Annotated in this window: 52 protein-coding genes and 3 pseudogenes; 29 read left to right on the plus strand and 26 right to left on the minus strand. The window is 72.4% G+C overall.

The annotated features are described in order from the left end of the window. The 3 genes from VE614_RS01315 to VE614_RS01325 form a co-directional block, all read right to left on the minus strand. Nucleotides 1-534 (minus strand): ABC transporter substrate-binding protein (locus VE614_RS01315; RefSeq protein WP_324930506.1); only part of this gene is annotated, 534 nt, incomplete at its 3' end. Between the two features lie 78 nt (nucleotides 535-612). Then, nucleotides 613-1,380, minus strand: a complete 768-nt coding sequence (locus VE614_RS01320) for a DeoR/GlpR family DNA-binding transcription regulator (RefSeq protein WP_324930509.1) — start codon at nucleotides 1,378-1,380, stop codon at nucleotides 613-615. 342 nt (nucleotides 1,381-1,722) lie between these two features. After that, nucleotides 1,723-2,532 carry an NAD(P)-dependent oxidoreductase gene (locus VE614_RS01325; protein ID WP_324930512.1) on the minus strand — a complete coding sequence of 270 codons (810 nt, stop codon included), beginning with the start codon at nucleotides 2,530-2,532 and terminating at the stop codon, nucleotides 1,723-1,725. Between the two features lie 241 nt (nucleotides 2,533-2,773). Here VE614_RS01325 and VE614_RS01330 point away from each other — a divergent pair, with 241 nt between their 5' ends. After that, nucleotides 2,774-3,715, plus strand: coding sequence for a 5-dehydro-4-deoxyglucarate dehydratase (locus VE614_RS01330; RefSeq protein ID WP_324930515.1), 942 nt, complete (start codon nucleotides 2,774-2,776; stop codon nucleotides 3,713-3,715). Then, a complete protein-coding gene (locus VE614_RS01335) occupies nucleotides 3,712-4,878 on the plus strand; it encodes a hypothetical protein (protein WP_324930518.1) in 1,167 nt (388 codons plus the stop codon). Before VE614_RS01330 ends, VE614_RS01335 begins: the two co-directional genes overlap by 4 nt. A gap of 71 nt (nucleotides 4,879-4,949) precedes the next feature. Here the strand turns inward: VE614_RS01335 and VE614_RS01340 are convergent. After that, nucleotides 4,950-5,231, minus strand: a pseudogene (locus VE614_RS01340) (MFS transporter); the annotation flags it as partial. 163 nt (nucleotides 5,232-5,394) lie between these two features. Between VE614_RS01340 and VE614_RS01345 the strand changes: the two are divergent. The 17 genes from VE614_RS01345 to VE614_RS01425 all read left to right on the plus strand — a co-directional run bounded on the left by VE614_RS01345 (nucleotide 5,395) and on the right by VE614_RS01425 (nucleotide 24,926). Further along, a complete protein-coding gene (locus tag VE614_RS01345) occupies nucleotides 5,395-5,991 on the plus strand; it encodes a TIGR03086 family metal-binding protein (RefSeq protein ID WP_324930520.1) in 597 nt (198 codons plus the stop codon). 95 nt (nucleotides 5,992-6,086) lie between these two features. After that, nucleotides 6,087-6,848, plus strand: coding sequence for an MBL fold metallo-hydrolase (locus VE614_RS01350; RefSeq protein WP_324930523.1), 762 nt, complete (start codon nucleotides 6,087-6,089; stop codon nucleotides 6,846-6,848). A gap of 120 nt (nucleotides 6,849-6,968) precedes the next feature. Then, nucleotides 6,969-7,637 (plus strand): GntR family transcriptional regulator, encoded by a 669-nt coding sequence (locus VE614_RS01355; protein WP_324930526.1) that lies wholly within the window; start codon nucleotides 6,969-6,971, stop codon nucleotides 7,635-7,637. Beyond that, complete coding sequence (locus VE614_RS01360) at nucleotides 7,634-8,542, plus strand: dihydrodipicolinate synthase family protein (RefSeq protein ID WP_324930529.1); 909 nt, start codon at nucleotides 7,634-7,636, stop codon at nucleotides 8,540-8,542. Before VE614_RS01355 ends, VE614_RS01360 begins: the two co-directional genes overlap by 4 nt. Beyond that, nucleotides 8,539-10,272, plus strand: coding sequence for an L-arabinonate dehydratase (araD, locus tag VE614_RS01365; protein ID WP_324930531.1), 1,734 nt, complete (start codon nucleotides 8,539-8,541; stop codon nucleotides 10,270-10,272). The genes VE614_RS01360 and araD overlap by 4 nt, the downstream gene beginning before the upstream one ends. Nucleotides 10,273-10,352: 80 nt before the next feature. Continuing rightward, nucleotides 10,353-11,288 (plus strand): carbohydrate ABC transporter permease, encoded by a 936-nt coding sequence (locus VE614_RS01370; RefSeq protein ID WP_086171639.1) that lies wholly within the window; start codon nucleotides 10,353-10,355, stop codon nucleotides 11,286-11,288. After that, nucleotides 11,285-12,181 carry a carbohydrate ABC transporter permease gene (locus VE614_RS01375; RefSeq protein ID WP_414719471.1) on the plus strand — a complete coding sequence of 299 codons (897 nt, stop codon included), beginning with the start codon at nucleotides 11,285-11,287 and terminating at the stop codon, nucleotides 12,179-12,181. Before VE614_RS01370 ends, VE614_RS01375 begins: the two co-directional genes overlap by 4 nt. After that, entirely contained in the window at nucleotides 12,178-13,473 is a 1,296-nt protein-coding gene (locus VE614_RS01380; protein WP_324930536.1) for a pectate lyase, read from the plus strand. Before VE614_RS01375 ends, VE614_RS01380 begins: the two co-directional genes overlap by 4 nt. After that, a complete protein-coding gene (locus tag VE614_RS01385; protein ID WP_324930539.1) occupies nucleotides 13,470-14,627 on the plus strand; it encodes a Gfo/Idh/MocA family oxidoreductase in 1,158 nt (385 codons plus the stop codon). Before VE614_RS01380 ends, VE614_RS01385 begins: the two co-directional genes overlap by 4 nt. Beyond that, the gene (locus VE614_RS01390) at nucleotides 14,624-15,469 is read left to right on the plus strand and encodes a PmoA family protein (RefSeq protein ID WP_324930542.1); all 846 of its coding nucleotides are present in this window, start codon (nucleotides 14,624-14,626) and stop codon (nucleotides 15,467-15,469) included. The genes VE614_RS01385 and VE614_RS01390 overlap by 4 nt, the downstream gene beginning before the upstream one ends. Then, nucleotides 15,466-17,007: a glycoside hydrolase 43 family protein gene (locus tag VE614_RS01395; RefSeq protein WP_324930545.1), complete on the plus strand. Its 1,542-nt coding sequence runs from the start codon at nucleotides 15,466-15,468 to the stop codon at nucleotides 17,005-17,007. Before VE614_RS01390 ends, VE614_RS01395 begins: the two co-directional genes overlap by 4 nt. 33 nt (nucleotides 17,008-17,040) lie before the next feature. Beyond that, nucleotides 17,041-19,032, plus strand: coding sequence for a pectinesterase family protein (locus VE614_RS01400; protein ID WP_324930548.1), 1,992 nt, complete (start codon nucleotides 17,041-17,043; stop codon nucleotides 19,030-19,032). A 48-nt stretch (nucleotides 19,033-19,080) separates the two neighbouring features. After that, nucleotides 19,081-20,424 carry a sugar ABC transporter substrate-binding protein gene (locus VE614_RS01405; RefSeq protein WP_324930551.1) on the plus strand — a complete coding sequence of 448 codons (1,344 nt, stop codon included), beginning with the start codon at nucleotides 19,081-19,083 and terminating at the stop codon, nucleotides 20,422-20,424. Nucleotides 20,425-20,541: 117 nt separating this feature from the next. Next, complete coding sequence (locus VE614_RS01410) at nucleotides 20,542-21,342, plus strand: rhamnogalacturonan acetylesterase (RefSeq protein WP_324930554.1); 801 nt, start codon at nucleotides 20,542-20,544, stop codon at nucleotides 21,340-21,342. Between the two features lie 31 nt (nucleotides 21,343-21,373). Further along, nucleotides 21,374-22,696 (plus strand): pectate lyase, encoded by a 1,323-nt coding sequence (locus VE614_RS01415; RefSeq protein WP_324930557.1) that lies wholly within the window; start codon nucleotides 21,374-21,376, stop codon nucleotides 22,694-22,696. Nucleotides 22,697-22,765: 69 nt separating this feature from the next. Continuing rightward, nucleotides 22,766-23,887: a pectinesterase family protein gene (locus VE614_RS01420; protein ID WP_324930559.1), complete on the plus strand. Its 1,122-nt coding sequence runs from the start codon at nucleotides 22,766-22,768 to the stop codon at nucleotides 23,885-23,887. Continuing rightward, on the plus strand, nucleotides 23,880-24,926 hold the full coding sequence (locus tag VE614_RS01425; RefSeq protein WP_324930561.1) for a dienelactone hydrolase family protein: 1,047 nt from the start codon (nucleotides 23,880-23,882) through the stop codon (nucleotides 24,924-24,926). The genes VE614_RS01420 and VE614_RS01425 overlap by 8 nt, the downstream gene beginning before the upstream one ends. 3 nt (nucleotides 24,927-24,929) lie before the next feature. Here VE614_RS01425 and VE614_RS01430 read toward each other — a convergent pair whose 3' ends face one another. The 4 genes from VE614_RS01430 to VE614_RS01445 all read right to left on the minus strand — a co-directional run bounded on the left by VE614_RS01430 (nucleotide 24,930) and on the right by VE614_RS01445 (nucleotide 29,715). Beyond that, nucleotides 24,930-27,128 carry a family 43 glycosylhydrolase gene (locus VE614_RS01430; RefSeq protein WP_324930564.1) on the minus strand — a complete coding sequence of 733 codons (2,199 nt, stop codon included), beginning with the start codon at nucleotides 27,126-27,128 and terminating at the stop codon, nucleotides 24,930-24,932. Nucleotides 27,129-27,378: 250 nt separating this feature from the next. Beyond that, complete coding sequence (locus VE614_RS01435) at nucleotides 27,379-28,212, minus strand: pectate lyase (RefSeq protein ID WP_324930567.1); 834 nt, start codon at nucleotides 28,210-28,212, stop codon at nucleotides 27,379-27,381. 82 nt (nucleotides 28,213-28,294) lie between these two features. Then, a complete protein-coding gene (locus VE614_RS01440) occupies nucleotides 28,295-29,152 on the minus strand; it encodes a hypothetical protein (protein WP_324930570.1) in 858 nt (285 codons plus the stop codon). Then, a complete protein-coding gene (locus VE614_RS01445) occupies nucleotides 29,149-29,715 on the minus strand; it encodes a SigE family RNA polymerase sigma factor (protein ID WP_324930573.1) in 567 nt (188 codons plus the stop codon). The genes VE614_RS01440 and VE614_RS01445 overlap by 4 nt, the downstream gene beginning before the upstream one ends. A gap of 253 nt (nucleotides 29,716-29,968) precedes the next feature. Here VE614_RS01445 and VE614_RS01450 point away from each other — a divergent pair. After that, a pseudogene (locus VE614_RS01450) lies at nucleotides 29,969-30,374 on the plus strand (hypothetical protein); the annotation flags it as partial. 67 nt (nucleotides 30,375-30,441) lie between these two features. Here the strand turns inward: VE614_RS01450 and VE614_RS01455 are convergent. The 6 genes from VE614_RS01455 to VE614_RS01480 all read right to left on the minus strand — a co-directional run bounded on the left by VE614_RS01455 (nucleotide 30,442) and on the right by VE614_RS01480 (nucleotide 36,286). Further along, entirely contained in the window at nucleotides 30,442-31,893 is a 1,452-nt protein-coding gene (locus VE614_RS01455) for a peptidoglycan D,D-transpeptidase FtsI family protein (protein ID WP_324930577.1), read from the minus strand. A 54-nt stretch (nucleotides 31,894-31,947) separates the two neighbouring features. Next, a complete protein-coding gene (locus tag VE614_RS01460; protein ID WP_324930580.1) occupies nucleotides 31,948-32,610 on the minus strand; it encodes a response regulator transcription factor in 663 nt (220 codons plus the stop codon). 10 nt (nucleotides 32,611-32,620) lie between these two features. Continuing rightward, on the minus strand, nucleotides 32,621-33,889 hold the full coding sequence (locus VE614_RS01465; RefSeq protein WP_324930583.1) for a sensor histidine kinase: 1,269 nt from the start codon (nucleotides 33,887-33,889) through the stop codon (nucleotides 32,621-32,623). Beyond that, nucleotides 33,886-34,902 carry a hypothetical protein gene (locus VE614_RS01470; RefSeq protein WP_324930586.1) on the minus strand — a complete coding sequence of 339 codons (1,017 nt, stop codon included), beginning with the start codon at nucleotides 34,900-34,902 and terminating at the stop codon, nucleotides 33,886-33,888. Before VE614_RS01470 ends, VE614_RS01465 begins: the two co-directional genes overlap by 4 nt. A 123-nt stretch (nucleotides 34,903-35,025) precedes the next feature. Continuing rightward, complete coding sequence (locus VE614_RS01475; RefSeq protein ID WP_324930588.1) at nucleotides 35,026-35,511, minus strand: GNAT family N-acetyltransferase; 486 nt, start codon at nucleotides 35,509-35,511, stop codon at nucleotides 35,026-35,028. A 1-nt stretch (nucleotide 35,512) separates the two neighbouring features. After that, nucleotides 35,513-36,286: an IclR family transcriptional regulator gene (locus VE614_RS01480; protein WP_324930590.1), complete on the minus strand. Its 774-nt coding sequence runs from the start codon at nucleotides 36,284-36,286 to the stop codon at nucleotides 35,513-35,515. Between the two features lie 116 nt (nucleotides 36,287-36,402). On the opposite strand from VE614_RS01480, the gene VE614_RS01485 reads away from it, so the two are divergent. The 4 genes from VE614_RS01485 to VE614_RS01500 all read left to right on the plus strand — a co-directional run bounded on the left by VE614_RS01485 (nucleotide 36,403) and on the right by VE614_RS01500 (nucleotide 40,628). Continuing rightward, nucleotides 36,403-37,932: an aldehyde dehydrogenase (NADP(+)) gene (locus tag VE614_RS01485; protein ID WP_324930593.1), complete on the plus strand. Its 1,530-nt coding sequence runs from the start codon at nucleotides 36,403-36,405 to the stop codon at nucleotides 37,930-37,932. Nucleotides 37,933-38,029: 97 nt separating this feature from the next. Continuing rightward, nucleotides 38,030-38,638, plus strand: coding sequence for a DUF1349 domain-containing protein (locus VE614_RS01490; protein WP_324930596.1), 609 nt, complete (start codon nucleotides 38,030-38,032; stop codon nucleotides 38,636-38,638). 104 nt (nucleotides 38,639-38,742) lie between these two features. Then, the gene (locus tag VE614_RS01495; RefSeq protein WP_324930598.1) at nucleotides 38,743-39,459 is read left to right on the plus strand and encodes a DsbA family oxidoreductase; all 717 of its coding nucleotides are present in this window, start codon (nucleotides 38,743-38,745) and stop codon (nucleotides 39,457-39,459) included. Between the two features lie 104 nt (nucleotides 39,460-39,563). Further along, nucleotides 39,564-40,628 (plus strand): aminotransferase class V-fold PLP-dependent enzyme, encoded by a 1,065-nt coding sequence (locus VE614_RS01500; protein WP_324930601.1) that lies wholly within the window; start codon nucleotides 39,564-39,566, stop codon nucleotides 40,626-40,628. 71 nt (nucleotides 40,629-40,699) lie between these two features. On the opposite strand, the gene thpD is transcribed toward VE614_RS01500, so the two are convergent. The 6 genes and pseudogenes from thpD to VE614_RS01530 all read right to left on the minus strand — a co-directional run bounded on the left by thpD (nucleotide 40,700) and on the right by VE614_RS01530 (nucleotide 45,490). Beyond that, a complete protein-coding gene (gene thpD, locus VE614_RS01505) occupies nucleotides 40,700-41,626 on the minus strand; it encodes an ectoine hydroxylase (protein ID WP_324930604.1) in 927 nt (308 codons plus the stop codon). Between the two features lie 5 nt (nucleotides 41,627-41,631). Next, nucleotides 41,632-42,036 (minus strand): ectoine synthase, encoded by a 405-nt coding sequence (locus VE614_RS01510; protein ID WP_324930607.1) that lies wholly within the window; start codon nucleotides 42,034-42,036, stop codon nucleotides 41,632-41,634. Nucleotides 42,037-42,056: 20 nt separating this feature from the next. Next, nucleotides 42,057-43,328 carry a diaminobutyrate--2-oxoglutarate transaminase gene (ectB, locus tag VE614_RS01515; RefSeq protein ID WP_324930610.1) on the minus strand — a complete coding sequence of 424 codons (1,272 nt, stop codon included), beginning with the start codon at nucleotides 43,326-43,328 and terminating at the stop codon, nucleotides 42,057-42,059. A 13-nt stretch (nucleotides 43,329-43,341) separates the two neighbouring features. Then, entirely contained in the window at nucleotides 43,342-43,872 is a 531-nt protein-coding gene (ectA, locus tag VE614_RS01520; RefSeq protein ID WP_324930613.1) for a diaminobutyrate acetyltransferase, read from the minus strand. 292 nt (nucleotides 43,873-44,164) lie between these two features. Then, a pseudogene (locus VE614_RS01525) lies at nucleotides 44,165-44,239 on the minus strand (DUF664 domain-containing protein); the annotation flags it as partial. 150 nt (nucleotides 44,240-44,389) lie between these two features. Further along, entirely contained in the window at nucleotides 44,390-45,490 is a 1,101-nt protein-coding gene (locus tag VE614_RS01530) for a pyridoxal-phosphate-dependent aminotransferase family protein (protein ID WP_324930844.1), read from the minus strand. Between the two features lie 191 nt (nucleotides 45,491-45,681). Here VE614_RS01530 and VE614_RS01535 point away from each other — a divergent pair, with 191 nt between their 5' ends. The 4 genes from VE614_RS01535 to VE614_RS01550 are packed head-to-tail and all read left to right on the plus strand — an operon-like array spanning nucleotide 45,682 to nucleotide 49,258. Next, nucleotides 45,682-46,527 (plus strand): transporter substrate-binding domain-containing protein, encoded by an 846-nt coding sequence (locus tag VE614_RS01535; RefSeq protein WP_324930616.1) that lies wholly within the window; start codon nucleotides 45,682-45,684, stop codon nucleotides 46,525-46,527. Further along, a complete protein-coding gene (locus tag VE614_RS01540; RefSeq protein ID WP_324930619.1) occupies nucleotides 46,524-47,357 on the plus strand; it encodes an amino acid ABC transporter permease in 834 nt (277 codons plus the stop codon). The genes VE614_RS01535 and VE614_RS01540 overlap by 4 nt, the downstream gene beginning before the upstream one ends. Beyond that, nucleotides 47,354-48,145 (plus strand): amino acid ABC transporter ATP-binding protein, encoded by a 792-nt coding sequence (locus tag VE614_RS01545; protein ID WP_324930622.1) that lies wholly within the window; start codon nucleotides 47,354-47,356, stop codon nucleotides 48,143-48,145. The genes VE614_RS01540 and VE614_RS01545 overlap by 4 nt, the downstream gene beginning before the upstream one ends. Nucleotides 48,146-48,166: 21 nt before the next feature. Next, nucleotides 48,167-49,258 (plus strand): amidohydrolase family protein, encoded by a 1,092-nt coding sequence (locus VE614_RS01550; protein WP_324930625.1) that lies wholly within the window; start codon nucleotides 48,167-48,169, stop codon nucleotides 49,256-49,258. 239 nt (nucleotides 49,259-49,497) lie between these two features. Here the strand turns inward: VE614_RS01550 and cobC are convergent, their stop codons facing one another. The 6 genes from cobC to cobM are packed head-to-tail and all read right to left on the minus strand — an operon-like array spanning nucleotide 49,498 to nucleotide 55,806. Then, nucleotides 49,498-50,553 carry an Rv2231c family pyridoxal phosphate-dependent protein CobC gene (gene cobC, locus VE614_RS01555; protein ID WP_324930628.1) on the minus strand — a complete coding sequence of 352 codons (1,056 nt, stop codon included), beginning with the start codon at nucleotides 50,551-50,553 and terminating at the stop codon, nucleotides 49,498-49,500. Next, nucleotides 50,543-51,481 (minus strand): sirohydrochlorin chelatase, encoded by a 939-nt coding sequence (locus VE614_RS01560; protein ID WP_324930631.1) that lies wholly within the window; start codon nucleotides 51,479-51,481, stop codon nucleotides 50,543-50,545. The genes cobC and VE614_RS01560 overlap by 11 nt, the downstream gene beginning before the upstream one ends. After that, on the minus strand, nucleotides 51,481-52,068 hold the full coding sequence (locus tag VE614_RS01565; protein WP_324930634.1) for a precorrin-8X methylmutase: 588 nt from the start codon (nucleotides 52,066-52,068) through the stop codon (nucleotides 51,481-51,483). Before VE614_RS01565 ends, VE614_RS01560 begins: the two co-directional genes overlap by 1 nt. Beyond that, the gene (gene cobJ / locus VE614_RS01570; RefSeq protein ID WP_324930637.1) at nucleotides 52,065-53,756 is read right to left on the minus strand and encodes a precorrin-3B C(17)-methyltransferase; all 1,692 of its coding nucleotides are present in this window, start codon (nucleotides 53,754-53,756) and stop codon (nucleotides 52,065-52,067) included. The genes VE614_RS01565 and cobJ overlap by 4 nt, the downstream gene beginning before the upstream one ends. Then, complete coding sequence (cbiE, locus tag VE614_RS01575) at nucleotides 53,753-54,991, minus strand: precorrin-6y C5,15-methyltransferase (decarboxylating) subunit CbiE (RefSeq protein ID WP_324930640.1); 1,239 nt, start codon at nucleotides 54,989-54,991, stop codon at nucleotides 53,753-53,755. The genes cobJ and cbiE overlap by 4 nt, the downstream gene beginning before the upstream one ends. Further along, nucleotides 54,988-55,806 carry a precorrin-4 C(11)-methyltransferase gene (gene cobM, locus VE614_RS01580; RefSeq protein ID WP_324930643.1) on the minus strand — a complete coding sequence of 273 codons (819 nt, stop codon included), beginning with the start codon at nucleotides 55,804-55,806 and terminating at the stop codon, nucleotides 54,988-54,990. Before cobM ends, cbiE begins: the two co-directional genes overlap by 4 nt. 201 nt (nucleotides 55,807-56,007) lie before the next feature. Between cobM and VE614_RS01585 the strand changes: the two genes are divergently transcribed. Continuing rightward, a complete protein-coding gene (locus VE614_RS01585; RefSeq protein ID WP_324930646.1) occupies nucleotides 56,008-56,736 on the plus strand; it encodes a ZIP family metal transporter in 729 nt (242 codons plus the stop codon). Nucleotides 56,737-56,750 lie beyond the last annotated feature (14 nt).

Raw genomic sequence — 56,750 nt, forward strand, 5'->3', positions numbered from 1 at the left:
TGCGGGCATGGTCAGGCCGGCGCGGGCGAACACGTCCTTGCGGTACATGAGGAAGGACGACTCGCCGTAGAAGGGCTGGCCGTAGAGCTTGCCGTCGTCGCCGGTGAGGGACTGGCGCATCGGCTTCAGGACGTCCCGCTCGTCGTACGCCGGGTCCTTCGCGACGTAGGTGTCCATCTCCTTGAGCCAGCCGTTGCGGGCGTAGATCGGTATCTCGTAGTTGGAGAGGGTGGCGACGTCGTACTGGCCCGCCTGGTTGGCGAAGTCCTGACTGATCTTGTCACGGACGTCGTTCTCGGGGAGGACGGTGAAGTTGACCTCGATGCCGGTCTCTTCCGTGAAGTGGGCGGCGGTGAGCTTCTGCAGCTCCACCATCTGGGGGTTGTTGACCATCAGGACGTTGATGGCGTCGCCGCCGGATCCCGCCCCGCCCGCTCCGACCCAGCAGCCGGAGAGCAGCGGGGCGAGCAGCGTCCCTGCGGCGGCCGTGGCGAGCGTGGCTCGCGCGGGCCGTCGTCGGCTCTGGGTTCGCATGGATCGCTCCTGGACGTATGGGGATATATAGGGCGCCGAAAGGCGAAGAGGAGCCCTATGGGGCAGTGGGTGGGAATTTCAGACGCGGATGACCTGGGGGCCCAGCAGCGAGTAGCGGTGCGCCTCGGACGCCGGCAGCAGGGTGCTCGTCACGATCGCCTCCAGCGCGCCGATCTCCGCGAACCGGCAGAAGCTCACCGCTCCGAACTTGGTGTGCACCCCGACGAAGACGGTGCGCCGCGCGGCGCGCACCGCCTGTGCCTTGACCTCGCCGACGGCCGGATCGGGGGTGGTCAGGCCGTGCTCGCGGGAAATGCCGTTGGCGCCGATGTAGGCGAGGTCGACGACGAACCCGGCGAGCATCCTCGTCGTCCAGTGGTCGACGGTGGCGAGGGTGCCGGCCCGGACCCGGCCGCCGAGCAGCAGTACGGAGACGTGGTCCGCTCCGGCGAGCGCGCCCGCGACCGGCAGGGACGCGGTGACCACGGTCAGCGGCCGGTCCCGGGGCAGCGCCTCGGCGATGAGCTGCGGGGTGAAGCCCTCGTCGACGAAGACGGTCTCCGCGTCCCCGAGCAGGCCGGCCGCGGCGGTGGCGATCCGGCGCTTCTCGGGAACATGGCTGGTGGCCCGGAAGGAGAGCGTCGTCTCGAACCCGGCACTCTCCACGGGGTAGGCGCCGCCGTGGGTGCGGCGGACCAGGCCGTGGTCCTCCAGGACGCGCAGATCCCGCCGTACGGTCTCCTTGGCCACGCCCAGCTCGGCGGCGAGCGCGGTGACGTCGACGGAGCCGGTGGCCCGGGCAACCCGCACGATCTCGCGCCGGCGCTCCTCCGCGGTCCTGTCCATGGTCGTCACTCGCCTTCTCGCCGTGTTGCCCGTTCGGGCCCGCTACGGGGCCACGGGGGAAGTTCTACAGCGGCTGTGGGGTGCTGACCAGGTCTGTTACGGAGACGATGCTGCCCGGGTGGTGCCTGTTCGGCGGGAGCGGTGCCCGTCTCGGACGCGGCAGCCGGAAGGCGCGGCCGGGTCGTGTCCGCGGGGGCGTCGTGGCTGGTCGCGCAGTTCCCCGCGTCCCTCACGGGGCGCGGTCGTGCGGTGTCCGGGCGGGCTCGACTCGTCGGTGGCCGTGCCCGAATACCGGGCGGGCGGGCCCGTTCGGTGCCCGCCAGCCGTCGTGCGTGGCTTGATTCAGTACGGCCAGATCGGCGGCTCGGTCGTGAAGTGGCCGCCCAGGCAGGCGTGCGCCGGGTTCTCCGGGTCCAGCTCGCCCTGCTCGGCGATCAGCTTCTCGGCGTACGGCTCGGAGTCGTCCCGCGGGTCGTAGCCGAGCGCCCGCGCGGTGGACAGGTCCCACCACAGGCGGGTGTTGGCGGAGGAACCGTAGACGACGGTGTGGCCGACGTTCTCCGCGGTGAGCGCCGCGTGGAGGAGGCGGGCGCCGTCGGCCGGGCTCATCCAGACGGAGAGCATGCGCACACTGGTCGGCTCGGGGAAGCAGGAGCCGATCCGCACGGAGACGGTCTCCAGGCCGTGCTTGTCCCAGTAGAACTGCGCCAGGTCCTCGCCGAAGGACTTGGACAGGCCGTAGAAGGTGTCCGGGCGGCGCGGGGTGTCGATCGGGATGAGCGGGTCGTCGTCCTGGGGGCGCGGGGTGTAGCCGACCGCGTGGTTGGAGGAGGCGAAGACGATCCGCCGGACGCCTTCCTCGCGGGCCGCCTCGTACAGGTTGTACGTGCCTTCGATGTTCGCCTTCAGGATCTTCTCGAAGGGGGCTTCCAGGGAGATGCCCGCGAGGTGGATGATCGCGTCGACGCCCCGGACGGCCTCGCGGATCGCGTCCCGGTCGGCGAGGTCGGCGACGACCGCGTCCGGCGCGTCCTCGATGGGGCGCAGGTCGAGCAGGCGCAGGTCGTAGCCGTAGTCCGGGAGCAGGTCCCGCATCAGGGTGCCGAGCCCGCCGGCGGCGCCGGTGAGCAGAACGGTGCGGGGAGCGGGCATCCTCGGGTCTCCTTGCATCACCAGCCGTGCACAGCGTGTGCACATGCGCGTACGGCATTCATATTCGTGGACACGCTAGGAGGGTGCGCACCGCCCGTCAAGTGTCGCGTGGATGCGGGAAATCCGCTGGTGTGTCGGGGGTTGGCGCGCTTGACCCGGCTCCGGGGGCGCCCTTAGCGTGGTGGTGTTCAGAAATGTAGACGCAGATTATGAATATGGACCTCGGAACCCGGGAGAGCCCGTGACGCCAGCCCCTCTCGCCGCCCGCCTCACCGTGCCCAGCGGGCCGCTCTTCTTCCCCGTCACGGCCTACGGCCCGGACGGCGCCGTCGACGTCGAGGTCTACCGCGCGCATGTGCGCCGCGGCGTGGAGGCCGGAGCCGCGGCGGTCTTCGCGTGCTGCGGCACCGGGGAGTTCCACGCGCTCACGCCCGAGGAGTTCCAGCGGTGCGTGCGGGCGGCCGTCGAGGAGACCGCAGGGCGGGTCCCGGTCGTCGCCGGCGCGGGCTACGGCACCGCGCTCGCCGTGCGGTACGCGCGGCTCGCCGAGGAGGCGGGCGCCGACGGGCTGCTCGCCATGCCGCCGTACCTCGTGATCGCCGGACAGGACGGGCTGCTGCGGCACTACCGGGAGATCGCGGCGGTCACCGCGCTGCCCGTCATCGTCTACCAGCGCGACAACGCCGTCTTCACCCCCGAGACCGTCGTCGGACTGGCCCGCACCGAAGGGATCGTCGGCCTCAAGGACGGCCTCGGCGACCTCGATCTCATGCAGCGGATCGTCAGCGCAGTCCGCACCGAAGTCCCCGGCGACTTCCTCTACTTCAACGGCCTGCCGACCGCCGAGCAGACCCAGCTCGCCTACCGGGGCATCGGCGTCACCCTCTACTCCTCCGCCGTCTTCTGCTTCGTGCCCGAACTCGCCCTCGCCTTCCACCAGGCCCTGCGCACCGGCGACGACGCCACCGCGCACCGCCTGCTCGACGGCTTCTACCGGCCCTTCGTCGACCTGCGCGCCCAGGGCCGCGGCTACGCCGTCGCCCTGGTCAAGGCCGGGGTACGGCTGTCCGGGCTGGACGTGGGGGAGGTGCGGCCCCCGCTGCACGAGCCGAGCGAGGACCATGTCAAGCAGCTCGCTCAGCTGATCGAGCGGGGGCACGCGCTGCTGGAGGAGACCAAGTGAAGGCGTCGGCATTCGTCTATCCCTGGGACGTCAACGGCGACCCGGAGGCCCCGCGGCACCTCGCGGAACTGGGCGTCCGCCAGGTCACCCTGGCCTCCGCCTACCACTCCACCCGCGCGCTGACCCCCCGCCACCCCCGGCACCGCGTCGTCACCGCCGAACACGCCGCCGTGCTCTACCCGCCCGGCGCCCGCTGGGCGGACCGCGCCCTGCGTCCCTACCCGGCCGGAGCCTGGGCGCCCGAGGCGGACGCCTACGGGGAGGCCGCCGCCGCGCTCGCGGACGCCGGTCTGGAGACGCACACCTGGGTCGTCCTCGCCCACAACTCCCGCCTCGGCGCCGAGCACCCGGACACCTCGGTCGTCAACGCCTACGGCGACCGCTACCCCTGGGCACCGTGCATCGCGCGGCCCGACACGCGCGCGTACCTCGTCGACCTGGCCGCCGAGGCGGCGGTACGGCCCGGCGCGCGCGGCACCGAACTGGAGTCCCTCGGCTGGTACGGCCTCGCCCATCTGCACGCCCACGACAAGACCGGCGGGGTCGGCCTCGGCGACGCCGGCCAGTACCTGATGTCCCTGTGCTTCTGCCCCGACTGCCGCGCCGGATATGGCGCACAGGGCCTGGACGCGGACGAACTGGCCGCCGCCGTACGGGCCGCGCTGGAGCCGGTGTGGCGGGGGGCGCCCTCCGACGGAGGCTGGGCGGCGGTCGAGAAGCTGCTCGGCGACATCACCGCGAACGCCACGCGCGCGTGGCGCGACCTGACCGCCCGCACCCTCCAGGAGGCGGCCGTCGCCGCGGTCCGCGCGGAGGCCCCCGACGGCTTCCAGATCCTCCTGCACGCCGACCCGGTCTCCTACCACTGCGGGGCCAACGCGGGCGTCGACCCCGCGCACATCCTCTCCGTCGCGGACGGCGTGGTCGTCCCCTGCACCGGCGGCGCGGACCTGCTCACCCCGTTCGCGGACCAGGGCCGCGCGGACGCCGTCCTCGCCGCCAACTTCACCGTGGTCTCCGGCATGGGCGGCAGCCCCCGCACCCTCGCGGACGACACCGCCCGCGCCCGCGACCTCGGCGCGACGGAACTGCGGCTTTACCACGCAGGGCTGGCGCCGGACGACGACCTGGCGCAGGTGCGCTCGGCCCTCGGCGGGCGCTGAGGCCGGGGCGACGCCAGGCACGCCGAGGGTGACGCGGGGCCGTGGGCTCGCCTGCCCGGCCGCTGCCGCCCCCCCCCGGGCACCCGCGGCGGCGCGTAGAACCCCGCGGCGGCGACGACGAACGTGGCCGCGTCCAGCAGGGCGACCCCCACCCCGCCGTACGCCGCGTACAGGCCCGCGCCCGCCGGCGGGGCGAACAGTTCCATGCCCTCGGCCGCCGTCACGCGCAGCCCGTTCACGTCGCCGAGCAGCCGGCCGTCGACCGCGGCGGCGACCAGGGCCGACTCGGCCGCGTCGCGGACGACGCCCGCCGCGCCGTAGACGGTCAGCACCGCGAAGAGCAGCCACAGGTCGAACGAGAAGCCTGGCCGCAGAAGCCCGGTCGTCAGAAGCCCGGTCGTACCGGCAGGCAGGCATGGGCCGCGGCTGAGGAGACCGAGCGGGGTGGCGCCGCACCGATGAGTTCCGCCGTCGCCGCCGGTCCACCTCTCAGGACCACACCCTGAGGAGCAGCGGATGACCGACCCGACCGGCACCACCCTCGACCTCGGACCGCAGACGGCGATCCTGGCCCGGCTCGTCGCCGGCGTCCCCGACGACCGGCTGGCGGGCCCGACGCCCTGTCCCCGCTACACCGTGCGCAACCTGCTGGGCCATCTGTCCGGGCTCGCCGTCGCCTTCCGGGACGCGGGCCGCAAGAACCTGGGCGCGACCACCGACACCGACCCGGACGCCACGCTGCCCGACATCGGTCCCGGCTGGCGCGAGGAACTGCCCAAGGTGCTCGACGAGCTGGCCGGGGCGTGGCGCGACCCGGCCGCCTGGACGGGGATGACCCGCGCCGGGGGAGTGGACCTGCCCGGCGAGGTCGCCGGTCTGGTCCTCGTCGACGAACTGGTCGTCCACGGCTGGGACCTGGCCCGCGCCACCGGCCAGGAGTACACCCCCGATCCCGCCGCGCTCTCGGCCTGCCACGCCTTCCTCGCCGAGGGCGTCGACGACCCCGGCCGGGACGCCCTCTTCGGCCCGGTGGTCGACGTCCCCGCGGACGCCCCGCTGCTGGACCGCGCGGTCGGGCTCAGCGGACGGGACCCGGGCTGGACACCGAGCTGACAGCGGGGCGGGCGCCGGGCTGCGGTCCGGGGTGGAGGCCGGGCCGGCGCCGTAATCCGCGGGCGCGCCGGGAGGCGGATCCGTACCCTCCCCGCATGTCCCTCACGCTCACCGTCCTCGGTACCGCCTCCCCGCACCCCGCCCCGGGCCGCCCCTGCTCCGGCTATCTGCTGAGCGCCCCGGGCGCCGACGTGTGGGTGGACGCCGGCCCCGGCAGCTTCGCGGAGTTGCAGCGGCACACGGATCCCGCACGGCTGAGCGCGATCTGGATCTCGCATCTGCACGCCGACCACAACGCCGATCTGCTCTCCGCCTTCTACGCGCTCGCGTACGGCGGTCTCACCCCGCCCGCGCCCGTCCCGGTGTACGCCCCCGAGGGCTGCGCAGAACGTCTGGCGGGGTTCCTCGGGCGCCCGGACCCAGGCTTCCTCGGGGGTGTCCTCGCCTTCCATCCCCTGCGCGACGGCCATATCGCCCGCCACGGCGAGCTACTGCTCACCTCCCGCGCGGTCGTGCACGACGTGGCGGCGTACGGCCTGCGCGCGGAGGCGGCCGGCCGGGTGGTGGCGTACTCCGGCGACACCGGCCCCTGCCCCGCCCTCACCGGACTCGCCCGCGACGCCGACCTGTTCCTGTGCGAGGCCGACATCGATGTGCATCGCGAAGGCGAACAAGGGCGGCGAGTGCATCTGACCCCGGAGGACGCCGGCGCCGCCGCTCGCGCGGCCGGTGCGCGCAGCCTGCTGATCACCCATGTCGGGCCCACCCTCACCCCCGAGTCGGCGACCGCGCGGGCCGCCGCCGTGTTCGGCGGTCCCACCCGCACCGCACGGGAGGGCGCCGTCCACCGCCTCTGAAGGCAACCTCGACTTCCTTTGTCAGAAGCATTGACGAAACACAGGGGCGCCCCTAGCTTCAACGCGTCGTACTTCGTACGTCATATATGAGACGCGATACGCGATATCCGAGAGGCGCGCATGACCTCTGTGCCCACGCCGATCCCCTCCCGCACGCAATACGTGCTGGAAGGGATCAAACACCGCATCCTCACCGGACAGCTGACGCCAGGTCAGGCCCTGGTCGAGACCGAGCTGGCCGCGCAGTTCGGGGTCTCCAAGACTCCGGTGCGCGAGGCGCTGAAGACCCTGGCCGGCACCGGCCTGGTGGTGATGAGCCAGTACAAGGGCGTCACGGTGCGCATGGTCGACGCGGACATGGCGCGCGAGGTCTACGACGTGCGGCTGCTCCTGGAACCCGAGGCGCTGCGCCGCACCGTGTGCCGCGGTGCCTCCCTCGACGCCGCCCGTACGGCGCTGACCAGGGCGGACGACGCCTCTGACACCGCCGAACGGTCGCTGGCCAACCGGGAGTTCCACCGCGCCCTGTACGTGCCGTGCGGCAATCCGCTGCTCGGCCGGATGCTCGACGAGGTCCGCGACCAGGCGGCCCTCGTCTCCGCCGTGGCCTGGGCCGCCGATCCCTCCTGGGAGCGGGAGGCCAGTGAGCACCGCGAGATCCTCCGGCTCGCCCTCGACGGCGACGCCGACGGCGCGGCGCGCGCCCTCCACGCCCACATCGCGTCCTTTGTCGAGCGGGCCTTCCCCGACGTACAGGTCGAGGCCCAGGGAGAGGACGGTCAGGCATGACAACGACGTTCGAGACCCAGCGGGCGGCCCTGGCCGACGTGGTCGCGATCCCGGTGACACCCTTCGCCGCGGACGGCTCCGTCGACGAGGGCACCCACCGGGCCCTGCTGCGTCGTCTGCTCGACGGTGGGATCAGGACCCTCACGCCCAACGGCAACACCGGAGAGTTCTACGCCCTGTCACCCGAGGAGCGGCAGCTCGTCACCGAGATCACCATCGACGAGGCCGGCGACCGCGCGGTGATCCTGGTCGGTGTCGGCCACGACGTGCCGACCGCCGTGGCCTGTGCCCGGCACGCCCGCGAGCGCGGCGCCCAGATGGTGATGGTGCACCAGCCCGTCCACCCGTACGTCTCGCAGAGCGGCTGGGTCGACTACCACCGGGCGATCGCCGAGGCCGTGCCCGAACTGGGCGTCGTCCCCTACATCCGCAACCCGCAGCTGCACGGCGACCGGCTCGCCGAACTGGCCGACGCCTGCCCGAACGTGATCGGCGTCAAGTACGCCGTCCCGGACGCCGCCCGCTTCGCCGCCTTCGCCCGCGACGCCGGTCTGGACCGGTTCGTGTGGGTGGCCGGACTCGCCGAGCCGTACGCCCCCTCCTACTTCTCCGCCGGTGCCACCGGCTTCACCTCGGGACTGGTGAACGTCTCCCCGGCCGTCTCGCTGAACATGATTGAAGCGCTTCGATCCGGCGACTACCCGGCGGCGATGAAGGTGTGGGAGCAGATCCGCCGCTTCGAGGAGCTGCGCGCCGCCAACGGCTCCGCCAACAACGTCACCGTCGTCAAGGAGGCCCTGGCCTCGCTCGGCCTGTGCCGCCGCGAGGTGCGCCCGCCGAGCAAGCCGCTGCCGGAGCACGAGCGGTCCGAGGTCGCGGCCATCGCCGCCGGGTGGTCGATATGACCCAGCCCCGCAAGCGCCCCGAGGACCTCCGCAGCCACCAGTGGTACGGCACCGACGGACTGCGCTCCTTCAGCCACCGGGCCCGCACCCGTCAGCTCGGCTATCTGCCCGAGGAGCACCTGGGCAAGCCGGTCATCGCGATCCTCAACACCTGGTCCGACATCAACCCCTGCCACGTCCACCTGCGCGACCGCGCCCAGGCGGTCAAGCGCGGGGTGTGGCAGGCGGGCGGCTTCCCGCTCGAGTTCCCGGTCTCCACCCTCAGCGAGACCTTCCAGAAGCCGACCCCCATGCTCTACCGCAACCTGCTCGCCATGGAGACCGAGGAACTGCTGCGCTCCTACCCGGTCGACGGCGCGGTGCTGATGGGCGGCTGCGACAAGTCCACGCCCGCCCTCCTCATGGGCGCCGCCAGCGTCGACCTGCCCACCGTCTTCGTGCCCGCCGGTCCCATGCTGCCCGGCCACTGGCGCAACGAGGTCCTCGGCTCCGGCACCGACATGTGGAAGTACTGGGACGACAAGCGCGCCGGCCTGATCGGCGACTGCGAGATGCACGAGCTGGAGAGCGGCCTGGCCCGCTCGCCCGGCCACTGCATGACCATGGGCACCGCCTCCACGCTGACCGCGGCCGCCGAGGCGCTGGGGGTGACCGTGCCGGGCGCCTCCAGCATCCCGGCCGTCGACTCCGGGCACGACCGGATGGCCGCGAAGGCGGGCATGGCCGTCGTCGGCCTGGTCCACCGGGACCGGAAGCTGAGCGACATCCTCACGGCCGAGGCGTTCGAGGACGCCGTGACCACGGTCCTCGGGCTCGGCGGCTCCACCAATGCCGTCATCCACCTGATCGCCATGGCCGGACGGGCGGGTGTCAGACTCACCCTCGACGACTTCGACCGCATCGCGCGCACGGTCCCGGTCCTCGCCAATGTCCGGCCCGGCGGCCGGACGTACCTGATGGAGGACTTCCACTTCGCGGGCGGTCTGCCCGGCTTCCTCTCCCGCATCCCGGACCTGCTCCACCTGGACCGGCCCACGGTGTCGTACGACACGCTGCGGGAGCAGATCGCGGGCGCCCAGGTGCACGACGACGACGTCATCCGGCCCCGGGACAACCCGGTGGCGAAGGAGGGCGGGGTCGCCGTGCTGCGCGGCAACCTCTGCCCGGACGGCGCGGTCATCAAGCACATCGCCGCCGAGCCGCACCTGCTCAAGCACACCGGCCGCGCGGTCGTCTTCGACGACTACCGGGCCATGCAGCGCACCATCAACGACCCGGCGCTGGACATCACCGCCGACAGCGTGCTGGTGCTGCGCAACGCCGGCCCCAAGGGCGGGCCGGGCATGCCCGAGTACGGCATGCTGCCCATCCCCGACCACCTGCTCAAGCAGGGGGTGCGGGACATGGTGCGGATCTCCGACGCCCGGATGAGCGGCACCAGTTACGGCGCGTGCGTGCTGCACGTGGCGCCGGAGTCGTACATCGGCGGGCCGCTCGCGCTCGTGCGCACCGGGGACCTGATCACCCTGGACGTCGAGGCGCGCACCCTGCACCTGAACGTGGACGACGAGGAACTCCGGCGGCGCCGCGCCGCGTGGACGCCGCCGCCCACCCGCTACGAGCGCGGCTACGGCGCGCTCTACAACGAGCAGATCACCCAGGCCGACACCGGCTGCGACTTCGAGTTCCTGGCCCGGCCGGGCAAGGTCGCGGACCCCTACGCGGGCTGAGCAGTACTCGGCCACCGTCTTCATTGGCCGAAATGTCGAACAGCGACCGGAAAGCGCTTCACCGAGAACGGAGAACAGTCATGGCCCAAGCCGCAGCCGTGGCGAAACCGCCCGCGCCACCCCGGCGGCGCCGTGCCTCCGCCACGCCCCGCAGGCTCCCGTACCTGCTGATCGCGCCGGCGGCCCTGCTGATGCTGGGCTTCATCGCCTACCCCGTGATCAGCGTCTTCTACTACAGCCTGCAGGACTACAACCCCACCAAGCCGTGGCGGAACGGTTTCGCGGGCTTCGACAACTTCGTCCACGCCTTCACCGAGGACCCCGTCTTCTGGGACACCCTCGTCTTCAGCGCCAAGTGGGTCGTCGTCGAGGTCGGACTCCAGCTGCTGTTCGGCCTCGCCCTGGCCCTGATCGTCAACCAGACCTTCGTCGGCCGGGCACTGGGACGCGCCCTGGTCTTCTCCCCGTGGGCCGTCTCCGGCGTGCTCACCTCCGCGATCTGGGTGCTGCTCTACAACTCCCAGACCGGCATCACCCGTTACCTCGCCGACGTCGGCATCGGCTCCTACGGCACCAGCTGGCTGTCGGACACCGAGACCGTGTTCCCGGCGGCGATCATCGCCGACCTGTGGCGCGGCGTGCCCTTCTTCGCCATCCTCATCCTCGCCGACCTCCAGTCCGTCTCGAAGGACCTGTACGAGGCCGCCGAGGTCGACGGCGCCAGCCGCATCAAACAGTTCTGGCACATCACCCTGCCCCACCTGAAGGACGCCATCGTCCTGTCCACGCTGCTGCGCGCGGTGTGGGAGTTCAACAACGTCGACCTGCTCTACACCCTGACCGGCGGCGGACCGGCCGGCGAGACCACCACCCTGCCGCTGTACATCGCCAACACCAGCGTCGACGCCCACGACTTCGGCTACGCGTCGGCCCTGACCACGGTCGCGTTCGTGATCCTGCTCTTCTGCTCGATCGTCTATCTGCGGCTGAGCAAGTTCGGAGGCGAGTCCAAGTGAGCACCATCAAGGAGGCCCCGGTCCTCCCCGCGCCCCGCCGGACCCGGCCCGAGCCGCAGCGCCCGGTGAACAAGCACCGAGGCTGGGACGAGGTCCCGCGCTGGCAGATCTACCTGCCGCTGTCGATCTACCTGGTCTTCACCCTGATCCCGTTCTACTGGATCCTGCTCTTCGCCCTGCGTCCGGCCGGCTCCACCTCGCTGGTGCCCTGGCCCATGACCTTCGACCACTTCCAGAAGGTGTGGACCGAGCGGGAGTTCGGCACCTACTTCCAGAACAGCGTCCTCGTCGGCCTCGCCACCCTGGTGCTGACCACGATCGTCGCCCTGGCCGGCGGCTACGCCCTGGCCCGGTTCGACTTCAGGATCAAGCGCGGCTTCATGCTCGCCCTGCTCTGCTCCCAGTTCGTGCCCGGCGCGCTGCTGCTGGTGCCGCTGTTCGAGATCTTCGCCGAACTCCAGATGATCAACTCGCTCGGCAGCGTCATCCTCGCCGAGACGGTCTTCCAGCTGCCGCTGTCGATGATCCTCATCAGCAACTTCATCAAGAACGTGCCGTATTCCCTGGAGGAGGCGGCCTGGGTCGACGGCTGCAACCGGTTCACCGCCTTCCGGGTCATCGTGCTGCCGCTGCTGCGCCCCGGTCTGATCGCGGTCGGTTCCTTCGCCTTCGTGCACTCCTGGAACCACTTCCTGTTCGCCCTGATGTTCCTCAACAACCAGGCCAAGCAGACCATCCCGGTCGGTCTGAACACCCTGATGAGTTCGGACAGCGTCGACCTGGGCGCCCTCGCGGCGGGCGGCATCATCGCCGCCGTCCCGGTGGTCCTCGTCTTCGCCTTCATCCAGAAGTGGCTGATCACCGGCTTCAGCGCGGGGGCGGTGAAGGGATGAGGCTCAGGCACGCGGCCCTGGCCGCCGCCCTGCTGGGCGTGCTGGGCGTGCCCGCGCACGCCGACGACGCCCGCGACATCAGCCGCGACACCCTGCCCCCGAACGACGGCTGGGCGTCCGCCGACGGCGGCACCACCGGCGGCGCGGCGGCCGACGACGCCCACGTCTTCACCGTCACCGACCGCGCCGGGCTGGTCCGCGCCCTCGACGGCGGCAGCGACACCCCGAAGATCATCAAGATCGCCGGGACCATCGACGCCGGCACCGACGACCGGGGCCGCCGCCTCGACTGCGCGGACTACACCACCGGCGGCTACAGCCTGAAGAAGTACCTCGCCGCCTACGACCCCCGCACCTGGGGCGCCGCCAGGCCGAGCGGCCCCCAGGAGGAGGCCCGCAAGGCGTCCGCGGCGCGGCAGGCCGAGCGGATCGAACTGGGCGTCGGCTCGAACACGACGATCGTCGGTCTCGGCGACGACGCGCTGCTGACGGGCGCGAGCCTCCGGATCAGCGACGCGGACAACGTCATCGTCCGCAATCTGGAGATCCGCGACGCCTACGACTGCTTCCCCGTCTGGCAGCCCAACTCCGGCGGCCTCGGCGACTGGAAGGCGGCCTACGACACGATCTGGCTGCGCGGCGCGAGCCACGTCTGGATCGACCATGTGACCCTGAGCGACAAGGGGCACCTCGACGAGGACGAGCCGACCCACTTCGCCCGCAACTACCTGCGCCACGACGGGCTGCTGGACATCACCAACGGCTCCGACCTGGTCACCGTCTCCTGGAGCCGGTTCGCCGACCACGACAAGGCGATGCTCATCGGCAACGGCGACACCGCCACCGGCGACCGGGGCAGGCTGCGGGTCACCCTGCACCACAACGAGTTCGCGTCCGTCGTCCAGCGGGCGCCCCGGGTCCGCTTCGGGCAGGTGCACCTCTACAACAACCGGTACGTCGTCCCCGAGGACGCCCACGACTACCGCTACTCGATCGGCGTCAGCACCGAGTCGGCGGTGTACGCCGAGCACAACGCGTTCCACACGCCGGGCCATGTCGAGGCCGCCGACCTGGTCAAAAGCTGGAACGGCAGCGCCCTGCACGACGAGGGCTCCCTCTTCAACGGCTACCCCGTCGACCTGCTCGCCATCTACAACGCCTACAACTCGGGCAGCGAACGCGACCTGACCGCCGATGTCGGCTGGACCCCCGTCCTGCACGGCCCGGTCGACAGCGCGGCGGCGGCCGACCGGGCGGTGGCGCGCGGCGCGGGAGCGGGGAGGATCCGATGACCGAAGCGCTTCCGCTGGTCCTCGCCGGCGCCCGCGGCCACGGCCGCTGGCACGTGGCGAACATCCGCCGCCTCCAGGAGAAGGGGCTGGTGCGGCTCGCCGGGATCTGCGAGCTGACCCCGCTCACCGAGGAGGAGTTCGGCGGCGAACTCCCGCCCCAGTCCGCCGACTTCGACGACCTGCTGGTCAGCACCGGCGCCCGGATCGCGGTGATCTGCACACCGATCCCCACGCACACCGACCTGGCGCTGACCGCCGCCCGCCGAGGTGTGCACCTGCTCCTGGAGAAGCCGCCCGCGCCGTCCTACGCCGAGTTCCGGCGGATGGCCGACGGGGTCGCCGAGGCGGGCGTGGCCTGCCAGATCGGGTTCCAGTCGCTGGGCTCGCACGCCGTGCCCGCGATCCGCGAGCTGATCGCCGACGGGGCGGTCGGCACGGTCACCGGCGTCGGCGGGGCCGGTGCCTGGGCCCGTGACGAGGCGTACTACCGCCGTGCCCCGTGGGCGGGCAAGCGGCGGCTGAACGGCGTGGACGTGATCGACGGCGCGCTCACCAACCCCCTCGCGCACGCCGTCGCCACCGCCCTGGCCCTCTCCGGCAGCACCCGCGCGGAGGACGTCGCCGCGATCGAGACCGAGCTGTGGCGGGCCAACGCCATCGAGTCCGACGACACCTCCTGTGTCCGCGTCACCACCGCCCGGGGCCGCCCGGTCACCGTCGCCGCCACCCTGTGCGCCGAGCACCCGGACGAGCCGTATGTGCTGGTGCACGGCAGCCGGGGCCGGATCACCTTCTGGTACAAGCAGGACCGGGTGCTGCTCCAGCGCGCCGGCCACGGTCCCGAGGAGTTCGAGTACGGCCGCACCGATCTGCTGGAGAACCTGGTCGGCCATCTGACGGACGGCGCCGATCTGCTCGTGCCGCCGGAGACGACCGGCGCCTTCATGAAGGTCGTCGAGGCGATCCGGCTCGCCCCCGACCCCGCCCCGCTCCCGGAGTCCGCCTGGCACCGGGCGCCGGGGGAGGAGCGCCGGGTCGTGCCCGGGGTGGACGGCCTGGTCGCGGCCGCCGCCGACACCCTCGCCCTGTACTCCGAGCTGGCGGCTCCCTGGGCCGCCCGCGCCGCGCTGAAGAACGAGGTGAGTACCCGATGACCGGCAACGACACGGCGGTACTGCGGGTCGCCGGCAGACCGGTGGGCCGGTACGTCACCCGGCCCGAGCTGCCCGCCCGGCTCTCCCCCCGCCCCTATCTGCACCCCGTCACCACCCTGTCCGGCGTCTCGGTCACCGAACTGAGCCCCGCCGACCACTCGCACCACCTCGGCGTCGGTGTCGCCGTTCCCGACGTCGAGGGGCACAACTTCTGGGGCGGGCGCACCTTCGTCCGTGACCGGGGCCCCACCGAGCTGGACAACCACGGTGCCCAGCGGCACCTGGGCTTCCAGCTGTGCGACCCGGACGGCTTCGTCGAGGAGCTGCGCTGGGTCGCGGCGGGCGCCGAGCTGCTGCGCGAGCGCCGTACCGTCGCCGCCGGCGCGCTCACCGACACCGCCTGGGCGCTCGACTTCACCTTCGCCCTCACCAACCCCGCCGCCGCCCCGCTGACCATCGGCAGCCCCGCCACCAACGGGCGCCCCGGCGCGGCCTACGGCGGCTTCTTCTGGCGGGCCCGCAAGGAGGCGACCGCACCGGACGTCTTCACCGCCGGCACCGAGGGCGAGGAGGCGGTGCACGGCCGGGCCGCCGACTGGCTGGCGCTGGCCGGCACCTCCTGGACGCTGGTCTTCGCCGGCGCCACCGACGCCACCCGCCGCGACCCGTGGTTCGTGCGCACCACCGAGTACCCGGGTGTCGGCTCCTCCCTGGCGCACGAGGAGCGGCTGCCGATCCCGCCCGGCGAGACCGTCGTACGGCGGATCGTCACCGTCGTCGCCGACGGCCGCCTCGACCGCGGCGAGGCCGCGGCCCTCATCCGGAAGGCGGTCGCCCAGTGACCCACCGGAGCCATGAGACGGCCGGGACGTACACCAACCCGATCCTCGACGCCGACTGGTCCGACCCGGACGTGGTCCGCGTCGGCGACGACTACTACCTCACCGCCTCCAGCTTCGGCCGCGTCCCCGGACTGCCCCTGCTGCACTCCCGCGACCTGGTCAACTGGACCCTGGTCGGTCACGCGCTCGACCGCCTCGAACCGGCGGCCGAGTTCGAGCGGCCACGCCACGACTGCGGCGTCTGGGCACCGTCGATCCGCCACCACGACGACCGGTTCTGGATCTTCTGGGGCGACCCCGACCAGGGCATCTTCCAGGTCAACGCCCCCGAGATCCGGGGCCCCTGGACCAGGCCGCACCTGCTGAAGGAGGGCAAGGGCCTGATCGACCCCTGCCCGCTGTGGGACGCCGAGACCGGCGAGGCCTACCTGGTGCACGCCTGGGCCAAGTCCCGCTCCGGCGTCAAGAACCGCCTCACCGGCCACCGGATGCACCCCGACGCCGGCTCGCTGCTCGACGAGGGCAAGCTCATCGTGGACGCCGACCGCATCCCCGGCTGGTTCACCCTCGAAGGCCCGAAGCTCTACCGGCACGACGGCTGGTTCTGGATTTTCGCCCCCGCCGGGGGAGTCGAGACCGGCTGGCAGGGCGCCTTCCGTTCCCGCGACTTCTTCGGGCCGTACGAGGAGAAAGTGGTCCTCGAACAGAAGGACACCGACGTCAACGGCCCCCACCAGGGCGGCTGGGTGCGCACCTCGGCCGGCGAGGACTGGTTCGTCCACTTCCAGCAGCGCGGCGCCTACGGCCGGGTCGTCCACCTCCAGCCGATGCGCTGGGGTGCCGACGGCTGGCCGGTGCTGGGGGACGAGGGCGCCCCGGTCGCCGTGCACCGCAAGCCGGACCTGCCGCCGCAGCCGCCCGCCGCGCCCGCCACCGGCGACGACTTCCCCGGCGGACGGTACGGCCGCCAGTGGCAGTGGACCGCCAACCCCCGCGACGGCTGGGCCACCCAGCACTCCGGCGACGGGCTCCGGCTCACCTGCGTCCGCTCGGCCGACGCGCACGACCTGCGCAAGCTGCCGAGCATCCTCACCCAGCGCCTGCCCGGCATCCCCTCCGCCGTCGAGGTCGACCTGTGCCTCGACAGCGAGGAACCCGGCGCCCGGGCCGGGCTCGCGGTGCTCGGGGACGCGTTCGGCTGGATCGGACTGCAACGGGGGGCCGACGGGACGGTCCACCTGGTGCACCGGTTCGCGGAGGGCACCGCCGAGCGCGAGCGCGACGCCGACCATCCGCGGCTCGCGCCCGGGGGACGGGCCAGGCTCCGGATCGAGATCCGGCCCGGCGCGCGCTGCCGCTTCCACTACGACCTCGGCGACGGCCCGCGCCCCTCCGGCCAGGTCTTCGCCGCCACCCCCTGGCGCTGGGTCGGCGCCCTGCTCGGCCTCTTCGCGCTCGCCCCCGGCGACGGACGGGGCCACCCCGACCTGCACGCGGGCGCGGCCACGTTCACCCGGTTCCGCGTCACCGCCCTCTGACCCACCTCACCCTCACGCCTGTTGGGAGCCACAATGACGCACCCCCCTGGCAAGCGCTTGCCGAGACCGGGGCACGGCAAGGTGGTGGCCGCCGTACTCGGCCTGGTCACCGCGCTGGGCCTCGGGTCCCTCGGGGAGGCCCACGCCATCCCGCCCACCGCCGAGGCGGACACCACCGCCGCCCCGTCCCGCTTCACCGACCGCCCGCACGGTTTCGCCTCCCTCGCCGGCGGCACCACCGGAGGCGCCGGCGGCAAGGTGGTCACCGTCACCGACCAGGCAGCGCTGGCGCAGTACGCCGCCGCGCCCGAGCCGTACGTCATCCGCGTCAAGGGCAGCATCACCGCGCAGCCGTTCGGCGCGGGCATCGAGGTCGCCTCGGACAAGACCATCGTGGGCGTCGGCGCGAGCGGTGAGCTGGTGCAGGGCGAGTTCCACCTCAGCCCCGGCACCCACAACGTGATCATCCGGAACATGACGATCCGGGACTCGGCCGTCGCGGGCGACTGGGACTGCAAGGGCACCGACTTCGACGGCATCCAGATGGACACCGTCCATCACGTCTGGATCGACCACAACCGCTTCTCGAACATCTGCGACGGCCAGCTCGACATCCGCAAGGACAGCGAGTACGTCACCGTCTCCTACAACCGCTTCGAGAACAACAACAAGACGTTCGGCCTGGGCTGGACGACCAACGTCAGGACGCAGATCACCATCGACCACAACTGGTTCCGCGGCACCAAGCAGCGCAACCCGTCGGTCGACAACGCCGCCCACGCCCACCTCTACAACAACTACCTGACGGCGCAGGCGGACCCCGGCGACCCCGTGTGGACGTACGGGAACTGGTCGCGCGGCAGGACCAAGATGGTCATCGAGAACTCGTACTACCGGGACGTCCAGCACCCCTACCAGGCGGACGCGACGGCCGAGCTGGTGCAGCGCGGCTCCATCCTGAGGAACACCACCGGACGCCACGACGCGTGGGGTACGGCTTTCGATCCCCGTGACTTCTACGACTACCGGCTGGACCCGGCCGCCGCCGTACCGGCGCTCGTGCAGCGCTTCTCCGGGCCGCAGCGGCAGATCGGGACCGTGCTGCGCGTACCCGCCGACTACCCGACCGTGCAGGCCGCCGTGGACGCCGTGCCGGACGGCAACGACACCCCGGTCACCGTCGCCGTCGCGCCCGGCACCTACCGCGCCAAGGTCCACATCCCCGTGACCAAGCCGAACATCGTGTTGCAGGGGACTGGACAGGACCGCTCCGACACCGTCATCATCCACGACACGCCCGCCGCGTACGGCGGCTCCACCGGGAGCGCGACCGTACGGATCTCCGCCAGTGACATCACGGCGCGCAACCTCACCTTCAGCAACGACTTCGACGAGGCCGCGCACGAGCTGAACGGCGAGCAGGCGCTGGCGGTGAAGACGACCGGCGACCGGATCGTCTTCGAGGACACCGCCTTCCTGGGCAACCAGGACACCCTGATGACCGACAGCCCCAAGCTGACCACCGTCAGCCGGGTCTACATCCGCGACTCGTACATCGAGGGCGATGTCGACTTCGTCTACGGCCGCGCCACCACGGTGATCGAACGGTCCGTGATCCGCGCGCTGAGCCGGGGGTCCGCGACCAACAACGGCTACATCACGGCAGCCTCGACCTGGACGGGCAACCCGTACGGGTTCCTGATCACCCGGTCGAGGATCGTGAGCGACGCGCCGGCCGGGTCGTACCACCTCGGCCGGCCCTGGCACCCGGGCGGGGAGCCCGCGGCCGTCGCCCAGGTGCTGATCCGCGACACCGAACTGCCCGCCGCGATCAAGACGTCCCCGTGGACCGACATGGGCGGCTTCTCGTGGAAGGACGCGCGGTTCGCCGAGTACCGGAACTACGGGCCGGGCGCGACGGTCACCGCGGACCGGCCGCAGCTGAGCGACGCCGACGCCGCACGGCACACCGTCGCCGACTACCTCGCGGGCACGGACGGCTGGGCGCCGCACGCCCGCCACTGACCCCCCACGACTTCACATCTCGCTGGAACCGAAGAAGAGAGCCGACCAATGAAGATCAGCATCCGCAGAAGCAGGCGCGCTGCCATCGCCGTCGCCCTGGGCTCCGTTCTCGCGCTCACCGCCACCGCCTGCGGCGACGACGGCAGCGGTGGGGGCGGCGGCGAGGGCGCCGAGGGCAGCGGCAAGGGCAAGATCGTCTTCTGGGACAACAACGGCGGTGTCCGCACCGACATCTGGAAGGAGGTCATCGCCGACTTCGAGCAGGCCAACCCGGACATCGACGTCGAGTACGTCGGCATCTCCTCCACCGAGTACCAGTCCAAGGTCGACACCGCCATCCAGGGCGGCGGCCTGCCCGACGTCGGCGGTGTCGGCGCGGCGATGCTCGCCGGGTTCTCCGCGCAGGGCGCGCTGGAGCCGTTGGACGACCGGCTCGCGGGGTCTCCGCTGAACGGCAAGCTCAACGAGGACATGCTCAAGTCGATGAAGGCCGCGGGCGGCGGCGACGGCACCCTGTACTCGATCCCGACCTCCGCGAACAACGGTGTGCTGTACTACCGCACCGACCTGTTCGAGAAGGCGGGCCTTCAGGCGCCGACCACCTGGGAGGCCTTCTTCACGGCGGCGAACGAGCTGACCGACGTGAAGAAGAACGAGTTCGGGTACACCATCCGCGGCGGCGCCGGCTCCATCGCGCAGGCCCTGGACGCGATGTACGGGCAGAGCGGGATCACCTCGTTCTGGGAGGGCGACAAGACCACCGTCAACGACCCCAGGAACATCGCCGCGCTGGAGAAGTACGCGGCGCTGTACAAGAACGTCACGCCCTCCGCCGACCTCAACAACGACTTCACCAAGATGGTCGCCCAGTGGGACTCCGGCACCATCGGCATGCTCAACCACAACCTGGGCTCCTACCAGGACCATGTGAGGGCGCTCGGCGTCGGCAAGTTCCGCGGCATTCCGCAGCCGACCGGGCCCGGCGGCAAGCGGGTGCAGGTGTCCAACCCGGTGGACGGGCTGGGCCTGTTCAAGAACTCCAAGAACAAGGAAGCCGCCTGGAAGTTCATCGAGTTCGCGCTTTCCCACGAGGAGAACTCCAAGTTCAACGAGTCGGCGGGGCAGGTGCCGGCGAACACCGACGCGGCGAAGGATCCGTGGGTCGCGAAGGCGGAGCCGACGAAGCTGGCCGCGCAGGCGTTGAGCGACGGGTCCACGACCATCGTCCAGCTGCCGTACTACCTGCCGGACTGGAACACGATCTCCAAGGCGGAGAACGAGCCGAACTTCCAGAAGGTGCTGCTGGGTGATCTGGGGGCCAAGGAGTTCCTGGACACGCTGGCCGAGCAGCTGAACGAGGCTCAGGCCGAGTGGAAGCAGCGGAATCAGTAAGTCGTGCCGGATTCGCCGTGGGGCGGCCTGTGGTTCCCGGGCTGCGGGCCGCCCCTGGTCGCTCGCGCAGTTCCCCGCGCCCCTGAATCACTTTCCCTCGGTTCGAAAGGCACTCTTGTGTCGATGTCTCGCAGACAGGTTGCTTCGGCGGCGTTGGCCGCTGTTCCGCTTGCTCTTTCCGCGCACGGTGCCGCTGAGGCGTCGTCGGGGCGGCGCAGGCGGACGATCCATATCGCCGGGGATTCCACCGCCGCGCAGAAGTACGCGGACGCGGCGCCGGAGACCGGGTGGGGGATGGCGTTCCCCTTCTTTCTGCACAAGGAGCTGCCCGTCGCGAATCACGCGGTGAACGGGCGCAGTTCGAAGAGTTTCGTGGACGAGGGCCGGCTCGATGCGATCCTCGGGGAAATCCGGCCGGGTGACGTCCTGATCGTCCAGTTCGGCCACAACGACCAGAAGAGCGGCGACCCCGCCCGGTACACCGAGCCGTGGACGACCTACCAGGACCATCTGCGGCTGTACGTCGACGGCGCCCGTGCCCGGGGGGCCCGGCCGGTGCTGGCCACCTCCGTGGAGCGGCGCAGGTTCGACGCGCGGGGCACCGCGCTGCCCAGCCACGGCGAGTATCCGGCGGCGATGCGCGCGCTCGCCCAGGAGGAGGGGGCGGCGCTGCTCGACGTACAGGCGCTGTCGCTCGCGCTGTGGCAGGAGCTGGGCGTCGAGGAGACCAAGAAGTACTTCAACTGGACGGCGGCCGAGCAGGACAACACGCACTTCAACCCGCCGGGCGCGATCGCCGTGGCGCGGCTGGTGGTGCGGGAGCTGCTGCGCACGCGGGTGCTGGGCCCGCGGGACGTGCGCCGGCTCGACGAGGAGATCCCCGAGTCCTGGATCGCGTGGCCGCCGGCCGCCGTCTGAATCCGACCCGCTGTCGAGAGAGAGCCGCATCATGAACACACAGGGATGGCATGGGCATGCCACCAAAACGGCCCTGAAGAGCGCCGCCCTCACCGGGTGCGTCGCGCTGGTCCTCGGCGTCACCGGGACCGCCACCGCCCACGCCGGGTCCCGCGACCTCGGCCGTGAGGCGCTGGCCGCGGGCGACGGCTGGGCCTCCGCGGGCACCGGCACCACCGGCGGATCGGCCGCCGACGCCGCGCACGTGTACACGGTGACCACCTGGGAGGAGTTCAAGGCCGCCCTGCGGGACGGCGGCACCGCGCCGAGGATCATCAAGGTCAAGGGCATGATCGACGCCGTGTCCGAGGGCTGCGACGCCTTCGCCGCCGAGGGCTACGACTTCCGGCAGTACCTCGCCGACTACGACCCGGCCGTCTGGGGCCACGACAAGCCGGTCAGCGGCGAGCAGGAGGACCTGCGGGCCGCGTCCGCCGCCGGCCAGGACAAGGCCATCAAGGCGAACATCCCCGCCGACACGACCATCGTCGGCGTCGGCCGGAACTCCGGGATCCTCGGCGGCAGCCTCCAGATCCGGGGCGTCGACAACGTCATCATCCGGAACCTCACCATCGAGGCCCCGGTCGACTGCTTCCCGCAGTGGGACCCGACCGACGACAACAGGACCGGTGCCTGGAACTCCGAGTACGACGGCGTCGTCGTGCACGGCTCCACGCACGTCTGGATCGACCACAACACGCTCACCGACGGCCGCCACCCCGACAGCTCCCTGCCGAGCTACTTCGGCAAGGTCTACCAGCAGCACGACGGGCTCGTGGACGTGGTGCGCGGCGGCGACCTCGTCACCGTGTCGTGGAACTCCTTCGAGGACCACGACAAGACCATGCTGATCGGAAACAGCGACAGCGCGGGCGCGACCGACACGGGCAAGCTGCGGGTCACCCTCCACCACAACCGCTTCGAGGGCATCGTGGAGCGGGCACCGCGCGTGCGGTTCGGGCAGGTCGACTCGTACAACAACCACTTCGTGGTCACCAAGGGCCAGAAGTTCGGCTATGTCTTCGGCATCGGCGCCGGCTCCCGGCTGCACGCCACCCACAACGCCTTCTCCCTGGCGCCCGGCGTCAGCACCGGCAAGGTGCTGAAGAAGTGGAACGAGGCCCCCCTCACCGCCGAGCACAACTACGTCAACGGCAAGCCCACCGATCTGATCGCCGTCCACAACGCGGAGATCCCCGCCGAGACCCTCCAGTCCGGGGCCGGCTGGACGCCCACCCTGCGCACCCGCGTCGACCACCCCCGGGCCGTCCCCGGCATCGTCGACCACCGCGCGGGCGCCGGACGCGTCTGCTGACACCCCCGCCCGGCCCGGCCGGGGCGCACCGCCGCCCCGGCCCCCGGCGGCATCATCAAGGAGCACCGCATGCCCTCCCCCCACCTCCGCCTCCCCCTGTCCCGGCGCGGCTTCCTCACGGCGGGCGCCGGCGCGGGCGCCGCACTCGGCCTCACCGCCCTCCCCGCGCGGGCGGCGGGCGGGCCCCGCCCGTTCGGCCGGTACGGCTCCCCGGCCGCCCGCCGCACCCCGGGCACCCTGTACGTCGACCCGCACGGCCGGGGCGACTTCACCTCCGTCCAGGCCGCCGTGACCGCCGCCGACGGCAGCGGCCGTACTCTCGTCCTGGCCCCCGGCGTCTACCGGGAGACCGTCTCCGTCGACGCCGGCCGCACGGAGATGACCTGGATCGGCGCCGGCGACGACCCGCGTGACGTGATGATCGTGTACGACAACGCGGCCGGCACCCCCAAGCCCGGCGGCGGCACCTACGGCACCAGCGGATCGGCCACCACCACCGTCCGCGCCGACGGCTTCACCGCCCGCCGGATCACCTTCGCCAACGACTGGCTGCGCGCCGACCACCCGGGCATGTCCGGCACCCAGGCCGTCGCCCTCAAGGTGATGGGCGACCGCTCCGCCTTCCACCACTGCCGCTTCCTCGGCCACCAGGACACCCTGTACGCCGACACGGGCGCGCTGACCGTCTTCGCCCGCCAGTACTTCTCCCACTGCTACGCCGAGGGCGACGTCGACTTCGTCTTCGGCCGCGCCACCGCCGTCTTCGAGCACTGCCACTTCCGCACCCTGGACCGCACCGACCTGGCGGGAGCCCCGTACGGCTTCGTCTTCGCCCCGTCGACCGCGGGCCCCAACCCACGCGGCTACCTCGTCACCCGCAGCCGGATCAGCAGCGAGGCGCCCGACGGGTACTACAAGCTGGCCCGTCCCTGGGTGCCCAGCTCCGACCCGACCGCCCGGCCCTCCCTCGTCGTCCGGGAGACCTGGCTCGGCCCCGGCATCGACGCGGTCGCGCCCTACGCCAACATGTCGGACGCCTTCCCGTGGCAGAACCAGCGGTTCGCCGAGTACCGCAACCTGGGCCCCGGCGCCCGGGTCACCGCTGCGGAGAACCGGCCCCGGCTGACGGCCGCCGAGGCGGGTGAGCACACCGAGCGGGCGTACCTCGGTGACTGGCGGCCGGATGCCTGAGCCGCCGCCGGCGCTCAAGGAGGAACTGACGTTCCCGCTCGCCTGGGGCGCCTCGCCCGTGCGCGACTTCGACGCCTGGCGGCGGGCCGCCCGTGCCACGGTCGAGGCGCACCTGCTGGTCGGCCGGCAGGACGGGACGCCGTACGCCCCCGAGTACGGCCGGAGGGAGGAAGCGGACGGGTACACACGGGAGCTGGTGACCCTCTCCCTCACCCGCTACGCACGCGTCCGCGGCGTTCTGCTCACCCCGCACGGCCGCGGGCCGTTCCCGGCGGTGCTGCTGCTGCACGACCACGGGTCCAGGTTCGACATCGGCAAGGAGAAACTGGTCCGGCCCTGGTACGACGACACCCGGCTGGCCTCCGCGCGGGACTGGGCCGGGCGGTGCTTCAGCGGGCGGTTCGTCGGTGACGAGCTGGCCCGGCGCGGCTATGCCGTGCTGTGCCTGGACGCGCCGGGCTGGGGCGACCGGGGGCCGCTGGCTTACGCGCGGCAGCAGGCGCTGGCCGCGCACTTCTACCACCTGGGCTCCTCCCTCGCCGGGCTCATGGCCCGGGAGGACGCCCGCGCCGCCGCGTTCCTGGCCGGGCTCGACCGGGTGGACGCCCGCCGGGTCGCCGCCCTCGGCTTCTCCATGGGCGGCTACCGGGCCTGGCAGACGGCCGCGCTCACCGACGACATCGCCGCCGCGGCGAGCGTGTGCTGGATGAGCGGTCTGAAGGAGATGCTGGTGCCCGGCGGCAACACCCTGCGCGGGCAGTCGGCGTACTACATGCTCCACCCCGGGCTCGCCCGGCACCTCGACCTCCCCGACGTCGCGAGCATCGCCGCGCCCAGGCCGATGCTCTTCTTCCACGGCGCTCTGGACACCCTCTTCAGCGCCGACGGGGTACGGGTGGCCCACGAGAAGCTGCGCGCCGTGTGGCGGTCCCGCGGCGCCGGGGAGCGGCTGCGGCTGAAGACGTGGCCGGACGTCGGCCACGTCTTCACCGACCGTATGCAGGACGAGGTGTTCGCCTGGCTCGACCGTGTCCTGTGAGGCTCACCGCCGTGCCGGGCGGATCGACTCCAGGGTCGGCACCACCGGCATGATCGTTCCGTCGGCCGCGAACCGGAGGCGGTCGACCGTGGTCTCCCGGTGGGTGCCGTCCCCGCCCGGCCGACCGGGGCCGCTGAGGCCGAAGCGGTGGTAGACGATGTACCAGTCGTCGGTGCCGGGCGCGTTCACCACCGAGTGGTGGCCGGTGCCGAGGATGCCGTACTCCGGCCGCTTGGCGAGGATCGTGCCCCGCTTCGTCCACGGGCCGAGCGGGCTCGGGCCGGTCGCGTAGGCCACGTGGTAGTTCTCGCTGCGGGTGTCGTCCTCGGACCACATGAAGTAGTACGTGCCCCGGCGCTTCACCACGAACGAGCCCTCACGGAAGTCCGCCGGGGTGATGTCCCGGACGCGGGCGGCGTCGAAGGACGTCATGTCGTCGTTCAGCGGGGCGACATAGCCGCGTCCGTTGCCCCAGTAGAGATACGACGTGCCGTCGTCGTCCGTGAAGACGGCCGGGTCGATCATCTGCCCCGCGAACCGGCCCCTGGCGACCAGGGGTTCGCCGAGCGCGTCCTCGAAGGGGCCGGCGGGGGAGTCGGCGACGGCCACGCCGATCTGCTGCTCGGCGCAGAAGTAGAAGTAGTACCTGCCGTCCTTCTCGGCGATCGCGGGCGCCCAGGCGTACGTGTCCGCCCAGGCCACGTCCGGGCCGAGGTCGAGGATCACGCCGTGGTCCTCCCAGTGGACCAGGTCCCTGGAGGAGAAGGCCTTGAACCGGGTGCCTCCCCAGCCGCGGAAGCCGTCCGTCGTCGGATAGATCCAGTAGCGGCCGTCCATGTACCGGATGTCCGGGTCCGCGTACAGGCCGGGCAGGACCGGGCTGCGGGTGGGGACCGCCTCGACCGTCCAGGCGCGGGTGGTGCCGTCGGCCGCCCGCACCGTGTACGTCCGCGGGGTGCGGAAGTCCCGGCGGGTGCCGGAGGGCGGAGTGAGCGTGGCACCCGCGCCGACGGCGAGCCGCGGGGCGAGGCGGCGCGGATCGGCGTTCGGCTCCATCGGCAGGACCACTTTGGCGGCGGCCTCGGTGACCACGGCGTACCCCTTCTGGCCCTTCGCCGTCGCGTCCACCACCGATGTCGGGGTCACCGGGTACGCGGCCAGCAGCCGGTCGTACTCCTCCTGGGTCACGGGCAGGACGGTGCCGTGCCGCGGGCTGGCCGGGAGCTGGTAATCACGCGACGGGATCCACTCGCCGGAGTCCAGGTCGGTGGTCTCGAAGGGGAGATAGCCGCGACCGCCGTACTCGTCGATGAAGAGGTACCACTTCTCCTCGGTGTTCGACTTGAACACGGTCGGACCCTCGCCGCGGTCCATCGCGCCACTGCCGACGCAGTCCGCGACGAGGTCGTACGCGGTGCTGGTGAGGCTCGTCGACTTCTCGGCGGTGATGAACTTCGAGCAGGGGCTCGAACTGCCCGGATCGCGTTCGTCCTTGGTGTAGCGGTAGTAGGTGCCGTCGTGCTCGGCCACCGTGGAGTCGATCACCGAGTAGCCCGGGTCGTTCCAGACCTTCGGCTCGCTGAAGGTGCGGAAGTCCTCGGTGGTGGCGTACAGCATCTTGTTGTACGTCGAGCCCTTGTGCTCCGGGTCGTCCGGCGCGTACAGCTTCGACGCCCAGAAGACGACGTACTCGCCCAGCGTCTCGTCCCAGTGGGCTTCCGGCGCCCAGGTGTTGCCCGCGGTGTCCGGGGAGACCTTGACCAGGCGCTGGTCGGTCCAGTGGACCAGGTCCGTCGACTCCCAGACCATGATCGACTTGCTGCCGTGCCGCTGCACCTGGTCCCAGCTGCCGCTGGCGCCCCGGTACATCCGCAGATCGGTGGCGATCATGTAGAACCGGTCGCCCCCGGGGGAGCGGATGACGAACGGGTCGCGCAGGCCCTTCTCGCCGATGGTGGACGTGAGGACCGGCTTGCCCGCGTTCAGCTCGCGCCAGTGCAGGGGGTCGTTGCCGCGGCTGAGGGCGTAGCGGATCTGCTCGCCGTCGGCGGTGCCCTCGCCGGTGAAGTAGGCGAAAAGGTAGCCGGCGTACTTCTGGGCTTTCACGGGGGGTGCTCCTGGGTGGGCGGTGCCCGGTGGGGCGGTGAGCAGGGCGAGGAGGAGGGCCAGGAAGGGGAGCAGGAGCAGGCGGGGACGGCTCATGGCACTCCTGTGTGAGTGTGGGGGATTCTGTTGGAAGCCGGTGCCTTCGGAGTGTCATGGGCGGGGGACGACGGGTCAATCGGTGCGGGCGGGACGACGGGGAGCGAAAGTTTCCGACGTTTTCGTGAGACCGGGGCGTGCGAACGCCCCCGCCGGTCGTCACCGGCGGGGGCGTTCTGTGTGCCGGGCGAGGGGGGCTCGCACCGGCACCGGGACCGGCCCGAGGGGGGCTCGGACCGGCGGCTGGGGCCTACTTGTAGGTGAGGTCGGAGGCCGTGTAGAGGCAGTGCGTGCCGTCCGGGCCGGTGCCCAGCTCCTTGGGCTCCTTGCCCGTGTTGTTGCCCTGGAAGCGGGTGCACGGCTTGATCTTCTTGCCGCTGTCACCGTGGATGCGCACGTTGCGCAGGGCGGCCGTCTCACCGAAGTTGGCGTTGATGCCGACGATCGACTTGCCGGGCGCGGTGACATCGACGTCGTCGATGATCACCTGGCGGTTCTTGTACTGCGTCGAGCAGTTGCCGCAGGTGCGCACCAGCTTGCCGAAGTCGGAGACCTGGAACTTCGTCACGACCAGCTTGCCCGCGCCATTGAACTGGAAGACCTTGTCGTCGGCCTTCCGCGCGCCGCCGCCCTGCACGGTGTAGACGGCCGAGGCCGACTTGCCCTTGAAGGTGGCGGCGTCCTCGCCGACGTCCTCCCACCACACGTTCTGCAGCGTGCAGCTGCCCATGCAGTGGATGCCGTCGGCGGCCGGGGCACCCAGGATGACGTTCTTCAGCACCGCGCCGTCGGCGAGCTTGAAGAGCGGGTCCTGGCCCTCGTCCTGACCGGTGCCGCCGAGTTCACCGGTGCCGTAGAAGCGCTTGTGGCCGCCGTCGTAGGTGCCGGAGACGGGGATGGTGCTGCTGACGGCCTTGGGGCCCTTGGCCGTCGGCCACGAGGACGCGGCGCCCGCGGAGGACAGCATCGTCGTGGTGACGATCGCCGCCCCGGTGAGACCGAGGGCGGTGGCGCCGGCGATCGCCGCGCGTCGTTTCGTGACGCGGCGGCGGTGGCGGACGCGCTGTTCGGCTCGTGCTGTCATGCCATTCCTTGCGTGGGAGGGAAACCTTGCGTCTCCTGGTCGCCACCGGTGGAGAAAGGGTTGCCGCGTCTTCGGATCTTTTTCACGACCTTCCGCGCGGGGCGAAGTCGCCCGCCACGGCCAGCTCTTCGGACCCGGTGCGGGCCCTCGCCGCGTAGCTGTCGTCCCCGGCGTCCCGGCCGCCGCGCTCATGGTCGTACTGCCCCGCGAACACCCACTCGCCCGCCGGGACCGTACGGCCCTCCTTCAGCCGCCAGGTGTAGACGAGGAACCCGTCCTCCTCGCCGACCGTCAGCTCGAAGTCGTCCTCGGGCAGCGAGCGCCAGGCGCCCGTGGAGGACACCCCGCCGGTCTGCGCCACCCGCAACTGAACGGCCAGCTCGGTCAGTTGCTCCGACGTCTTCAGCGTGACGTTGCTCTGGGCCCAGAACTCGTTGCTGTGCGGGTCCACCGAGCCGTCCGACCAGAGCGGGCCGTCCTCGACGTCACCGCCGGAGGGCAGCAGCGGGGGTGCCGATGACGACGGGGTGCCGGAGGGCGGCGCCGTCGACGACGGCGCGGCGGGCTCCTCCCGCCGCGTGGGCGGGGCGCTCGGCGACGGGTCCACGGGGAAGGCGGGCGGCCTGCTGGTCGCCTCCGGCGACGGGGCGGGCGTCGCGGTGACCGCGACCGTGCCCTGCGGTGGAGCGTCGTCCGACTTCACGGCGGACGCCACCGCGTACCCGCCGACGGCGAGCACGCCCGCGACGGCGGCGGTGGCCCCGGCCACCCGCAGCCAGCCGAACACCGGTGGGCGGGTGGCCCGGTGAGCGGCCGGGCGGACCTCCCCGGCCATGCCGCGCTCGATCCGGGCCAGCATGCGCGCCCGGTCCGGCTGATGCGCCTCGGCCGCCTCCCGCAGCCGGGCGCGCAGCTCGTCGTGCACGTCCCGCCGCATCATCGGTCCCTTCCCGCGGCCTGGCCGGTCCGCGCCATCGCGGCATGCACCCGCTGCGAAGCCTGCTGTGTGCCGAGCAGTCTCTGCAGCTCGGCGATTCCCTTGGAGGTCTGGCTCTTCACGGTACCCACCGACACGCCCAGGGCGAGGGCGGTGTCCTTCTCCGAGAGGTCGAAGGCGTGCCGCAGCACCACACAGGCCCGCTTGCGGAACGGCAGCCGGCGCAGCGCGTCCTGGACGTCGACGACGCCCGCGACGTCCGGGTTCTCGGTCTTCTCCTCGCGCTGCGACCAGAACAGGGCGATCCGGCGCCGCTCGCGCACCGCGCCGCGGATCCGGGTGCGGGCCAGATTGGCCACCACCCCGCGCGCGTACGCCACCGGATGGTCGGCCGCGCGCACCCGGTCCCAGCGGTGCCACAGCGCCAGCAGGGCGTCCGCCGCGAGGTCGTCGGCGGCGTCCGCCTCGCCCGTCAACAGGTGGGCGAGCCGGGCGAGTTCGGCGTAGTGGCGCTCGAAGAAGGCATGGAACTCCACGGAGGCGGCGTCGTCGACGACTGTGCCCACGGGCGGTCTCTCCTCGTAGCGATTCCCCGGCGTCGAACAGCCGTACGCCAGGACGAGATCCGGAACTGTACCAGCGCGCCGTACGGGGTTTCGAATGCCGTATGACGGACCGAACTCCGATTCCGCACCACGGAGAAAACCCGCGGTGGGTCGGGCGCGGGAACAATCCAGCCAGCATCCGCACCCGATCAGGCAGGCGCCGAGGAGCATCCGCCATGTTCGACAGGTCCTTCCGGGTCTCCGAACGGAATTCGTCCTCGAAGGCCTGCTGATCTGCGTCCTGGTGGTGACCGGACTGCGCGAGGCCGTCATGCATGCCATCCCACAGCCGCTGAAGCAGGCCATCAGCGTCGGCATCGGACTGTTTCATCGCCTTCACCGGCTTCGTCGACGCCGGCTTCGTCAGCCGGATCCCCGACGCCGCGAACACCACCGTGCCGGTTCAGCTCGGCGGTTCCGGCAGCCTCACCGGATGGCCGATTCTCGTCTTCACGTACTCCATCACCAACGGCATCGGCGCCGGTTTCCTCGCCTACGTCGTCATCAAGACCGTGCTGGGCGGGGCGAGGGAGGTCCACTGGCTGCTGTGGGGCGCCTCGGCGCTGTTCCTGGTCCACTTCGCGATCGACCCGGTCGAGCAGCTGCTCGGCGTGCGGTGAAGCGCCCGGAGGGGCGCGGCGCGCGACCCGCCGCGGCCGGCCCGCGCACCGGCCGCGCGGCCAACGCTCAGTTCTTCAACGCCGCTTCCATCACGGCCCTGGCCACCGGTGCGGCCAGCCCATTGCCGCTGACCTCCGAACGCGCCGCGTCCGACTGCTCGACCACCACCGCCACGGCGACCTCCTCGTCCGAGGTGCCGGACTTCGCGTAGGAGGTGAACCAGGCGTACGGCGTCTTGCTGTTGTTCTCGCCGTGCTGGGCCGTGCCCGTCTTGCCGCCGACGGTGGCGCCTGGGAACCGCGCGTTCGTGCCGGTCCCCTCCTCGACGACGGTCCGCATGGCCGACTGCAACTGCTCGGCCGTCCCGGAGCTGACGATCTCCTCGCTGGAAGGGCTGTCGTCGTAGTCCTCCAGCACATCGCCGCTGTGGTCGGTGATCTGCGACACCATGTGCGGCTGGACGAGCTTGCCGCCGTTGGCTATGGCCGCCGACACCATGGCGATCTGCAGCGGCGTCGCGGTGACGTCGAACTGGCCGATACCGGACAGGGCCGTCTGCGCCCCGTCCATGTCCTTCGGGTACACGCTCTCGTACGCGCGCACCGGAACGTCCTGCTCGGTGTCGTTGAAGCCGAACTTCTCCGCCATCGCGCGGACCTTGTCCTGGCCGAGGTCGACGGCCATCTTGCCGAACACGTTGTTGCACGAGTACTGGAGCGCGACGCGGAGCGAGGCGTTCTCACAGGGCGCGTTCGGGTTCTCGTTGGTGAGCTCGTCGGAGGAGAGCGGCAGCGGATACGGATCGGGGCTGTCCGTGCGCTCGTCCACCGACGAGACCAGCCCGTCCTCCAGCGCGGCCGCCGCGACCACCAGCTTGAAGGTGGAACCGGGCGGCAGCGGCTGGCGCAGCGCCCGGTTGGTCATCGGCTTGTCCTCGTCCTCGGTGAGCCGCGTCCAGGCCTCGGAGTCGCCGGTGGTGATCTTCGACGGGTCGTACGACGGGGTGGAGACGACCGCCAGGATCCGCCCGGTCTTGGGGTCGATGGCGACGGCGGCGCCCTTCTTGTCGCCCAGCGCCTCGTACGCCGCCCGCTGGACGTCCGGATCGATCGTCGTGATCACGTCACCGGGGTCGGAGCGCTTGTTGGTGACCGTGTCCATCACGGTCTTCAGCCGCGAGTCCGTGCCGTCCAGCAGATCCTGGTAGATGCCCTCCAGCTGGGTGGCGCCGAAGGCCTGCGAGCTGTAGCCGGTCACCGCCGCGTAGAGCGCGCCGTCCTTGTACGTCCGCTTGTATCTGAGGTCGCCGCTCTTCGTCCGCGCCGAACCGGTGACCGCCTCGCCGCCCACGACGATGTTGCCGAGCGGCTCGCTGTACAGCTCGATCGCGTTCCGCCGGTTGTTCTTGTCGTCCGCCAGCGCCTGGCCGTTGTAGAACTGCACCCAGGTGGCCCTGACCAGCAGGGCGAACACCAGGAGCAGCGCGAAGACCGACGCGCGCCTGATCGTCTTGTTCATACCGTTCGGACAGACGAGCGGGGCCGGTCCGAACGTTCCCTTCCGCCCGTTTTCTCATCCGGTCCTCAGAAACCCCGCCTCGTACGCCGCGATCACCGCCTGGGTGCGGTCCCGCACGCCGATCTTCGCCAGCACCGCCGCCACATGCGATTTCACGGTCGCCGGGCCGACCTCCATCCGCCGGGCGATCTCGGCGTTGGTCAGCCCGCCCGCCATGTGCCGCAGCACCTCGCTCTCCCGGGTGGTGAGCCTCGTCACCCACGGCGGGGGCGTGGTGCGCGCGTGCGCGTGCCGCACCGCGAGCGCCCGTACGGCCGACGGGAACAGCAGCGTGTCGCTGTGCGCCACCAGCCGGACCGACTGCACCAGCGTGTCCGCGTCCGCCCGCTTCAGCAGGAAACCGGCGGCGCCGGCGCGCAGCGCGTCGTACACATAGGAGTCGTTCTCGAAGGTGGTCACGACCACGATCCGGGGCGGTCCGTCCACCGTGGCGAGGATCTGCTCGGTGGCCCGGATCCCGTCGATCCCGGGCATCCGGACGTCCATCAGCACGACGTCGGGCCGCAGCTCGCGGACGGCCGAGACCGCCTCGGCGCCGGTCGCCGCCTCGCCGACGACCTCCAGGTCCGGCTCGGCGGCGAGGATGGCGCGCAGCGCGGTGCGGACCATCCGCTCGTCGTCGGCGAGGACGATGCGTACGGGGGAGGGGGCGGTCATCGGGGTCCTTTCACGCGGGATCCTTCATCGGCAGACGTACGCGCAGCCGCCACGACCCGCCGGCCGGGCCCGCCTCCGAGGTGCCGCCCAGCAGCCGGGCCCGGTCGGCGATGCCGCGCAGGCCGTGCCCGCCGCCGGGGCGGCACGGAGCGGGCCCGGTCAGCGGGTTCTCGACGCTGATCTCCAGCCGGTCGCCGGACCGCACCACCCGCAGCGCGACCCCGGCGCCGTCACCGTCGCGACCGCCGGCGCCGCCGTGCCGCAGGGCGTTGCTCAGCCCCTCCTGCACGATGCGGTACGCCTCACGGGACAGCAGCGGCGGCAGCGCGGCCGGGTCCACGCCCAGGTCGCAGCTCACCCGCAGGCCGCCCGCGCGGGTGCGGCGCAGCAGGCCGTCGAGGTCGGCGTCGAGGGTGGGCGCGGGGGCCGTGCCCGGGGCGTCGCCGTCCCGCAGCACGCCCAGCACCGCGTCCAGTTCGCCCACCGTGCGCCGGGTGGTGTCCTCGATCGCGGCCAGCGCCTCGCGCACGAACTCCGGGTCGCTGTCCAGCACCCGGCGGGCGGCACTGGCCTGGAGGGTGACCGCGCTGAGCGCATGGCCGACGGAGTCGTGCAGCTCACGGGCGAGCCGGTTGCGCACGGCCAGGTCGGCGGCGCGCCGTTCGGCGGCGGCCAGCCGGTCCTCGGGCGCCGGGCCGAGCAGCGCGGGCGCCCAGCGGGCGAGCAGCGCGCCGCAGCCGGCCGCGCAGGCCGCCAGCGCCAGCAGCGACGCCGCACCCGCGACCGGCGCCAGCGCGAACACCCAGGTGTGGTCGAGGGACGGCGGCAGGTCGAGCTGCTCGGCGCGGAACCGGGCGAGGACCGGCAGCAGGATCAGGAAGAGGGCGAACGGCGGCAGCGCCAGCGACATCCCGGAGACGATCCCGCCCAGCCCCAGATGCAGGGTGAACCAGGCCGCCGTACGGCCCTTGGCGGCACGCGAGCGGGCGGGGCCGTAGGCGAGCCGGTCCGGTGCCACCCCGCACAGCCAGCGCACCGCGCCGGACTCCAGGGGCCGGGTCAGCGGGAACAGCGCGGTGACGGCGGCGAGCGGCAGTCCGACGGCGAACGAGGCCAGCTGCAGGAACAGGTCCTGGAAGACGTACCGGGCGTCCATGGCGGGCCCGACGACGAGCTGGCCGACGAACACGTACGGCATGGCGAGCGCGCCGCCGAGGATCAGATGGATCCAGCGCCGGCGCGCCCGCCGCCCGAACAGTGCCCGGGCGAACGCCCTCACGCCGTGGGCCGGCCGGCGGCCGCCGCGCGGGTGACGAGGAAGCGGACGGCCAGGCCCGCGACGAGTATGCCGACGATCATGCCGCCAGCGTAGGTGAGGTTCATCAGCGGTGTGGGCCGTTCCGCGGCGCTCTCCGTGACGACCAGCGAGGCGACCGCCTGCCAGCACGACCAGCAGGCCACGGCCGCGGACGCGATCCAGGCGAGGGTGAGCGGCACCGCGACCGGCAGCGCGCGCCCGCGCCGGAAGGCGAGCATCAGTCCGGCGGCGGCCGTGACGGTGACGAAGACGGCGGACTGGGCCTCCACGACGTGGAAGTCGCTGGTCCGGTCGGCGATCAGGTCGTCGTTGAGACCGAACGTGCCGCCACAGGCCCACAGCAGGTGCGCGGTCAGCGGCGGCAGGGCGAGGACGGCGGCGGCGACGGCGGCCGTCTTCTGGGCGGCGGTGCCGAGGACGGCCCGCGGCAGCTCCCACACCCGGCCCTGCCACAGACCGCCCCAGCGGTCCCGGGCGTAGAGCGCGAACAGCGCCCCGAGGGCGAGGCCCTGCACGATGAAACCGCCGTAGACGACGCCGAACACCCAGCTGTGCAGGAAGGGTTCGCCCCCGTCGTCCGTCGCGTCCACGCTGCCGCCGAACGCGCTGACGAGGAGCTGCACGGGGAAGCCGGTCATGATCGGGGTGAGCAGCCCGGTCGCCACCCACATCGGTACCGCGAGCAGCCACGCGGGCAGCCGCAGACCCCACGGCCGGGTCAGCACCAGCGCCAGCACGATCACGCAGGCGTCCATCAGCACGGTGACGCCGTTGGCCACGGCCACGGCGGTGCGGTGCTCCAGCAACGGGCTGCCGTCCGGGATCCCGAGGTGACTCCCGGCGATCCAGGCGACCTTGAGGCTCAGATACGGCAGGCACGAGACGACGGCGACGGCCCGCAGCATTCTGCGGGGCCGGTCGGTGGCGGCGGGGGAGCTGCCGGTCTGCGGGGAAACGGCGACTGTCTGCGTCATGCCCCCACGCTCCCGCGCAAACCCCTGGCACGCGTCCTGCCCTGCGACGATCCGCCTCCGCCGCGCGGGGGAGACGCCTCGGCCGAGCAGTCCCTCGCTTCGGCACCCGGGCAGCCTCCGGGCTCAGCCTCCCGCTCGGTCCTCCAGCTTCAGGACGACCTCGTCGATCTCCTCGCCCCGTGCCTGCGCGTAACCCCGTTCCCGGGCGCGCGCCCGGAAGCCGCACCGCTCCAGCACCCGCAGCGACCCCGTGTTGTCGGCCGCCGCGCGGGCGTACAGCGGGCGTTCGGGGACCTCGGCGAGCAGGGCGCGCAGGGCGGCCGTGGCCACCCCGCGGCCCCAGTACGCGCGGTCCACCCAGAAGGTGACCTCGCGTTCACCGGGGGCGCCGTAGACCGCCGCGTTCCCCACCACGTCACCGTCGAGCAGCACCGTGCGGGCGCGCACGTCGGCGGAGGAGCGCAGGCCCCGCCACCGGGCCGTGAAGGCGTCCCAGTCGGCCGGGTCCCGCGGGGTGAACGCGGCCATCCGCAGGGACTCGGGGTCGTTCAGCTGCCGGTAGAAGACCGGCAGGTCGCTGTCGTGGACCGGGCGGAGTGCCACCTGCACGTCAGAGCCTCCGGGTCGCCAGGGTCAGCCGGTCCCGCGCGTCGAACAGGGCGTCCTTGACCATCTGTTCATGCGCGGGGGTGAGCCGGGCCACCGGGATCGAGCAGCTGATCGCGTCGCGGGCCGGGGTGCGGTAGGGGATCGCCACGCCGAAGCAGCGCAGCCCCAGGGTGTTCTCCTCGCGGTCGACCGCGTACCCCTGCTCCCGCACCTGGTGCAGCTCCTCGATGAGCTTCTCCCGGTCGGTGATGGTGTTCTCGGTGAGCGCGGGCAGCGTCTCGGGGAGCATCTTGCGGACCTGCTCGTCGGTGTAGGTGCTCAGCAGCGCCTTGCCGAGGGAGGTCGAGTGGGCGGGCAGGCGCCGGCCGACGCGGGTGAAGGGGCGCAGGTAGTGCTGGGACTGGCGGGTGGCCAGGTAGACCACGTTGGTGCCGTCGAGACGGGCCAGGTGGATGGTCTCGGTGGTGTCGTCCGAGAGCCGGTCCAGGGTCGGCCGGGCGACCGCGACCACCTCGTCGCCGTCGATGTAGGAGGTGCCGACCAGCAGCGCCCGCACCCCGATGCCGTACCGGGTGCCGGTGGCGTCGGTCTCCACCCAGCCGAGTTCGACGAGCGTGCGCAGCAGCATGTACAGGCTGGACTTGGGGTACCCGACGGCCTCCTGGACCGACGCCAGGGAGTGCATACCGGGGCGGGCCGCGAAGTACTCCAGCAGCTCCACCGTCCGCACTGCCGACTTGACCTGCGCTCCGCCGCCCGTCTCGCCTGCCGACATCGCCCTTGACCCCTTCGTTGGACGGGAAATAGTCTCTCGATCGTTCATCATCAGAGACAGTGTTCAGTATATCGAACGCCCCTGCCGGGCGGGAGACATACTGGGAGGGACCCGTGGTGGCAGCAGCACCAGTCTGGAGTGTCGACCCCCGTACCGGGAAGCAGCGTGAACAGGTTGCGGTGGAGGCCACAGCCCAGGAGGTGGACGCCGCCGTCCGCGCCGCCCACGAGGCCCGCGGCGCGCTGACCGACCGCACCGCCCGCGCCGCCTTCCTGCGCACCGCCGCCGACCGTCTCGACGCCGCCAAGGACCGGCTCGTCGGGACCGCCGACGCCGAGACCGCGCTCGGCCCGGTCCGGCTCACCGGCGAACTCGCCCGCACCTGCTACCAGCTGCGCGCCTTCGCGGACATCGTCGACGAGGGCGCCTACCTCGACGTCGTCATCAACCACCCCGACGACACCGCCACCCCGCCGATCCCCGACCTGCGCCGCTACAAGGTGCCCCTCGGCGTGGTCGCCGTCTACTCGGCCTCCAACTTCCCCTTCGCCTTCTCCGTACCCGGCGGCGACACCGCCAGCGCCCTCGCCGCGGGCTGCCCGGTCGTCGTCAAGGCACACCCCGACCATCCGGCCCTGTCCGAGCAGGTCGCCGAGGTGCTGCGGGAGGCCGCCGCCGAGCACGGCATCCCGGCGGGCGTGCTGGGACTGGTGCACGGCTTCCAGGCCGGCATCGAACTGATCGAGCACCCGCTGGTCGCCGCCGCCGGGTTCACCGGTTCCGTACGGGGCGGCCGGGCGCTCTTCGACGCGGCGGCCGCCCGTCCCGTCCCCATCCCCTTCCACGGCGAACTGGGCTCCCTCAATCCGGTCCTGATCACGGAGGCCGCGGCGGCCGAGCGCCCCGACGCGATCGGCACCGGGCTCGCCGGGTCCATGACGCTCGGCGTCGGCCAGTTCTGTGTGAAGCCGGGCCTCGTCCTCGCGCCGGCCGGTGCGGCGGGCGACCAGCTCGTCAAGACCCTCACCGACGCGGTCGGCGCCGTCGACGCCGGGGTGCTGCTCGACCACCGGATGCGCGACAACTTCGTCGCCGGGGTCGCCGAGCGGGCCCAGCTGCCGGAGGTCGAGGCGCCCGTGACCCCGGGCGCGGGCGGGGAGCACACCGTCAGCCCCGGCTTCCTGACCGTGCCCGCCGGGAAGCTGGCGCGGGAGGGCCAGCACGACCTGCTGCTGGAGGAGTGCTTCGGGCCGGTGACGGTCGTCGCCCGCTACCAGGACACCGACGAGGCCAAGGCCGTGCTGTCCCGGTTGCCCGGCAACCTCACGGCGACCGTGCACCTGTCCGCCGAGGAGGCCGCCGGCGAGGGGCGCGGCGCGGAGCTGCTCGCCGAGCTGACGCCGCTGGCCGGCCGCGTGCTGGTGAACGGGTGGCCGACGGGGGTCGCCGTCGCGGCGGCGCAGCACCACGGCGGGCCGTACCCCGCCACGACGTCGACGTCCACGTCGGTGGGCGGGACCGCCATCGAGCGGTGGCTGCGGCCCGTCGTCTATCAGGGGACGCCTGAGGCCCTGCTGCCCGCCGAGCTTCGGGACGAGAATCCGCTGGGGCTGCCTCGGCGGTTCAACGGGGTGCTGGAGCGCTAGGGCCTGTCCGGCAATTCCCGCCTCCCCGTGGGGGTGCGGCACCGCGATACAGCGCCGCGCCCCCTGAGGCGGTCCCCTGCTCTTGGGAGAAATGGTCGTGGACGTCGAACTTCCCGAGCTTCCCTTCCCCCTCCGTACCTATGGCCCCGACGGGCACTGGTCCTATGAGGACGGGGTGCTCACCGGGTGGGCCGGGCCCCGGCAGGACCGGTTCGTGCCGCCCACCGGGGAGGCGCTGGAGCCGGCCGCCGACGCACCCCGGCTGCTGGGGGCGCCGGAGGGCGACTTCCGGCTGGTCGCGCGGGTGACCGTCGGGTTCGGCGCGGCGTTCGACGCCGGAGTGCTCTACGTCCATGTCGGCGACCGGGCCTGGGCCAAGCTGTGCCTGGAGTACTCCCCGGACGTGCCCACCGTCTGCACGGTGGTCACCCGGGGGCACTCCGACGACGCCAACTCCTTCACGGTCGAGGGGAGTTCGGTGTGGCTCCGGGTGAGCCGCACGGGCCGCGCCTTCGCCTTCCACGCCTCCCGGGACGGCGAGCGGTGGACCTTCGTCCGGCTGTTCACGCTGGGCGAGGAGAGGGAGACCGGGGCGGCCCTGGTCGGCTTCATGGCGCAGTCGCCGCTCGGGGAGGGATGTGTGGTGACGTACGACCACATCGGGTTCCGGCCCGGCTGGCCGGACGACCTGCGCGACGGAAGCTGAGGCCGCGCGGACCGGCGGGGAATGAATCCGGCAGGTTGAAGGTTCACATACCTTCGCGGAGGGAGTCTCCGTACCGAGACCGGAACAGCTGGAGAGCCGAGAACATGCGCGTCGAGATCTGGAGCGACATCGCCTGTCCCTGGTGCTACGTGGGCAAGGCCCGCTTCGAGAAGGCGCTGGCGGCCTTCCCGCATCGTGACGAGATCGAGGTGGTGCACCGCTCCTTCGAGCTGGACCCGGGGCGCTCCAAGGGCGACACCGGCCCGGTCGTGCCGATGATCGCGAGCAAGTACGGCATCTCCGAGGAGCAGGCGCAGGCCGCCGAGGACAATCTGGGCGTCCAGGCCGCCGCCGAGGGCCTGGCCTACCGCACCCGCGGCCGGGACCACGGCAGCACCTTCGACATGCACCGCCTGCTCCACCACGCCAAGCAGTACGGCCGCCAGGGCGAGCTGATCCAGCTGATGTACGAGGCCAACTTCGCCGAGGAGCGGTCCGTCTTCGACGACACCGAGCGACTGGTGGAGATCGCCGTCGCCGCCGGACTGGACGCCCAGGAGGCCCGCGCGGTGCTCGCGGACCCCGACGCCTACGCCGCCGAGGTCCGCGCCGACGAGCAGGAGGCCGCGCAGCTCGGCGCCACCGGGGTACCGTTCTTCGTCCTCGACCGGAAGTACGGCATCTCCGGCGCGCAGCCCGCCGAGGTCTTCGCCCAGGCCCTCGACCAGGCCTGGGGCGAGCGCTCGCCGCTCCGGCTGCTCGACGACGGCGGGGCGGACGCGTGCGGTCCGGAGGGCTGCGCGGTGCCCCAGCCCTCGTAAGGACGGACAGCGCCGCAGGGAGAAGGAATGCATAAGCAGCGCTTAGGGGAACCGGGTAAAAATTCGCAATGGACGAGAGACGGTCCGGGGACCACAGTGGATCCATGAAGATCTCCGGGAGCGCCTTCGACGACCTGGTCCGTGCCGAGTTCACCCCCAGGTCCACCTTCCTGAACACCGCGAGCAACGGCCTGCTGCCGGCCCGGGCCGTCAGCGCCCTGCACGAGGCGGCGCTGCTGCGGGCCGAGGGCAGGCCGCTGACCTCGCTGTACGAGGACGTCGAGGCGTGCCGCGCCGCCTGTGCCCGGCTGGCCGGCGTGCCGGCCGGCCGGGTCGCCCTGGGCGCGTCCGTCGCCGCGCACACCGGTCTGATCGCCGCCTCCCTGCCCGCCGGCGCCGAAGTCCTCACCGCCGCGGGCGACTTCACCTCGGTGCTGAACGCGTTCCACGTCCGCGGCGACCTCAAGGTCCGCACGGTCCCGCTGGAGCGCATCGCGGAGTCCGTCCGCCCCGGCACCGCGCTCGTCGCGGTCAGCGCCGTCCAGTCGGCCGACGGGCGGATCGCCGACCTGTCCGCCCTGCGCGAGGCGGCCCGCGCCCACGGGGCGCGCACCTACGTCGACTTCTCCCAGTCCGCCGGCTGGCTGCCGATGGACGCCGGCGCCCACGACTTCAGCGCCGCCGTCTCCTTCAAGTGGCTGCTCGGCCCGCACGGCGCGGCCTTCCTCGTCGTCCCGGCGGACTTCGGCGGCCTGACCCCGCTGCTCGCGGGCTGGGTCGCGGGGGAGAAGCCGTGGGAGAGCACCTACGGGCCGGTCGCCGAGTACGCCCACAGCGCCCGGCGGTTCGACCTCACCCACGCCCTGTTCACCTTCGCCGGGCTGCGCCGCTCGCTCGACCTGATCGAGGAACTGGGCGTGGCGGCCGTGCACGCCCACGACGTGGGGCTCGCCGACCGGTTCCGGGCCGGGCTCGTCTCGCTCGGCCACGAGCCGGTGGCCGCCCCCGGTTCGGCGATCGTCTCGGTGCCCGGCCTGGGCGCGCGCCAGCCGGAGCTGAGCGAGGCGGGCATCGAGGTGTCCGACCGCGCGGGCAATCTGCGCGCCGCCTTCCACCTGTACAACACGGCCGCGGACGTGGACCGGCTGCTGGACGTGCTGGCCGGTTGACCGATACGGAACGGACACGGGAGCGGGCGGTGTCCCGAGGACACCGCCCGCTCCCGAATGATCACTTCACCTCAGCTCACGGGCGTGAAGTCCCGCGCCCCGATGAACTCGGGCCGCCGCACCGGCGCCGCGAACGGCTCGACCGCCGCGTTCTCCACGCTGTTGAACACGATGAAGACGTTGCTGCGCGGGAACGGCGTGATGTTGTCGCCGGAGCCGTGCATGGCGTTGCAGTCGAACCAGGTCGCCGAACCGGCCTTGCCGGTGAACAGCCGGATGCCGTACTCGGAGGCCAGCTTGGTCAGCGCCTCGTCGGACGGCGTGCCCGCGTCCTGCATCTGGAGCGACTTCTTGTAGTTGTCCTTCGGCGTGGCACCCGCACAGCCCAGGAACGTCTTGTGCGAGCCGGGCATGATCATCAGCCCGCCGTTGGTGTCGTGGTTCTCGGTCAGCGCGATCGAGACGGAGACCGTGCGCATGTTCGGCAGGCCGTCCTCGGCGTGCCAGGTCTCGAAGTCGGAGTGCCAGTAGAAGCCGCTGGCGCCGAAGCCGGGCTTCACGTTGATCCGCGACTGGTGGACGTAGACGTCCGACCCCAGGATCTGGCGGGCCCGGCCCACCACCCGCTCGTCGCGCACCAGGTTCGCGAACACCTCGCTGATCCGGTGCACCTCGAAGACGGAGCGGATCTCGTTCGACTTCGGCTCGACGATCGAACGCTCGTCGGCGCGGATCGCCGGGTCGGCGATCAGCCGCTCCAGCTCCTGCCGGTAGACGGCGACCTCGTCCTCGGAGATCAGCTCGTCGATGGCGAGGAACCCGTCCCGCTCGAACGACTGCAGGCCCGCGGTGTCGATCGGGCCGGGCGCGTCGGGCGCGCCCCACACGACCGGGTCCTGGCGGGGGATCAGCACCTCGCTGGTGCCCCGGGTCGGGTAGAGATCGGGGACGGTGGTGGGGGTCGTGCTCGTGGTGGTCGTGCTCGTGGTGGTGGTCATGGTGATCACACCTCCTCGGGTTCGGTGAGCAGGGGGTAGACGCCGTTCTCGTCGTGGTCCTCCCGGCCGGTGACCGGCGGGTTGAACACGCAGATGCAGCGGAAGTCCTCCTTGACCTTGAGCGTGTGCCGCTCGTGGCCGTCCAGGAGGTACATGGTCCCGGGCGTGATCGTGTGACTCCGCCCGGTCTCGTGGTCGGTCAGCTCGGCCTCGCCCTCGACGCAGACCACGGCCTCGATGTGGTTGGCGTACCACATCGACGTCTCGGTGCCCGCGTAGAGAATCGTTTCGTGCAGGGAGAATCCGACCCTCTCCTTGGCGAGGACGATGCGTTTGCTCTCCCAGGTCCCGGACGCGGCCTTCACATGCCGGTCGGTGCCTTCGATGTCCTTGAACGAACGGACGATCATGGTGGTGCACAGCCTCCTGGTCAGGCGGTCTCACGGACGGCGCGGGCGAGGGTCGTCAGCCCCTCGTCCAGCTCGTCCGGGGTGATGGTCAGGGCGGGCAGCAGCTTCACGACCTCGCTCTCCGGGCCGGAGGTCTCGATCAGCAGGCCCAGTTCGAAGGCGCGGCGCGCCACCCGCTCGGCCCGGCCCTTGTCGTGGAACTCCAGCCCCCACACCAGGCCCCGCCCCCGGTACTCCCGGACGTCGGCCAGGTTCTCCTCGGTGATGGAGATCAGCGCCTGCTCGACCTGCTCGCCGCGCGCCCGGGTCTGCTTCTCCATGGCGGAGCCGTCGGTCCAGTACATCTCCAGCGCGGCGGTGGCCGTGACGAACGCCGGGTTGTTGCCGCGGAAGGTGCCGTTGTGCTCGCCCGGCTCCCACACGTCCAGCTCGGGCTTGAACAGGCACAGCGACATCGGCAGGCCGTAGCCGCTGATGGACTTGGAGACGGTCACGATGTCCGGGGTAATGCCGGCCTCCTCGAAGGAGAAGAACGCGCCGGTACGGCCGCAGCCCATCTGGATGTCGTCGACGATCAGCAGCATGTCCTGCCGCTCGCACAGCTCGGCGAGCGCCCGCAGCCACTGCGCGCGGGCCACGTTGATGCCGCCCTCGCCCTGCACGGTCTCCACGATCACGGCGGCCGGCTTGTTGAGCCCGGAGCCCTGGTCCTCCAGCAGCCGCTCGAACCACAGGAAGTCCGGAACCGTACCGTCGAAGTAGTTGTCGAACGGCATGGGCGTGCCGTGCACCAGCGGGATGCCGGCGCCGGCCCGCTTGAAGGCGTTGCCGGTCACGGCCAGCGATCCGAGGGACATCCCGTGGAAGGCGTTGGTGAAGGACACGATGGCCTCGCGCCCCTTCACCTTCCGGGCCAGCTTCAGCGCGGCCTCCACCGCGTTGGTGCCGGTCGGGCCCGGGAACATCACCTTGTACGGCAGGTCGCGCGGGCGCAGCACCAGATCCTGGAAGGTCCGCAGGAACGACCGCTTGGCGGTGGTCGACATGTCCAGGCCGTGGGTGACGCCGTCCCGCTCCAGATAGTCGAGCAGCGCCCGTTTCAGCACCGGGTTGTTGTGGCCGTAGTTCAGTGACCCGGCTCCGGCGAAGAAGTCGAGGTACTCGTGGCCGTCCTCGTCGTACATACGGCTGCCGTGCGCCCGGTCGAAGACGGTGGGCCAGCCGCGGCAGTAGCTGCGCACCTCGGACTCCACGGTCTCGAAGACGCTCAGGTCGGGCTGGGTGATGGTCACGACGAATCGCTCCTCAGTGCGAGAGGTGGGGGGTCAACGGGCCGATGCGGTACAGGACTTCGGGGTCGTGCGGACCGTCCGGGAACAGCGCTGTGTCGAACAGGACCTCGCGTTCCACGCGGGCGCCGTGCCGGGCGGCGAAGGAGGTGAACAGCCGCTCCGAGGCGGTGTTGCCCGGGGTGATCGTGGTCTCCACGCAGATCACCTCCAGCTCGGCCGCCACCCGGGCGGCGAGCCCGTCGAGCAGCCGGGCCGCGATGCCGCGGCCGCGGTGCGCGCCGTCGACGGCGACCTGCCACACGAGCAGGGTCCGCGGACGGTCCGGCCGCAGATACCCGGTGATGAACCCGATGGCCTCCCCGTCGCCGTCGCGCGCCACCGCGGAGGTCGCGGCGAAGTCCCGGCACCACAGCAGATAGCTGTAGGAGGAGTTCAGGTCGAGGGTTCCGGATTCCTTGGCGAGCCGCCAGAAAGCGGATCCGTCCGCCACCGACGGGCGGTCGATGTGCAGGTCTGCAGGTGTGTCTGCTGGTGCGGCAGTCATGCGAATTCAATTTACCGAGTGGAATTCGAAGATGCATGGCCGCTGGGGGTTGGGTGTGAAGGCGTCCTGTGTTATCACGCGGGCGCGTGCGATGAACTTTGCTCAGGTTTGTCCTGAATTTTTGCCGCAAAACCGGCACGCTGTGTAACGTGTCACACCCGTGTCACTCTCACGAGTTTCGCCGCAATTACGCCGCACGGTGTTCGCAGAATCTTTGCGTTTAGGGCTGGGGAAACGGGGCAGAAGAACACGGGAAGCTGTCGCCGATTTAATTTCTATAAAGGCTTTGAATTCAAGCCCCGGTAACCCCGTCAATACGTTCGCGAAGGATGCCCGCATGGCCGTTGTGCCGCGCGTACTCCTCGACGCCGTCGGGGAAAGCCTGAGGAGTGTCGGTGGTCATGCCGGGAGCGTGGCACGGCGGGCGCCTGCGGCTCGGCCCGTCCGGCGTACGAGGACGAGGCCGTTCAGGCCGGCGGGGGTCCGGGGGCGGAGCCCCCGGGAGGGCGGCCCCGGCTCAGCGCCAGGCGTCCTCCGCCGCCCGGCGCGCACCCTCCAGGTCCACCGGGACGCCCTGCTCCGCCAGTGCGGCGCCCACCGCCGCCAGGCAGGCCTGCACCGCCCCCGGCGTCGCGTCGGGCCCGTAGTGGTTGACCCGGATCATCTCCTTGGCCAGCGCACCGCCCCCCGCGGCCAGCGGCAGCGCGGGATCGCTCGCCAGGGCGCGGGCGACCAGGTCCGTGGCCGCCACGCCCGCCGGGGCGCGCAGCGTCGTCGCCACCGGGGCGGCCTCCGAGGTCTGGTGGACGTACGGCTCCAGGCCCCCGCCGAGGGCCACCGCGCCCGCGCGGGTCGCCGCCGCGGCGCAGCGGTGGCGACCCATCACCGTCTCCAGGCCCTCCGTCTCGATCCGCTCGACGCACGCCTCCAGCGCCAGCATCTCCAGCTGCGCCGGCGCGTGCAGCAGCGCCTTGCGCCCGCCGTCGACCCAGCGCTCCTTCCAGTCGAGGAGGGAGAGGTAGGAGCGGCGCGGCGCCCGCGGGTTGGCCGCCATCCGCGCCCACGCCCGCTCGCTCACCGACACCGCCGACACGCCCGCAGGTCCGCCCATCGCCTTCTGCGCCCCGATCACGCACAGGTCCACGCCCCACGCGTCGGGCAGCACCGGCTCGGCGCCGACGGAGGCGACCGCGTCCAGGTAGAACAGCGCGCCGTGCTCCCGGACCACCTCGCCGATCTCCGCGACCGGGTTGGTGTTGCCGGTGGCCGCCTCGGCGTGCACCAGGGAGACGAAGCCGATCTCCGGGTGCTCGGCGAAGGCGTCCCGGATCTGTTCGGCGGTCACCGCCGTGTGGAACGGCACGGCGAGGTCGTACACCGTGGCCCCGCAGTCCCGCAGCCAGTCCCCGAAGGTCTGCCCGTACGGCCCGGTGATCACGTTCAGCGCGACCGTGCCCGGCCCGGCGGTGCCCCGGATGGCCCCCTCCAGCGGCAGCAGCGCCTCGCCCTGCATGATCACGACGTCCTGCCGGGTGTCCAGCAGCCGGGCGACCCGGTCCTCGATCGCGGCGAAGCGCGCGGCGGTCAGCGGGGGCAGGTCGAGGAAGGGGTGGGTCACGGCGGTGCTCTCTTCGCTCACGGGGTGGACGAGGTCGAGGGTAGCGGGCCCATGTCAACCGCCCGGTGGCCCGCATCGCCCCGTCGCGGCGGTGACTTCTTAGGCCCAGCCGCCCCACAAGCATCACTTCTATTTGAGTGACCCAAACATTTCCTTATAATCAGAACTCTCAGTCCTTCAGGAGGTCCCCCGTGAACACCGTCCTCGGGCGCCGGGCCCGTGTCCTGGTCGCCGCCACCGCGACGGCCGGGCTGGTCCTCGTAGCCGGCTGCACGTCCAGCGACGACGGCGACGGCGGCAAGAAGACCGCCGCCGGTGGTGTCGAACTGGTCAAGGCCGGACAGCTCACCACCTGCACCCACCTGCCGTACCCGCCCTTCCAGTCGGAGATCGACGGCAAGGTGCAGGGTTTCGACGTCGCCCTGATCGACCTGGTCGCCGAGGACCTGGACGTCAAGCAGGAGATCCTCGACCAGCCCTTCGAGAACTTCAAGACCGGGGGCTCCCTCAACGCCGGCCAGTGCGACCTCGCCGCCGCCGGTATGACCATCACCGAGGAGCGCAAGAAGAACGTCGACTTCTCGGACCCGTACTTCGACGCCACCCAGGCGGTCCTCGCCGACAAGAAGAGCGGCATCTCCTCCTTCGCCGACCTCAAGGGCAAGAAGGTCGGCGCCCAGGCGCAGACCACCGGTGAGGACTACGCCAAGAGCAAGGGCCTGGACCCGGTCTCCTTCGAGTCCTCCGACGCCGTCCTCAACGGCCTGCGCACCGGCCAGGTCCAGGCGGTCGTCATCGACTACCCGGTGGTCCAGGGCTGGCTGAAGGACAAGGCCAACGCCGACGCCTTCGAGGTCGCCGAGCAGATCAACACCGGCGAGCAGTACGGCTTCACGGTGAAGAAGGGCAACGTCAAGCTGCGCGAGGCCATCAACAAGGCCATCGCGGACGCCAAGGCCGACGGCACCTACAAGAAGCTCTACGAGCAGTGGATCGGCCCGTACGACGAGACCGCGGCCTCCCCGTCCGCCTCATGACGAGTCCGGACACCGCACTCCAGCCGAAGAAGAAGGGCCTGACCCGGCGCCAGAAGCGCAGCCTGTCGCGCGGCGCCCAGTACGTCGTCTTCGTCGCGGCCGTGATCGCCTTCGCGGTCGCGGCCGACTGGGACCGGCTGGCCAACCAGTTCGCCCAGCGCGACATCGCGGAGCAGATGTTCCCCGAGGTCATCACGCTGGCGCTGAAGAACACCGTGCTCTACACCCTGTCCGGCTTCGCCGTCGGCCTGGTGCTGGGCATGGTCATCGCGCTGATGCGGCTGTCGTCCGTCGGCCCGTACCGCTGGCTCGCGGGCGTCTACATCGAGATCTTCCGCGGCCTGCCCGCCCTGCTGATCTTCATCTTCATCGGGGTGGCGGTCCCGCTGGCCTTCCCCGGCACGGAGATCCTCGGCGGCACCTACGGCAAGGTGGCCCTCGCGCTCGGCCTGGTCGCCGCCGCCTACATGGCGGAGACGTTCCGCGCGGGCATCCAGGCCATCCCCAAGGGACAGATGGAGGCGGCCCGTTCGCTGGGCTTCTCCCACGCGCGCGCGATGATCTCGATCATCCTCCCGCAGTCCTTCCGGGTCATCCTCCCGCCGCTCACCAACGAACTCGTCCTGCTCTTCAAGGACTCCTCGCTGGTGCTGTTCCTCGGTGTCACGCTGGAGGAGCGGGAGCTGTCCAAGTTCGGCCGGGACCTCGCCAGCCAGACCGCCAACTCCACGCCGATCCTCGTCGCCGGCCTGTGCTACCTGCTGGTCACGATCCCGCTCGGCTTCGTCGTACGCCGTATGGAGGCGAAGGCCCAGGAGGCCGTGAAATGACCCGCCCCGAGATCGAGATCCGCGACCTGCACAAGTCCTTCGGCGACAACCAGGTGCTGCGCGGCATCGACCTGGAGATCGGGCAGGGCGAGGTCGTCTGCGTCATCGGCCCCTCCGGCTCCGGCAAGTCCACCCTGCTGCGGTGCGTCAACCTGCTGGAGGAGCCCACCGAGGGCCAGGTGTTCGTCGGCGGCACGGAGGTCACCGACCCGGATGTCGACATCGACGCCGTACGCCGCCGGATCGGCATGGTCTTCCAGCAGTTCAACCTCTTCCCGCACCTCACCGTGACCGAGAACCTGACGCTGCCGCAGCGCCGGGTCCTGGGGCGGGACAAGGCCGAGGCCGCCCGCGTCGCCGCCGAGAACCTGGCCCGCGTGGGCCTCGCGGAGAAGGCGGACGCCTACCCGTCCTCCCTCTCCGGCGGCCAGCAGCAGCGCGTCGCCATCGCCCGTGCCCTGGCCATGGGCCCCGAGGTGATGCTGTTCGACGAGCCGACCTCCGCGCTCGACCCGGAGCTGGTGGGCGACGTCCTCGCGGTGATGCGCATGCTCGCCCGGGAGGGCATGACCATGATGGTCGTCACCCATGAGATGACCTTCGCCCGCGAGGTCGCCGACCGGGTCGTCTTCATGGACGGCGGAGTGATCGTCGAGGACGGCGCCCCGGAGCAGGTCATCACCCGTCCCGCCCACGAACGCACCCGCCACTTCCTCTCCCGTCTGCTCGATCCCGCGATGGCGGACGTCGAGGAGGAGATCTCGGACCAGGTGGGGAAGTCCGGCTAGCGGCTCACTAGGGTGCGGTGCATGAGCGATGGAGCGGTGCTGCACGTGAAGGGCCGGGTGCTCGTCTCACCCGACGACATCCGTGACGAACTCTGGGTCGTCGGCGGGCGGATCTCCTACGACCGTCCCGCCGGCGCCCGCGAGGTGCGCACGGTGACCGGCTGGGCGCTGCCCGGCCTGGTCGACGCGCACTGCCATGTGGGCCTCGACGCGCACGGCGCGGTCCCGGCGGACGTCGCCGAGAAACAGGCGCTGACCGACCGGGACGCGGGCACCCTGCTGATCCGCGACGCGGGCTCGGCCGCCGACACCCGCTGGATCGACGACCGCGACGACCTCCCGAAGATCATCCGGGCCGGGCGGCACATCGCCCGCACCCGCCGTTACATCCGCAATTACGCCTGGGAGATCGAGCCGGACGACCTGGTCGCGTACGTCGCCCAGGAGGCCCGGCGCGGCGACGGCTGGGTCAAGCTGGTCGGCGACTGGATCGACCGCGACCTCGGCGACCTGTCGGCGTGCTGGCCGCGCGAGGCGGCCGAGGCGGCGATCGCCGAGGCACACCGCCTGGGCGCGCGCGTCACGGCGCACTGCTTCGCGGAGGACTCGCTGCGCGACCTGGTCGAGGCGGGCATCGACTGCATCGAGCACGCCACCGGCCTCACCGAGGACCTGATCCCGCTGTTCGCCGAGCGGGGCGTCGCGATCGTCCCGACCCTCGTCAACATCGCCACCTTCCCCAAGCTGGCCGAGGGCGGCGAGACCAAGTTCCCGCGCTGGGCCGACCACATGCGCCGGCTGCACGCCCGCCGCTACGACACGGTCCGCTCCGCCTACGACGCCGGCATCCCGGTCTTCGTCGGCACGGACGCCGGCGGCTCCCTCGCCCACGGCCTCGCGGGCGCCGAGGTCGCCGAACTGGTCACGGCCGGCATCCCGGCGGTCGACGCGGTCTCCGCCGGGACCTGGGCGGCCCGCGCCTGGCTCGGCCGCCCCGGCCTCGACGAGGGCGCCCCCGCCGACGTGGTGGTCTACGAGACGGACCCGCGCGCGGACGTACGGGTGCTCACGGCGCCGCGACGGGTGGTGCTGAACGGACGGATAGTGGGCTGAGGGACAGGGGGTCCCCGCCCCCGGCATCAAACCCCGGGGCGGCCCCGCCGAGACCGGCCCCGCCGAGGCGGGTCTCGCCGAGACCGGCGGCAGCCCACGACGCCGTACTTGGCGGCGGGGCGGTCGCCCCGCCGACGTGGGAGCGGCGGTGGTGGCGGGGTCCCGCCGCCGAGGCGGAACCCTCACGGGCGGGACCGGGAGGGGGAAGGGCAAGGGCGCCGGGGGCGCAACCTTCGGGCTCAGCCCCCCTCCAGCACCCGCCCCAACGCCCCCAGCAGCCGTTCCACCGTCCCCCGGTCCCGCACCGCGATCCGCAGCCACTCCTCACCCAGCCCGGGGAACGTGTCCCCGCGCCGCACCGCGAAGCCCAGCTCCCGCAGCCGGTGCCGTACGCCCGCGGCCCCGGGCAGCCGGACCAGGACGAAGGGCCCCTCCGCGGGGGACACCACCCGCAGCCCCGCCCCGGCGAACGCCCCGAGCCCCGCCACGAGATGGGAACGGTCGGCCGCGACCCGGTGCGCCACGTGGGCCGCCTCGGCCAGCGCCCGCGGCGACACGCACGCCTCCGCCGCCACCAGCGCCGGTGTGGACACCGGCCACAACGGCTGGGCCCGCGCCAGCTCCGCGATGGTCTCCGGCGCCGCGAGGACGTAGCCGATGCGCAGCCCGGCCAGGCCCCAGGTCTTGGTCAGGCTGCGCAGGACGACCAGTCCGGGCACGTCCGTCCGCCCGGCCAGCGCCTCCCGCTCGCCGGGCACCGCGTCCATGAACGCCTCGTCCACGACGAGCGTCCGCCCGGGCCGGGCGAGCCCGGCGAGCGCGCCGGCGGGGTGCAGGACGGACGTCGGGTTGGTCGGATTGCCGACGACCACCAGGTCGGCGTCCTCGGGGACGGCAGCCGGATCGAGCCGGAAGCCGTCCTCCTCCCGCAGCAGCACCCGGCCGACCGAGTGCCCGGCGTCCCGCAGCGCCGCCTCGGGCTCGGTGAACTGCGGGTGCACGACGACGGGCCGCCGGACCTTCAGCGCCCGCGCCAGCAGCACGAAGGCCTCCGCCGCCCCCGCCGTCAGCAGCACCCGCTCCACCGGCAGCCCGTGCCGCGCGGCGACGGCGGCACGCGCCGCCCGCCCGTCGGGGTAGGCGGCCAGCCCGCCGAGCGAACCGGCGATCACCTCCCGCAGCCACGCCGGGGGTGTGTCGGACCGTACGTTCACCGCGAGATCGGTGAGCGCCGAGCCGTCGTCGCGTACCTCCGCGTCACCGTGGTGGCGCAGGTCGGGCCCGTCAGTGCGCATGGGAGTGGGTGTGTCCTCCGTGATGGTGGCCGTGACCGTGCCCGTGGTGGTGGCCGTCGTCGTCGGGGTGGTAGTGCGGCTGCTGCGGCATGCCCACCTTGTCCTCGAAGCCGGGCAGCGCGATCCGGTACACGCACGAGTCGCAGTTCATCCGCAGGTCGCCCTTCAGGGCCTCCTGGTAGCGCTCCATCACCAGGTCCAGCAGCTCCGGCTCCGGTCCGATGACGTCCGCCGACCGCACCTCGATCCCGGGGTGCGCCGCCGCCCAGCCCTCGGTCTGCTGACGCACCCGGTCCGGCAGGATGCCGGTGAACAGGAAGTACGGCAGGACCACGATCCGCCGCGCGCCCAGCCGCGCGCAGCGGTCCAGCCCGCTCGGCACGTCCGGCGCGGCCAGCGACACGAACGCGGTCTCGACCCCGGCGTAGCCGCGGCCCTCCCACAGCAGCCGCGCCGCCTTGTGCACCTCGGCGTTGGCGTCGGGGTCCGTCGACCCGCGCCCGACCAGCAGCACGGTGACGTCCGCGCGGTCCTCGGGGGTGCGGGCCGTGCCGCCCAGCGCCTCGTCCAGCCGCCGCTCCAGCACGGACAGGAGGGACGGGTGCGGGCCCAGGGGGCGGCCGTAGGTGTACGAGATGCCGGGGTGCCGCTCCTTCTCGCGGGCCAGCGCCGCCGGGATGTCGCCCTTGGCGTGCCCGGCGGACACCAGCATCAGCGGGACGGCCGCGAACCGGCGTACGCCCCGCTCCACCAGCTCGGTCACGGCCTCGCCGAGCGGCGGCGGGGACAGCTCGATGAAGCCGCCCGCGACGGGGAGTTCGGGGTGGCGGCGTCCCAGTTCCCGGACGAAGTCGCGGAACGCCTCGGCTCCGGCCTCGTCCCGGGTGCCATGGCCGGCGATGAGCAGGGCGGGCGGCGGGGTGGTCACTATTTCTCCTCGGAGTACGAAGTGGGGTGGTACAGCAGGGCGTTGAGCGCGGCGGCGGCGACCGCCGAGCCGCCCTTCTCGGACACGTTGCTCACGGCGGGCAGCCCGCTCCCGCGCAGTGCGGCCTTGGACTCGGCCGCCCCGACGAAACCGACGGGCAGGCCGATGACGAGCGCCGGATCGGCGTCCAGGGTGAGCAGTTCCTCCAGGGCGGTCGGCGCGCAGCCGATCACCCACAGCGCGCCCGGCCCGACCTGCTCGTACGCCAGCCGCATGGCGTGCGCGGAGCGGGTCAGCCCGGGACCGGCCTTCGCGTCCTTCAGCCGGCAGACCGTCTCGCGCCGGGTGATGCCCGCGGCGACCATCTCGACGTCCACGACGACGGGCGCCCCGGCGTGCAGCGCGGCGTACGCCTTCTCCAGCGCGGCCTCGTCCATGACGAGGTCGGTGGCGTAGTCGAGGTCGGCGGCGGAGTGGATGACCCGTTCCGTCACCGCCCGGGTCAGCGGCGGGAAGTGCGAGGTGTCCAGGCGGGCGCGCAGCCGCCGGAAGGACTCCTGCTCGATGGGGTGGACCACACGGTTCACTGGGCGTCCTCCTGCGATGCCTGCCAGCGGTAGCCGCGCGGTGTCACCATGCGGCCGGCGATCTCCCGGGTCGCGGTGTTGCCCACCGTCACGACCGTCATCATGTCGACCGTCGCCGGGTCGAGTGCGCCCAGTGTGGTCAGGCGGCTCGACTCGTCCGGCCGGGACGCGTTGCGGACGACACCGACCGGCGTCGTCGGCTCCCGGTGCCCGGCGAGGATGGCGAGCGCCTTCGGCAGCTGCCAGTCGCGGCCCCGGCTGCGCGGGTTGTAGAAGGTGACGACGAGGTCGGCCTCGGCGGCGGCGCGCACCCGCCGTTCGATGACCTCCCACGGAGTGTGCAGGTCGGACAGGCTGATCGAGACGTGGTCGTGACCGAGCGGCGCCCCGAGGATCGCCCCGGCGGCCAGCGCCGCCGTCACCCCGGGCACCCCGATCACGTCGATGTCGTCGGACGCCTCGGCGAGCGCGGGGGAGGCCATGGCGTACACGCCCGCGTCTCCGCTGCCGATCAGCGCCACCGCACGCCCCTCGCGGGCCTCGGCGACCGCCGTGCGGGCCCGCTCCTCCTCGGCGCCGAGCCCGGACTCCAGGATCCGGGTGCCGGGCCGCAGCAGGTCGCGGATCTGGTCGACGTACTGGTCGAGGCCGACCAGCACCGACGCCCGCTCCAGCTCGGCCTTGGCGCGCGGTGTGAGCAGGTCGCGGGCGCCCGGCCCGAGCCCCACCACCGCGAGCCGCCCGCGCCCGGGCCGCCGTACGACCGCGCAGGTCGCCATCGCGGGGCTGGCCGCGGACTTCCGCTTGGGCACGAGGAGTTCGCCGCCGCGCACCAGCGCCGCCGCCTCCGCGACCGACGGCGTGCCCACCGCGGCGAGCGGCGCGTCGGACGGGTTGGGCACGTCGACGCGGGCCAGTTCCTCGGCGGCGTACGTCACCAGCGGCACGCCCAGCCGGGCGGCGGCCCCGACGATCCCGGGCTCCTCGGCCTTGGCGTCCACGGTGGCCAGCTCGGCGACACTGCGCGCGGACAGCCCCGCGTCCCGCAGGGCGGTCTCGATCACATCGAGCACCTCCGCCACGGGCGCCCCCTTGGACGCGCCGACCCCGACGACCAGCGTCGGAGGACGCAGGACGGCCTCCCGCTCGGCGGGCTCCACCAGACGGTCCGTCACCCGGATCGCGTACGGGCCGTCCTCGGCGACCGGCAGCGGCGGCAGCGGCCACGCCACCTCCGCCCGCAGCGCCACCGGCTCCCCGTCCAGCAGGGCCCGCGACACCGCGGCGACCGCGCCCTCCACGGGCAGCCCGAGCGTGTCCAGACCCGCGATGCCGACGGCGTCCGTCGCCGTCGTCACCACCGGCTCCGCGCCCAGCACCGCGCCCACCTCGCGGGCGAGGTCGTTGGCGCCGCCACCGTGTCCGCCCACCAGCGACACGGCGTACCGCCCGCCCTCGTCGACACAGACCACACCCGGGTCGGTCGCCTTGTCGCCCAGCAGCGGCGCGACCAGCCGGACGACCGCCCCCGCAGCCAGGAAACACACCAGCTGCTCGCACTCGGCGAACGCCCGCCGCACGGCGTCCCCCACGGGTCCGTCGTAGACGCGGGTGCGGTCCGGCCACGCCGCGGCCAGCCGGTCCCGTGCCGCCGCTCCCGCCGCGGTGGCGGAAATGAGGCCGATCACTGGGCAACTCCTTCGGTACAGGCGGGACGGCGTACGCCCCACAGCAGGAACACTGGATTGGTCGCCGCGAGCCGGGTCACGTCCCCCGGCAGCGGCGCGAGCCGGGACGACTGCAACAGCACCCCGTCGCAGGAGAACCCGGCACCTGTCAGGGCCTCCCGCGCGGCCGGCACCCGGTCGAGCGCGGCCATCGCGACGACCACCGTGCGCCGCGCGCGCCGCGCGCACGCGGTGACGATCGCGGGCAGTTCGCGCCCCCCGCCGCCGACGAACACGGCGTCCGGGTCGTCGGCGAGATCCGCCAGCGCCTCCGGCGCCGCCCCGTGCACCACACGCACGTCCACCCCGTGCGCGGCGGCGTTGGCGCGGATCCGCTCCACCCCGTCCGCCGCCTTCTCCACGGCGACGGCCGCCGCGCCGAGCCGCGCGCACTCCACGGCCACCGAGCCGGAGCCCGCGCCGACGTCCCAGACCAGGTCGCCGATCCGGGGGCCGAGCCGGGCCAGGGCCAGCGCCCGCACCTCGAACTTGGTGATCATCGAGTCGCGGTGCGCGAAGTCCGCCTCGTCCAGCGCCCAGCCGGCGGGCCGTTCGGCCGGTCCGGCCACCGTGCGCACCGCGCCCAGCGCCCGCTCGGGATCCAGGGACAGGACGACGCTGACCGCCGTGCCCCAGTCGCGGGCCGCCGCATCGGCCGGTGTCATCCGCTCCACCCGCTCGCGCGCCGGATCGCCCAGCGCGGACGCGACGACCAGCACCCGCCCGGTGTCCCGCAGCGCCGCGCCCAGCTCGGCCGGACCGGCGCCCGGTCCGGTCAGCACCGCCACCTTGGGGTGCGCCCGGCACACGTTCACCGCCGTGCGCGGCTCCCGGCCGTGCGCGCTGACCACCACCGCGTCGTCCCACGGCAGCCCGGCCCGCGCGAACGCGGCGGCCACCGAGGACACCCCGGCGCGCACGTCGAGCCGCTCCGTCCCGAACCGTTCGGCGAGCGCCCGCACGATCCCGAAGAACCCGGGGTCGCCCGAGGCCAGCACCGCGACGGGCCGGCCCTTCTCGACGTACGGCTCCATCACGTCCAGCGCGGGCGCCAGCGGCCCGAGCACGATCCGCTCGGCGCCCTCCGGCAGCCGTACGGCGTCCAGGTGCCGCCGCCCGCCGACGACCAGCTCGGCACCGGCCACCGCCGCGTCCGGCACGGGCGCCCCGGTCCCCGTACCGATGACCGTGATCACGTCTGGGCACCCCGCGAGCGCAGCGCCCTGCGGGCCTCCGGGTCGGCCTTGCGGTACCCGTGGAAGTGCCCCGGGTGGTACAGGTGCGAGCGGGTGCCGTGCGCGTCCAGGGCCGGACCGACCAGGAAGAGCGTGTGCTTCCAGAGCTTGTGCTCCTTGACGGTCTCCTCCAGCGTGCCGATCGTGCACTTCACGACCAGCTCCTCGGGCCAGGTCGCCTGGTACGCCACGACCACCGGCGTGGTCGTCGGATAGCCGCCCTCCAGCAGCTCCCGCACCAGCTGCCCGCTGCGCGCCGCCGACAGGAAGACCGCCATGGTCGTGCCGTGCTTGGCGAACTCGCGGACCTCCTCGCCGGGCGGCATCGGCGTCTTGCCGCCGCCCAGCCGGGTCAGCACCACCGACTGCGCGACCTCCGGGATGGTCAGCTCCCGCTGGGCGAGCGCGGCGACCGCCGAGAACGACGACACGCCCGGCACCACCTCGGTGGCGATGCCGATCTCGTGGCAGCGGTCCAGCTGCTCCTGGGTGCCGCCCCACAGCGCCGGGTCGCCGGAGTGGATACGGGCCACCTTCAGGCCCTCGGTGTGCGCCCGTTCGTAGACGGCGACCACGTCCTCCAGGGACATCGTCGCCGAGTCCAGGACCTGCGCGTCCTCGCGCGCGTGCTCCAGGACCTCCGCCTGGACCAGGCTCGCCGCCCAGATCACGATGTCGGCCTCGGCGATCGCGCGCGCGGCGCGGAACGTCAGCAGATCGGCGGCGCCGGGGCCGGCACCGACGAAGGTCACCTTGCCGGCAGGGGTGTCGGCCATGGGGTCGGTTCCTCTCGTACGGAAGTCAACGCGGGTTCAACGCGGGTACATCGCGGGATGAAGACGGGATCAAGGCGGGATCAAGGCGGGATCAAGGCGGTTTCGACACGGGTCGAGGGCGGGGCGCCGTGGGGCGAGGCGGGCTCAGCGCATACCGGGCCGGAGGTGCGCGACCCGCCGCCGATCGGATAGCAAGGGCACATGGCGGTCTTCGTCGCGCTCGGCGCGTTCCTGATGACGCTGGCCGGCGGCTGGACGGCGCAGCGCGTGACCGACCGCCGCCATCTGGTGCTGGGCCTGGCCGGCGGCCTGATGCTGGGCGTCGTCGGCCTGGACCTGCTGCCGGAGGCGCTGGAGGCGGCGGGCACCGAGGTGCACGGCGTCCCGGCCGCCCTGCTGCTCTTCGTGGCCGGCTTCCTCGTAGCCCATCTGGTGGAACGTCTGCTGGCGGCTCGTCAGGCGGCGCACGGGGCCGGCGAGCACGACGGCCGGACGCCCGAGGTGGGCCTCACCGCCGCCGCGGCGATGGTCGGCCACAGCGCCATGGACGGCGTCGCCATCGGCGCCGCCTTCCAGGTCGGCCACGGCATGGGCGTCGCCGTCGCGCTCGCCGTGATCGCCCACGACTTCGCGGACGGCTTCAACACCTTCACCCTGACGACCGTCTACGGCAACGCCCGCCGCCGCGCCATCGCGATGCTGGTCGCGGACGCGGTCGCGCCCGTCGCCGGCGCGGCCTCCACGCTGCTGTTCACCATCCCCGAGCCCGTGCTCGGCGGCTACCTCGGCTTCTTCGGCGGCGCGCTGCTCTACCTCGCGGCGGCCGAGATCCTGCCCGAGGCCCACCACGAGCATCCGGCCCGCCCGACCCTGCTGTGCACGGTCGCGGGCGCGGCGTTCATCTGGCTGGTGGTCGGCATCGCCGAGTGACCACGCCCCCCGGC

Source organism: Streptomyces sp. (assembly GCF_035645055.1).
Classification (GTDB): Bacteria; Actinomycetota; Actinomycetes; order Streptomycetales; family Streptomycetaceae; genus Streptomyces.

Coding starts and splice junctions, on each gene's coding strand:
- VE614_RS01420 (WP_324930559.1), top strand. CDS start 22,766: ATGCCCTCCCCCCACCTCCGCCTCCCCCTGTCCCGGCGCGGCTTCCTC.
- ectA (WP_324930613.1), bottom strand. CDS start 43,872: ATGACTGCCGCACCAGCAGACACACCTGCAGACCTGCACATCGACCGC.
- cobM (WP_324930643.1), bottom strand. CDS start 55,806: ATGGCCGACACCCCTGCCGGCAAGGTGACCTTCGTCGGTGCCGGCCCC.
- VE614_RS01550 (WP_324930625.1), top strand. CDS start 48,167: ATGAGCGATGGAGCGGTGCTGCACGTGAAGGGCCGGGTGCTCGTCTCA.
- VE614_RS01355 (WP_324930526.1), top strand. CDS start 6,969: ATGACCTCTGTGCCCACGCCGATCCCCTCCCGCACGCAATACGTGCTG.
- thpD (WP_324930604.1), bottom strand. CDS start 41,626: ATGACCACCACCACGAGCACGACCACCACGAGCACGACCCCCACCACC.
- VE614_RS01380 (WP_324930536.1), top strand. CDS start 12,178: ATGAGGCTCAGGCACGCGGCCCTGGCCGCCGCCCTGCTGGGCGTGCTG.
- VE614_RS01325 (WP_324930512.1), bottom strand. CDS start 2,532: ATGCCCGCTCCCCGCACCGTTCTGCTCACCGGCGCCGCCGGCGGGCTC.
- VE614_RS01345 (WP_324930520.1), top strand. CDS start 5,395: ATGACCGACCCGACCGGCACCACCCTCGACCTCGGACCGCAGACGGCG.
- VE614_RS01455 (WP_324930577.1), bottom strand. CDS start 31,893: ATGAACAAGACGATCAGGCGCGCGTCGGTCTTCGCGCTGCTCCTGGTG.
- VE614_RS01360 (WP_324930529.1), top strand. CDS start 7,634: ATGACAACGACGTTCGAGACCCAGCGGGCGGCCCTGGCCGACGTGGTC.
- VE614_RS01435 (WP_324930567.1), bottom strand. CDS start 28,212: ATGACAGCACGAGCCGAACAGCGCGTCCGCCACCGCCGCCGCGTCACG.
- VE614_RS01495 (WP_324930598.1), top strand. CDS start 38,743: ATGCGCGTCGAGATCTGGAGCGACATCGCCTGTCCCTGGTGCTACGTG.
- VE614_RS01540 (WP_324930619.1), top strand. CDS start 46,524: ATGACGAGTCCGGACACCGCACTCCAGCCGAAGAAGAAGGGCCTGACC.
- VE614_RS01440 (WP_324930570.1), bottom strand. CDS start 29,152: ATGATGCGGCGGGACGTGCACGACGAGCTGCGCGCCCGGCTGCGGGAG.
- VE614_RS01585 (WP_324930646.1), top strand. CDS start 56,008: ATGGCGGTCTTCGTCGCGCTCGGCGCGTTCCTGATGACGCTGGCCGGC.
- VE614_RS01415 (WP_324930557.1), top strand. CDS start 21,374: ATGAACACACAGGGATGGCATGGGCATGCCACCAAAACGGCCCTGAAG.
- VE614_RS01350 (WP_324930523.1), top strand. CDS start 6,087: ATGTCCCTCACGCTCACCGTCCTCGGTACCGCCTCCCCGCACCCCGCC.
- VE614_RS01430 (WP_324930564.1), bottom strand. CDS start 27,128: ATGAGCCGTCCCCGCCTGCTCCTGCTCCCCTTCCTGGCCCTCCTCCTC.
- VE614_RS01545 (WP_324930622.1), top strand. CDS start 47,354: ATGACCCGCCCCGAGATCGAGATCCGCGACCTGCACAAGTCCTTCGGC.
- VE614_RS01460 (WP_324930580.1), bottom strand. CDS start 32,610: ATGACCGCCCCCTCCCCCGTACGCATCGTCCTCGCCGACGACGAGCGG.
- VE614_RS01400 (WP_324930548.1), top strand. CDS start 17,041: ATGACGCACCCCCCTGGCAAGCGCTTGCCGAGACCGGGGCACGGCAAG.
- VE614_RS01405 (WP_324930551.1), top strand. CDS start 19,081: ATGAAGATCAGCATCCGCAGAAGCAGGCGCGCTGCCATCGCCGTCGCC.
- araD (WP_324930531.1), top strand. CDS start 8,539: ATGACCCAGCCCCGCAAGCGCCCCGAGGACCTCCGCAGCCACCAGTGG.
- VE614_RS01370 (WP_086171639.1), top strand. CDS start 10,353: ATGGCCCAAGCCGCAGCCGTGGCGAAACCGCCCGCGCCACCCCGGCGG.
- VE614_RS01470 (WP_324930586.1), bottom strand. CDS start 34,902: ATGACGCAGACAGTCGCCGTTTCCCCGCAGACCGGCAGCTCCCCCGCC.
- cobC (WP_324930628.1), bottom strand. CDS start 50,553: ATGCGCACTGACGGGCCCGACCTGCGCCACCACGGTGACGCGGAGGTA.
- VE614_RS01390 (WP_324930542.1), top strand. CDS start 14,624: ATGACCGGCAACGACACGGCGGTACTGCGGGTCGCCGGCAGACCGGTG.
- VE614_RS01425 (WP_324930561.1), top strand. CDS start 23,880: ATGCCTGAGCCGCCGCCGGCGCTCAAGGAGGAACTGACGTTCCCGCTC.
- VE614_RS01320 (WP_324930509.1), bottom strand. CDS start 1,380: ATGGACAGGACCGCGGAGGAGCGCCGGCGCGAGATCGTGCGGGTTGCC.
- VE614_RS01385 (WP_324930539.1), top strand. CDS start 13,470: ATGACCGAAGCGCTTCCGCTGGTCCTCGCCGGCGCCCGCGGCCACGGC.
- VE614_RS01480 (WP_324930590.1), bottom strand. CDS start 36,286: ATGTCGGCAGGCGAGACGGGCGGCGGAGCGCAGGTCAAGTCGGCAGTG.
- VE614_RS01510 (WP_324930607.1), bottom strand. CDS start 42,036: ATGATCGTCCGTTCGTTCAAGGACATCGAAGGCACCGACCGGCATGTG.
- VE614_RS01500 (WP_324930601.1), top strand. CDS start 39,564: ATGAAGATCTCCGGGAGCGCCTTCGACGACCTGGTCCGTGCCGAGTTC.